General features: G+C 67.4%; 46 protein-coding genes, 1 tRNA gene and 1 pseudogene. 18 read left to right on the top strand and 30 right to left on the bottom strand.

All coding sequences use genetic code 11. The features are described 5' to 3' along the window. Window positions 1–32 precede the first annotated feature (32 nt). The 6 genes from PY257_RS02050 to PY257_RS02025 all read right to left on the bottom strand — a co-directional run bounded on the left by PY257_RS02050 (window position 33) and on the right by PY257_RS02025 (window position 6,755). Entirely contained in the window at window positions 33–743 is a 711-nt protein-coding gene (locus PY257_RS02050; RefSeq protein ID WP_275738262.1) for an ABC transporter ATP-binding protein, read from the bottom strand. A gap of 1 nt (window position 744) precedes the next feature. Continuing rightward, window positions 745–1,515, bottom strand: a complete 771-nt coding sequence (locus PY257_RS02045) for an ABC transporter ATP-binding protein (protein WP_275738260.1) — start codon at window positions 1,513–1,515, stop codon at window positions 745–747. A gap of 365 nt (window positions 1,516–1,880) precedes the next feature. Then, window positions 1,881–3,434: a DHA2 family efflux MFS transporter permease subunit gene (locus PY257_RS02040; protein WP_275738258.1), complete on the bottom strand. Its 1,554-nt coding sequence runs from the start codon at window positions 3,432–3,434 to the stop codon at window positions 1,881–1,883. Window positions 3,435–3,450: 16 nt separating this feature from the next. Continuing rightward, on the bottom strand, window positions 3,451–4,725 hold the full coding sequence (locus PY257_RS02035; protein WP_275738256.1) for an HlyD/EmrA/EmrK family protein: 1,275 nt from the start codon (window positions 4,723–4,725) through the stop codon (window positions 3,451–3,453). Window positions 4,726–4,776: 51 nt separating this feature from the next. Continuing rightward, window positions 4,777–6,228 (bottom strand): efflux transporter outer membrane subunit, encoded by a 1,452-nt coding sequence (locus PY257_RS02030; protein WP_275738253.1) that lies wholly within the window; start codon window positions 6,226–6,228, stop codon window positions 4,777–4,779. Continuing rightward, a complete protein-coding gene (locus PY257_RS02025) occupies window positions 6,225–6,755 on the bottom strand; it encodes a MarR family winged helix-turn-helix transcriptional regulator (RefSeq protein ID WP_275738251.1) in 531 nt (176 codons plus the stop codon). Before PY257_RS02025 ends, PY257_RS02030 begins: the two co-directional genes overlap by 4 nt. Window positions 6,756–6,835: 80 nt before the next feature. On the opposite strand from PY257_RS02025, the gene PY257_RS02020 reads away from it, so the two are divergent. After that, window positions 6,836–8,653, top strand: a complete 1,818-nt coding sequence (locus tag PY257_RS02020) for an ABC transporter transmembrane domain-containing protein (protein ID WP_275738249.1) — start codon at window positions 6,836–6,838, stop codon at window positions 8,651–8,653. 37 nt (window positions 8,654–8,690) lie between these two features. Here PY257_RS02020 and PY257_RS02015 read toward each other — a convergent pair whose 3' ends face one another. From PY257_RS02015 to PY257_RS01900, 24 genes are all read right to left on the bottom strand, one after another. Further along, window positions 8,691–9,140: a DUF1178 family protein gene (locus PY257_RS02015; RefSeq protein ID WP_275738247.1), complete on the bottom strand. Its 450-nt coding sequence runs from the start codon at window positions 9,138–9,140 to the stop codon at window positions 8,691–8,693. After that, window positions 9,137–9,739 carry an NUDIX domain-containing protein gene (locus PY257_RS02010; RefSeq protein WP_275738245.1) on the bottom strand — a complete coding sequence of 201 codons (603 nt, stop codon included), beginning with the start codon at window positions 9,737–9,739 and terminating at the stop codon, window positions 9,137–9,139. Before PY257_RS02010 ends, PY257_RS02015 begins: the two co-directional genes overlap by 4 nt. A 119-nt stretch (window positions 9,740–9,858) precedes the next feature. Next, window positions 9,859–10,170 carry a DUF2818 family protein gene (locus tag PY257_RS02005; RefSeq protein ID WP_275738243.1) on the bottom strand — a complete coding sequence of 104 codons (312 nt, stop codon included), beginning with the start codon at window positions 10,168–10,170 and terminating at the stop codon, window positions 9,859–9,861. 20 nt (window positions 10,171–10,190) lie between these two features. Continuing rightward, a complete protein-coding gene (nuoN, locus tag PY257_RS02000) occupies window positions 10,191–11,684 on the bottom strand; it encodes an NADH-quinone oxidoreductase subunit NuoN (protein WP_275738241.1) in 1,494 nt (497 codons plus the stop codon). 15 nt (window positions 11,685–11,699) lie between these two features. Beyond that, entirely contained in the window at window positions 11,700–13,175 is a 1,476-nt protein-coding gene (locus PY257_RS01995; protein ID WP_275738239.1) for an NADH-quinone oxidoreductase subunit M, read from the bottom strand. Window positions 13,176–13,188: 13 nt separating this feature from the next. Then, window positions 13,189–15,201, bottom strand: a complete 2,013-nt coding sequence (nuoL, locus tag PY257_RS01990) for an NADH-quinone oxidoreductase subunit L (protein WP_275738237.1) — start codon at window positions 15,199–15,201, stop codon at window positions 13,189–13,191. Window positions 15,202–15,215: 14 nt separating this feature from the next. After that, window positions 15,216–15,524 carry an NADH-quinone oxidoreductase subunit NuoK gene (gene nuoK / locus PY257_RS01985; protein WP_275738235.1) on the bottom strand — a complete coding sequence of 103 codons (309 nt, stop codon included), beginning with the start codon at window positions 15,522–15,524 and terminating at the stop codon, window positions 15,216–15,218. Continuing rightward, complete coding sequence (locus tag PY257_RS01980; RefSeq protein WP_275738233.1) at window positions 15,521–16,177, bottom strand: NADH-quinone oxidoreductase subunit J; 657 nt, start codon at window positions 16,175–16,177, stop codon at window positions 15,521–15,523. Before PY257_RS01980 ends, nuoK begins: the two co-directional genes overlap by 4 nt. 24 nt (window positions 16,178–16,201) lie before the next feature. Further along, window positions 16,202–16,714 (bottom strand): NADH-quinone oxidoreductase subunit NuoI, encoded by a 513-nt coding sequence (gene nuoI, locus PY257_RS01975; RefSeq protein WP_275738231.1) that lies wholly within the window; start codon window positions 16,712–16,714, stop codon window positions 16,202–16,204. A 15-nt stretch (window positions 16,715–16,729) separates the two neighbouring features. Next, window positions 16,730–17,806, bottom strand: a complete 1,077-nt coding sequence (gene nuoH, locus PY257_RS01970) for an NADH-quinone oxidoreductase subunit NuoH (RefSeq protein ID WP_275738229.1) — start codon at window positions 17,804–17,806, stop codon at window positions 16,730–16,732. After that, on the bottom strand, window positions 17,803–19,938 hold the full coding sequence (gene nuoG / locus PY257_RS01965) for an NADH-quinone oxidoreductase subunit NuoG (RefSeq protein WP_275738228.1): 2,136 nt from the start codon (window positions 19,936–19,938) through the stop codon (window positions 17,803–17,805). Before nuoG ends, nuoH begins: the two co-directional genes overlap by 4 nt. A 15-nt stretch (window positions 19,939–19,953) precedes the next feature. After that, window positions 19,954–21,306 (bottom strand): NADH-quinone oxidoreductase subunit NuoF, encoded by a 1,353-nt coding sequence (gene nuoF / locus PY257_RS01960; RefSeq protein ID WP_275738226.1) that lies wholly within the window; start codon window positions 21,304–21,306, stop codon window positions 19,954–19,956. Further along, window positions 21,303–21,827: an NADH-quinone oxidoreductase subunit NuoE gene (gene nuoE, locus PY257_RS01955; protein ID WP_419095642.1), complete on the bottom strand. Its 525-nt coding sequence runs from the start codon at window positions 21,825–21,827 to the stop codon at window positions 21,303–21,305. Before nuoE ends, nuoF begins: the two co-directional genes overlap by 4 nt. After that, window positions 21,824–23,077: an NADH-quinone oxidoreductase subunit D gene (locus tag PY257_RS01950; RefSeq protein ID WP_275738223.1), complete on the bottom strand. Its 1,254-nt coding sequence runs from the start codon at window positions 23,075–23,077 to the stop codon at window positions 21,824–21,826. Before PY257_RS01950 ends, nuoE begins: the two co-directional genes overlap by 4 nt. Continuing rightward, window positions 23,077–23,688 carry an NADH-quinone oxidoreductase subunit C gene (locus PY257_RS01945; protein ID WP_275738221.1) on the bottom strand — a complete coding sequence of 204 codons (612 nt, stop codon included), beginning with the start codon at window positions 23,686–23,688 and terminating at the stop codon, window positions 23,077–23,079. Before PY257_RS01945 ends, PY257_RS01950 begins: the two co-directional genes overlap by 1 nt. Before the next feature lie 21 nt (window positions 23,689–23,709). Beyond that, window positions 23,710–24,192, bottom strand: coding sequence for a NuoB/complex I 20 kDa subunit family protein (locus PY257_RS01940; protein ID WP_275738219.1), 483 nt, complete (start codon window positions 24,190–24,192; stop codon window positions 23,710–23,712). A gap of 31 nt (window positions 24,193–24,223) precedes the next feature. Beyond that, the gene (locus PY257_RS01935) at window positions 24,224–24,583 is read right to left on the bottom strand and encodes an NADH-quinone oxidoreductase subunit A (protein WP_275738218.1); all 360 of its coding nucleotides are present in this window, start codon (window positions 24,581–24,583) and stop codon (window positions 24,224–24,226) included. Between the two features lie 63 nt (window positions 24,584–24,646). Beyond that, window positions 24,647–24,731 (bottom strand) — tRNA-Leu (locus tag PY257_RS01930). A 119-nt stretch (window positions 24,732–24,850) separates the two neighbouring features. Continuing rightward, window positions 24,851–25,264: a preprotein translocase subunit SecG gene (gene secG, locus PY257_RS01925; protein ID WP_275738216.1), complete on the bottom strand. Its 414-nt coding sequence runs from the start codon at window positions 25,262–25,264 to the stop codon at window positions 24,851–24,853. A gap of 35 nt (window positions 25,265–25,299) precedes the next feature. Further along, on the bottom strand, window positions 25,300–26,055 hold the full coding sequence (gene tpiA / locus PY257_RS01920; RefSeq protein WP_275738214.1) for a triose-phosphate isomerase: 756 nt from the start codon (window positions 26,053–26,055) through the stop codon (window positions 25,300–25,302). After that, complete coding sequence (locus PY257_RS01915) at window positions 26,049–27,035, bottom strand: NAD(P)H-quinone oxidoreductase (RefSeq protein ID WP_275738212.1); 987 nt, start codon at window positions 27,033–27,035, stop codon at window positions 26,049–26,051. Before PY257_RS01915 ends, tpiA begins: the two co-directional genes overlap by 7 nt. Window positions 27,036–27,125: 90 nt before the next feature. Next, window positions 27,126–29,282: a polyribonucleotide nucleotidyltransferase gene (gene pnp / locus PY257_RS01910; protein ID WP_275738210.1), complete on the bottom strand. Its 2,157-nt coding sequence runs from the start codon at window positions 29,280–29,282 to the stop codon at window positions 27,126–27,128. Window positions 29,283–29,495: 213 nt separating this feature from the next. After that, the gene (gene rpsO, locus PY257_RS01905; RefSeq protein WP_275738208.1) at window positions 29,496–29,762 is read right to left on the bottom strand and encodes a 30S ribosomal protein S15; all 267 of its coding nucleotides are present in this window, start codon (window positions 29,760–29,762) and stop codon (window positions 29,496–29,498) included. A 134-nt stretch (window positions 29,763–29,896) separates the two neighbouring features. After that, window positions 29,897–31,066, bottom strand: a complete 1,170-nt coding sequence (locus PY257_RS01900) for a pyridoxal phosphate-dependent aminotransferase (protein WP_275738205.1) — start codon at window positions 31,064–31,066, stop codon at window positions 29,897–29,899. Window positions 31,067–31,196: 130 nt separating this feature from the next. Between PY257_RS01900 and PY257_RS01895 the strand changes: the two genes are divergently transcribed. From PY257_RS01895 to PY257_RS01815, 17 genes and pseudogenes are all read left to right on the top strand, one after another. Next, window positions 31,197–31,463: a hypothetical protein gene (locus tag PY257_RS01895; RefSeq protein ID WP_275738203.1), complete on the top strand. Its 267-nt coding sequence runs from the start codon at window positions 31,197–31,199 to the stop codon at window positions 31,461–31,463. Between the two features lie 15 nt (window positions 31,464–31,478). Next, window positions 31,479–32,309 carry an urease accessory protein UreD gene (locus PY257_RS01890; RefSeq protein WP_275738201.1) on the top strand — a complete coding sequence of 277 codons (831 nt, stop codon included), beginning with the start codon at window positions 31,479–31,481 and terminating at the stop codon, window positions 32,307–32,309. Window positions 32,310–32,392: 83 nt separating this feature from the next. Further along, window positions 32,393–32,695, top strand: a complete 303-nt coding sequence (locus PY257_RS01885) for an urease subunit gamma (RefSeq protein WP_275738199.1) — start codon at window positions 32,393–32,395, stop codon at window positions 32,693–32,695. A gap of 64 nt (window positions 32,696–32,759) precedes the next feature. Continuing rightward, window positions 32,760–33,365 (top strand): HupE/UreJ family protein, encoded by a 606-nt coding sequence (locus PY257_RS01880; protein WP_275738197.1) that lies wholly within the window; start codon window positions 32,760–32,762, stop codon window positions 33,363–33,365. Window positions 33,366–33,381: 16 nt separating this feature from the next. Then, window positions 33,382–33,687 carry an urease subunit beta gene (locus tag PY257_RS01875; RefSeq protein WP_275738195.1) on the top strand — a complete coding sequence of 102 codons (306 nt, stop codon included), beginning with the start codon at window positions 33,382–33,384 and terminating at the stop codon, window positions 33,685–33,687. A gap of 91 nt (window positions 33,688–33,778) precedes the next feature. Next, the gene (ureC, locus tag PY257_RS01870; RefSeq protein ID WP_275738193.1) at window positions 33,779–35,497 is read left to right on the top strand and encodes an urease subunit alpha; all 1,719 of its coding nucleotides are present in this window, start codon (window positions 33,779–33,781) and stop codon (window positions 35,495–35,497) included. Between the two features lie 2 nt (window positions 35,498–35,499). Beyond that, entirely contained in the window at window positions 35,500–36,078 is a 579-nt protein-coding gene (gene ureE, locus PY257_RS01865) for an urease accessory protein UreE (protein ID WP_275738191.1), read from the top strand. Further along, window positions 36,023–36,775, top strand: a complete 753-nt coding sequence (locus PY257_RS01860; RefSeq protein ID WP_275738189.1) for an urease accessory protein UreF — start codon at window positions 36,023–36,025, stop codon at window positions 36,773–36,775. The genes ureE and PY257_RS01860 overlap by 56 nt, the downstream gene beginning before the upstream one ends. Before the next feature lie 12 nt (window positions 36,776–36,787). Continuing rightward, entirely contained in the window at window positions 36,788–37,438 is a 651-nt protein-coding gene (ureG, locus tag PY257_RS01855; protein WP_275738187.1) for an urease accessory protein UreG, read from the top strand. A gap of 261 nt (window positions 37,439–37,699) precedes the next feature. Further along, window positions 37,700–38,821, top strand: coding sequence for a bifunctional 3,4-dihydroxy-2-butanone-4-phosphate synthase/GTP cyclohydrolase II (gene ribBA, locus PY257_RS01850; protein WP_275738185.1), 1,122 nt, complete (start codon window positions 37,700–37,702; stop codon window positions 38,819–38,821). Between the two features lie 3 nt (window positions 38,822–38,824). Further along, entirely contained in the window at window positions 38,825–39,289 is a 465-nt protein-coding gene (ribH, locus tag PY257_RS01845; RefSeq protein WP_275738182.1) for a 6,7-dimethyl-8-ribityllumazine synthase, read from the top strand. A 41-nt stretch (window positions 39,290–39,330) separates the two neighbouring features. Next, a pseudogene (gene nusB, locus PY257_RS01840) lies at window positions 39,331–39,816 on the top strand (transcription antitermination factor NusB); the annotation flags it as partial. Beyond that, window positions 39,813–40,997 (top strand): pyridoxal phosphate-dependent aminotransferase, encoded by a 1,185-nt coding sequence (locus PY257_RS01835; RefSeq protein ID WP_275738178.1) that lies wholly within the window; start codon window positions 39,813–39,815, stop codon window positions 40,995–40,997. The pseudogene nusB and the gene PY257_RS01835, both read left to right, overlap by 4 nt. A 15-nt stretch (window positions 40,998–41,012) precedes the next feature. Further along, on the top strand, window positions 41,013–41,438 hold the full coding sequence (locus PY257_RS01830) for a YbgC/FadM family acyl-CoA thioesterase (protein WP_275738176.1): 426 nt from the start codon (window positions 41,013–41,015) through the stop codon (window positions 41,436–41,438). After that, window positions 41,435–42,118, top strand: coding sequence for a protein TolQ (gene tolQ, locus PY257_RS01825; RefSeq protein WP_275738174.1), 684 nt, complete (start codon window positions 41,435–41,437; stop codon window positions 42,116–42,118). The genes PY257_RS01830 and tolQ overlap by 4 nt, the downstream gene beginning before the upstream one ends. Before the next feature lie 160 nt (window positions 42,119–42,278). Further along, window positions 42,279–42,707, top strand: a complete 429-nt coding sequence (locus tag PY257_RS01820; RefSeq protein WP_275738172.1) for an ExbD/TolR family protein — start codon at window positions 42,279–42,281, stop codon at window positions 42,705–42,707. 31 nt (window positions 42,708–42,738) lie between these two features. Beyond that, window positions 42,739–43,680, top strand: a complete 942-nt coding sequence (locus PY257_RS01815) for a TonB family protein (RefSeq protein WP_275738170.1) — start codon at window positions 42,739–42,741, stop codon at window positions 43,678–43,680. The last annotated feature ends 64 nt before the right edge of the window (window positions 43,681–43,744 follow it).

The following is a 43,744-nucleotide window of genomic DNA, read 5'->3' as shown; positions in this document are numbered from 1 at the left end:
GGGTGGGGGAAAGAAAAGCTGTCTGCCCAGGCTTACACGCCCAGTAGCTGGTTCAGGACGGGCATCTTGGATTCGAGCTGCGAGGCGTCGAAGCGTTCGACGATCTGGCCGTGCTCCATGACGTAGAAGCGGTCGGCCAGGGGCGCGGCGAAGCGGAAGTTCTGCTCCACCATCACCACGGTGTAGCCCTTCTCGCGCAGCATGACGATCATGCGCGCCAGCGCCTGCACGATGACGGGGGCCAGCCCTTCGGATATTTCGTCGAGCAACAAGAGCTTGGCGCCGGTGCGCAGGATGCGCGCCACCGCCAGCATCTGCTGCTCGCCGCCCGACAGGCGCGTGCCCTGGCTGTGGCGGCGCTCGGCCAGGTTGGGGAACATGGCGTAGATCTCGTCCACCGACATGCCCGACCCCATGCCCTTGAGGCGCGGGGGCAGCAGCAGGTTCTCCTCGCACGACAGGCTGGAGAAGATGCCGCGCTCCTCCGGGCAGTAGCCCACGCCCAGGTGCGCGATGCGGTAGGTGGGCAGGTGGATGGTCTCCACCCCGTTCACCTTGACCGAGCCGCGCCGCGCACCGGTCAGGCCCATGATGGCGCGCATGGTGGTGGTGCGGCCCGCGCCGTTGCGGCCCAGCAGCGTGACCACCTCGCCGGGGTGGACCACCATGTCCACGCCGTGCAGCACGTGCGATTCGCCGTACCAGGCCTGCAGGCCCTTGAGTTCGAGTGCGGGGACAGCCATGTCAATGCGCCCCTTGCAACTGGCCGTCGGTGGTGCCCATGTAGGCCTCCATCACCTGCGGGTTGCGCGACACCTCGGCATACGGCCCCTCGGCCAGGATGGCGCCGCGCTGCAGCACGGTGATGCGGTCGGCGATGGTGGAGATCACGCTCATGTTGTGCTCCACCATCAGGATGGTGCGGCCTGCCGACACCTTCTTGATGAGCTGGGTGACGCGGTCCACGTCCTCGTGGCCCATGCCCTGCGTGGGCTCGTCGAGCAGCATCAGTTCGGGCTCCATGGCCAGCGTGGTGGCAATCTCCAGCGCGCGCTTGCGGCCATAGGGCAGGTTGACCGTCAACTCGTCGGCCAGGTCATGCAGGCCCACCTCGGCCAGCAGTTCGCGGGCGCGTGCGTTGAGCTGGTCCAGCACGCGTTCGCTGCGCCAGAACTGGAACGTGATGCCCAGCCCGCGCTGCAGGCCCACGCGCACGTTCTCCAGCAGCGTGAGGTGCGGGAAAACCGCGGAGATCTGGAACGAGCGGATCACGCCGCGTCGCGCGATCTGCGCCGGCCGTTCGCGCGTGATGTCGATGCCGTTGAACCGGATGGTGCCCGAAGTGGGTTCCAGGAATTTGGTGAGCAGGTTGAAGCACGTGGTCTTGCCCGCGCCGTTCGGCCCGATGAGCGCATGGATGGAGCCGCGGCGCACCCGCAAGTCCACGTTGCTGACGGCGGTGAAGCCCTTGAATTCCTTGGTCAGCCGTTGCGTTTCGAGAATGACGTCTTCCACTTTGTCTCCGGGCCGCGTGCGGCCGCATGCAGCGGGCACACGAGCCCGCCCACCCCTGATCTTGCTGCATTGCATCCTAACGGCGCGCATGCGCCGCCCGCACCGGGAGAAACGCTTAGAGTCAGATACGCGTCAGATACGCACAGGCGTACAGGGGTCAGCCATGGGCGGCATGGCCGTAGGTCATGGCCTACGCCGTGCGGCGCGTGCTTCCTATACCCGCGCCCGGGCGCTCCGCCTACGATGCATCCATCGCACGGATCGAGCCCCGCAAAGGCGCCGGTTCAAGCGGCCATTCCCCCAGTTGGGGCGGTGTACGGTTCAGCGCCGACACCGCCCCTATTTTTGCGCCAATCGTCAATGCATCAATGCGCGCCCGCGGCAGCCTCGCTGCCGCCCGCCCGGCCGCGCAGCGGGTGCGACAGCCACACCAGCGGGATCAGCAGCACGAAGATCGCCGCCGACGCGAAGAACACGTCGTTGGCGGCCAGCATGAACGCCTGCTGGTCCACGAGCCGGTTCACCTGCGCCAGCGCCTGCTCGGCGCTCAAGCCGCCGGCCTGCAAGCCGGCCAGCGCGCTGCCGGCGCTGGCACTGCCCTGGCTCACCGCTTCCGCCAGTTGCGCATGGTGCATGGCGGCGCGGTTTTCCCACACCGTGGTGGCGATGGAGGTGCCCACGGCGCCTGCGGTGATGCGGGTGAAGTTGGACAGCCCCGATGCCGAGGGAATGCGGTCGGGCGGCAGGCCCGAGAGTGTGATCGTCACCAGCGGGATGAAGAAGAACGCCATGGCCACGCCCTGGATCACCGTGGGGATGAGGATGGCGGTCAGATCGGCCTGCGTGTTGAAGTGCGAGCGCATCCACAGCACCAGCGCGAAAACGATGAACGCGAAGCTGGCGAAGCGGCGCGGATCGACCTTGCCGATGTTCTTGCCCACCACGGGCGAGAGCACCAGCGCCAGCAGCCCGACCGGCGCCGTGACCATGCCGGCCCAGGTGGCCGTGTAGCCCATGTACTGCTGCAGCCACAGCGGCAGCAGCACCACGTTGCCAAAAAACAGGCCGTAGCCCACCGAAGTGGCGAGCGTGCCGGTCCAGAAGTTGCGCCGCGCGAACAGCGACAAGTCCACGACCGGGTGCTTGTCGGTCAGCTCCCAGGCCAGGAAAAACAGCAGGCCCACCACCGCCACCACCGCAAGCGTGACGACCATGGTCGAATGGAACCAGTCGTTCTCCTTGCCCAGGTCGAGCATGAGCTGCATGGACCCGACCCACACCACGAGCAGCGCCAGACCCATGGTGTCGATGGGCAGCTTGCGCACCGTGCTTTCGCGGTGGCGGTAGATGCTCCAGGCGCCAAACGCGGCGATCATTCCCACGGGGATGTTGATGTAGAAGATCCACGGCCAGGTCATGTTGTCGGTGATCCAGCCGCCCAGCAGCGGCCCCATGACCGGCGCGACCAGCGTGGTCATGGCCCACATGGCCATGGCCAGGCCCGCCAACGCGCGTGGGTAGCTCGCCAGCAGCAGCGACTGCGACAGCGGGATCATCGGTCCGGCCACGAAGCCCTGCAGCGCGCGCAGGCCGATCAGCATGGCCATGCTGGGCGCCAGCCCGCACAGCCACGAGGCCAGCACGAACAGCAGCACGCTGCCGACGAACAGCCGTACCTGGCCGAAGCGCTGCGACAGCCAGCCCGTGAGCGGCACGGCGATGGCGTTGGCCACGGCGAAGCTGGTGATGACCCAGGTGCCCTGGTTGGGGCTCACGCCCAGGTCGCCCGCGATGGCAGGCAGCGACACATTGGCGATGGAGGTGTCGAGCACGTTCATGAACGTGGCCGCGGAAAGGGCGACGGTGCCCCATGCGCGGGCAGCTCCCTGCAGCGGCGCGTGCTGTATCGATTCGGCCATGGCGTACCCGGTCGGCTCAGTGGGCCGCTACCTTGGCGGCACGGCCCAGGTTGGCGGCGATCACGCGCTGCACCTCGGCGTCCGCCCCTTCGTCGAGCATGGCGTAGACCTCGGTCTGCGCCACCACGCTGTCGCGCGGCATGTCGGCGAGCGTCTTCCCGCCCTTCTGCGCCACGTCCACCTCCACATCCATCGACAGGCCCACGCGCAGCGGGTTCTCGGCCAGTTGGCCGGGCTCCAGCACGATGCGCACCGGCACGCGCTGCACCACCTTGATCCAATTGCCGGTGGCATTCTGCGCCGGCAGCAGCGCGAACGCCGCGCCCGTGCCGGCGCCCAGGCCAGCGACCTTGCCGGTGTATTCGACCTTCTTGCCATACACGTCGGCGGTCAGCTTGGCGGGCTGGCCGATGCGGATGTTGCGTAGCTGGACCTCCTTGAAGTTGGCATCGACCCACACCTGGTTGAGCGGCACGATGGACATCAGCGGCGTGCCCGCCGCCACGCGCTGACCGAGCTGCGCGGTGCGGCGCGCGACGTAGCCATCCACCGGCGCGGGCATGGACGCGCGGCGGCTGGCCAGGTAGGCCTCGCGCATCTTCGCCGCGGCGGCGAGCACGCTGGGGTGTTGCTCCACGCTGGTGCCGTCGGTCATGCTCTGGTTGCTGACGAGCTGCTCGCGCGCCGCGGCCACCGCCGCCTGGGCCGAATTCGCCCCGGCCTTGGCGGCGGTCAGCGCGCTCTGCGCATTGGCGAGCGTGGTGCGGGCGTGGTTCAGCTCTTCGCCCGAGACGGCGCCGTTGCCCGACAGCGCCTCGCGGCGGTTCAGGTCGTCTGCGGCACGGGCCACTTCGGACTCGGCGCGCACGATGTCGCTCTGCGCCTTGTGGGCATCGGCTTCGCGCAGCGCCACCTGCGCGGCCAGCGCGCCGTTGTTGGCGTACAGGATGCGCACCTGGCGCACGGCCTGCGCCAGCGCGGCCTCGGCCTGGTCGAGCGCCATCTTGGCATCGGCGGGGTCGAGCTTGACCAGCGGCTGGCCGGCCTTCACGAAGTCGGTGTCGTCGGCGTAGATGGCCATGATGGTGCCGCCGATCTGGGGCGTGATCTGGATCACGTTGCCCTGCACGTAGGCGTTGTCGGTGCCCTCGTAATGGCTGGCCACCAGCCATTCGTAGGCGCCCCAGCCCAGGCCGGCGATCACCACCGCGCCGGTCAGGTAGGTGAGGGCCTTCTTGCGCGCGGGGTTGCCGGAGGACGGGATGGGGGTGGCATTGGCTGCGTCGTTCATGGTGTTGTCGGGATGTTTGGATGGAACAAGGTTTGCCGTGTGCCGCGCGTATCAGGGGTGCTGCTGCGCCACCACGTCGCCGGGCGCAGGCGCATAGCCGCCGCCCAGCGCGCGGGCCAATGCGGCTTGCGCATCGAGCGCGCGCGCGGCCAGGTCCACGGCCTGGCGGCGCTGCGCCAGCACGCTCGACTCGGCGTTGAGCACCTGCAGGTAGTTGCCCAGGCCGGCCTGGTAGCGCTCCAGCGCGATGGCGTAGGCGTCTTCGGCGGCCTGCTGGGCGGCACGCTGCTGGGTCTGCTGGCGCGCGATGGATTGCGTCGAGGCGATCTGGTCGGCGGCCTCGTGCACCGCGTCGAGCACGGCGGCGTTGTAGCTGGCCACCGCCGCGTCCAGGTCCGCTGACATGCCGCGCAGGTTGGCGCGCAGGCGCCCGCCCTCGAAGATCGGCAGGTGGATGGCCGGGCCCACGCCCCATTGCCGGCTGTCGGACTGGAGCAGTTGGCCCATGCCGAGGCTGGAGAGTCCGATGAAGGCGCCCAGGCTGATGTTGGGGTAGAACTGGGCACGCGCCACGTCCACGTCGCGCGTGGCGGCCTGCACACGCCAGCGCGCGGCGGCGATGTCGGCCCGGCGGCCCAGCAGGTCCACCGGGATGGCTGCCTGTGATGCTATGTTTTTCATAGCTGCCAGCGCAGGAACTTCAAGCGTCTGAGTCACTTTTGGCTCTGCAACCAGGGCGGCGATGGCGTTGCGCGCCAGGGTGTCCTGCTCTTGCAGCGCCTCGATCTGCTGGCGCGCCTCGGGCAGGCTGCCCTGGCTCTGGCGCAGCTCCATGCGCGTATCCAGGCCGGCGTTCACGCGGTCGCGCACCAGCCGCAGGGTTTCCTCGCGCTGGGCCAGGGTACGGCGCGCCACGGCCAGTTGCCCATTGATGCGCGCCCACTGCACGTAGCCACGCACCACGCTGCTGGCCAGCAGCACGCGGGCGGCCTGCGCGTCGGCCTGGGCGGCCTGGGCCGCGCCCAGGGCGGCGTCGAGCGCGGCGCGGTTCTTGCCGAAGAAGTCCAGTTCCCAGCCCGCGCTGAGCTGCAGCGAGCCCACGTCCTCGATGCTGCCACCCAGCGGCGGCGGGTACATGCTGGTGGCGCTGAAGCGCTGGTGCGTCACGTCGAACGAGCCATCGACCTGCGGGCGCAGCGCGGCGCCCGCCGCTTCGCCCATGGCCCGGGCGCGCTCCAGCCGCGCCTGGGCCAACTGCAGGCTGGGGCTGCCGGCCAGCGCCTGCTCCACCAGCCGGTCGAGCTGCGCATCGCCGAAGCCGCTCCACCATTGCGCCTGCACGTCGCCGGGAGGGCCATCTAGGCCCAGGGTGGCGCTCTCGCGCAGTTGCGCCTGCGGCGCGATGCCGCTCATGTCCGCGCAGCCCGTGGAAAGAATGGCGGCGCAGGCAGCCGCGGCCAGCGCGGTCGCGGCGCAGCGCAGCCGGCAGGTGGTTGGTTTCATGGCTGATCGTTCCCTTGTGCCCCGGCCTGGGCATGGGCCCGGCCGTTGGCGATTGCACGTTTTAGAAAGCTCTTGAACAGGGCCCACTCCCCGGGCGTGAAGTCCCGCAGGTGGATGTCCTGCACCTGGCGCAGCACGGGCAGGATGCGCCGGGCGGCGGCGATGCCCTCGGGCGTGAGTTCGAGATTGACCACGCGGCGGTCCACGCTGGAGCGCACACGCCGCAGCAGCCCCTTGGCTTCGAGCCGGTCGAGCATGCGCGTGGTGGCGCCGCCATCGAGGTGGCAGATGCGGGAAAGCTCGACCACCGACGATGCCTCCCCCGAGAGCAGCTTGATGAGCGGAATCCATTGCGCGCTGGTGAGGCCGCCGCTGGCTTCGAACTCGTTGTCGGCCTGCTGGCGCAGGCTGGCGAGCAGCACGCGCAGTTGGTAGCCCAAGCTCTCCTCGACCACTTGGCGCACGCCGCTATCCGGTCCGGCCCCGGGGCCGGGCGCGGATGAGGGGGGATGGCTTGGGGTATTCATGGTTTTCGACTTTACTGCCTAGGCAATCATTGTCAAGTCTGTAATTGCACCTGCATTTTTATCCCGCTACACTGCGCGCCATGCCACCCTCTTCTGCCTCGCGGCCCGCGGCTGCACGCGCGCATGCGCTGTCGGGCCTGCTGCCCTTTCTGCGTCCCTACCGCATCCAGATTCTTCTGGCCCTGGCGTTCCTGGTGCTGGCGGCGGTGGCTACGCTGGTGTTTCCGCTGGCGCTGCGGCAACTGATCGACGGCGGGCTGGTCGCGCCGTCCAACGACGCGGCGGGCGAACGCCTGCTGGCGCTGCGCGAGCATTTCCTGCTGCTGTTCGGCGTGGCCGCGGCGCTGGGCCTGTTCTCGGCGGCGCGCTTTTATACCGTGAGCTGGCTGGGCGAGCGCATCACGGCGGACCTGCGCACTGCCGTCTACACGCGCATGCTGCGCCAGAGCCCGGAATTCTTCGAGACCACGCAGACCGGCGAGGTGCTGTCACGCCTGACCACCGACACCACGCTGGTGCAGACCGTGGTGGGCTCGTCGCTCAGCATGGGGCTGCGCAACGCCGTGATGGGCATGGGCGCCGTCGGCATGCTGGTGTGGAGCAACCCGTTCCTGATGGCGCAGGTGCTGCTGGCGGTGGCGCTGGTGGTGCTGCCCGCCATGGTCTTCGGGCGCCGAGTGCGTCGGCTCTCGCGCGCCAGCCAGGACCGGGTGGCCGATTCCAGCGCCATCGCCGCCGAGGTGCTGGGCGCGATCCCCGTGGTGCAGAGCTATACCGCCGAGGTGCGCGAAGCCGCCCGCTTCGGCCAGGCCACGGACGCGGCGTTCGCCACCGCGGTGCGGCGCACCCGGGCGCGCTCGGTGCTGGTGGCGTTCGTCATCATCGCCACCTCGGCGCTGCTGCTGTGGGCGCTGTACCGCGGCACGCAGGCGGTGCTGGCGGGGCAGATATCCGCCGGCCACCTAGGGCAGACCGTGGTCTACGTGATCATCCTCGCCAGCGCCGTGGCGGTGCTGGGCGAGGTGTATGGCGACCTGCTGCGCGCCGCCGGCGCCACCGAACGGCTGATGGAGCTCCTGACCAGCCAGTCGGCGGTGGAATCAGCACAAAATCCGGTGCTGGCGCCCGTATCACCTGCGGGGAGCGCTATCGATTTCGAAGCAATCACCTTCCACTATCCTTCGCGCCCGCTGCAGGCGTCGCTGCAGGACTTCACGCTGCACGTGGCCCCCGGCGAAACGGTGGCGCTGGTGGGGCCCAGCGGCGCGGGCAAGAGCACGGTGCTGCAATTGCTGCTGCGCTTCTACGACCCTCAGGCCGGCAGCATCGCGGTGGATGGCGTGCCAGTAAGCGACATGGCGCTGCAGGATCTGCGCGGGCGCATCGGCCTGGTGCCGCAGGACGCCGTGGTGTTTTCCACCAGTGCGCGCGAGAACATCCGCTATGGCCGCCCCGAAGCCAGCGACGCCGAGGTGGAGGCCGCCGCGCGCGCCGCGTTCGCGCACGAGTTCATCGCCGCCCTGCCCCAGGGCTACGACACCTTCCTGGGCGAGCGCGGCGTGCGCCTGTCGGGTGGGCAGCGCCAGCGCATCGCCATCGCGCGGGCCATCCTGAAGAACCCGCCGCTGCTGCTGCTCGACGAGGCGACCAGCGCGCTTGACGCCGAGAGCGAGCGCGTGGTGCAGGCTGCGCTGGGCCATGCCATGCAGGGCCGCACGACGCTGGTCATCGCGCACCGACTGGCCACGGTGCAGCAGGCCGACCGCATCGTGGTGCTGGAGCACGGGCGCATCGTCGAGCAGGGCACGCACGAGACGCTGGTGCGCGCGGGGGGGCTGTATGCGCAGTTGGCGGCGCTGCAGTTCACGAGCGGCACGCACGCCACGGACACGCGCTGAAGCGTCCGCGCCGCCGGCGGCGCGGCGGCCTCTGCCGCTACTGCAAAGGCCCCTTGGCCGCCGCGGGCCACGGCAGCGGCATGACGTCGATGCCTTCTTCCACGAGTTCCACCGCCTGCGCGGCAGTCGCCCGCCCGCGGATGCCGCGCTCCGGCACCTCGCCGTAGTGGATGCGGCGGGCTTCCTCGGCAAAACGCTCGCCCACATCCTCGGCCTGCGCTGCGGCACGGCGCGCCGCCGCCAGCCATGCGGCCTGCAGCGCCGCGCGCATGTCGGCGGATGGCTGTGGCACATCGGAGGCGGTCGCAGCAGGCTCGGCGCCGCGCAGGTTCAGGCGCGGGGCCGATGGCAGCTTGGCAATGGCCGTGTCGCCGCACAACGGACATTCGACCAGGCCACGCGCGCACTGGGACTGGAAGTCTTCCTCGGACGCGAACCAGCCCTCGAAAGTATGCTGGTGCGCGCAGCGCAGGTTCAGCACCTTCACGGCGGCGCCTCCCGCCAGTCCAGCGCCCACTGCCCGGCCTGCACGTTCTGCAGCCAGAGCAGGCAGGCCAGGGTCTTCGAGTCGGTCACGCGGCCATCGCGCGCCCAGGCCAGCAACTCGGCAGTAGTGGTGGCGCAGATTGCGAGGAACTCACCAGAATCGAGATGTCGCTCGCCCGCGTGCAGGCCGCGCGCGAAATAGAGGTGGATGACCTCGGTGGAGTACGCGATCATCGGGTGCATGGCGCCTGCGCAGGCCCATTCGCGGGCGGTGTAGCCGGTTTCCTCGCGCAGCTCGCGCTGGCCGCAGGCCAGCGGGTCTTCGCCCGCATCGAGCTTGCCGGCGGGAAACTCCACCATCACCTGCCCGATGGGATGCCGGTACTGGCGCTCCAGCAGCACGCGCCCATCGTCCAAGAGCGGCACGACGACGACCGCGCCAGGATGCTCGATGAACTCGCGCGTGGCCGTGCCGCCGTCGGGCAGGCGCACCGTGTCGCGCAGGACGTGCAGGAAGCTGCCGGAGAAGACGCGCTCGCGCCGCAGCCGGCGCTCGATCAGCGCATCGTCGTCGCAGGGCAGGCCGTCGTCGCCGACCATGTCAATTCTCCATGGCGCAGTGCGCACCTTCGAGGGGCATCGCGGAACTGGCTCTGCCAGGCCGCTGATGCCGCCCCCTTGAGGGAGAGGCGCCGCAGGCGAGTCGGGGATGGCCCATCCTAAGCGCGGTGCTTGAGCAGGTAGCGGTACACGAAGCCCGGGAACGCCAGCGTGGCGAAGAGTGCTGCCGTGATGGCGTAGAACTCCCAGCCCTGTGGCGCGATGCGCCCCGCGCGCCCTTCCAGCAGCAGGCCCGCCGCGCCGACCAGGGCATAGAGCAGCACGAGTTCCGCCAGTCGCACCGCAATGCTCTTGCGCCCGCCGCGGGGCCAGGGCAGGACCGCCAGCAGGCGCTGGTTCACGAACGGCAGGTTGGCCGCGACGAGCGCAGCCACGATGACGAACCAGGCGGAGACGGTGGTGGTAGACACTGCCGCGCGCGGGCCGCCGCTCAGGTGCCCAGCGTATTGACAATGGCCTCGGCGCACAGGCCCATGAGGCCGCCCGGCAGCAGGCCCAGCAGCAGCACCAGCGCGCCGTTGAGCGACAGCACCACGCGCACCTCGGTCGAGGCCGACACGGTGGTGGCCGTGAGCGGCGCGTCGAAGTACATGACCTTGACCACGCGCAGATAGTAGAAGGCGCCGATCAGCGACATGATGACCGCGAACACCGCCAGCGCGATGTAGGAGCCCTGCCCCGACGAGATGAGCGCCTGCAGTACCGAAAGCTTGGCGTAGAAGCCCACCATCGGCGGGATGCCTGCCATGGAGAACAGGCACACGGCCATGACCGCGGCATACAGCGGGCTGCGCTGGTTGAGCCCGGCCAGGTCGGCGATCTCCTCGCTCTCGAAGCCCTCGCGCGCCAGCAGCAGGATGACGCCGAAGGCCGCCAGCGTGGTGAGCACGTAGGTGATGATGTAGAACATCGCCGAGCTGTAGGCGTTCTCGAGCGAGGATGCATCCACGTTGCCATGGACCACGCCCGACAGCAACCCCAGCAGCACGAAGCCCATCTGCGAGATCGTCGAGTAGGCCAGCATACGCTTGAGGTTGGTCTGCGCAATGCCCGCCAGATTGCCTATCAGCAGCGAAAGGATGGCCAGCACGGCCAGCATCTGCTGCCAGTCGATCGCCAGCGGCAGCAGACCGTCGACCAGCAGGCGCATGGCGATGGCGAAGGCTGCGAGCTTGGGCGCGCCGCCGACCAGCAGGGTGACGGAGGTCGGCGCGCCCTGGTAGACGTCGGGGACCCACATGTGGAACGGTGCCACGCCGAGCTTGAACGCCACGCCCGCGACGATGAAGACGAGGCCGAAGGTCAGCACCTGGTGGCGGATCTGGCCCGAGTTGATGGCCTGGAACACCTGGCCCAGATCCAGCGTGCCCGTGGCGCCGTAGAGCATGGACATGCCGTAGAGCAGAAAGCCGCTGGCCATGGCGCCGAGCACGAAGTACTTCATGGCCGCCTCGGTGGCCGTGGCGTTGTCGCGGCGCAGCGCCACCAGCGCATAACTGGAGAGCGTGAGCAGTTCGAGCCCCAGGTAGATCACGAGGAAGTTGTTGCCCGAGATCATCACGAAGATGCCCAGCAGCGCGAACATGGAAAGCGAGAACATCTCGCCGCCGCGCAGCATGCCGCGATCGGCGGCATAGGGGCGGCCATATACCAGCGTGGCCATCATTGCCAGCGTGGCGAAGCATTTGAGCCAGTTGCCCATGGGGTCGCTCACCAGCATGTTGCCGAAGCCGTAGAAGGTGTTGCCGCTGGCGGCATAGACCCCTTCCAGGACAGCCACGACCGCCAGCGTGAGCAGCGTGAGCACGTAAGTGGCGGTGCGCTGCACGCTGTGCACGCCCAGATCCACCAGCGTGATCACGCACGCCATGACGAGCAGCACGATCTCGGGGTACGCCACCAGCCAACTGATTTTGTCAATCATCTCGGTTCTCTCGATTCAGTTCAGCTTGGATGTGGCCACGTGCCGCAGCAGGTCCGCGACGGACGCGCCCATCACATCGGTGAACGGCTTGGGGTACAGGCCCATGAACAGCACGGCGACGGCCAGCAGCGTCATGATCAGGAACTCGCGCGCATTGATGTCCAGCAGTTCCTTCACATGGTCGTTGGCGACCGGGCCAAGGTACACGCGCTTGTACATCCACAGCGTATAGGCCGCGCCGAGGATCAGCGCCGTGGCCGAAGCCAGCCCGATCCAGAAATTGAAGCTGACCGCGCCCAGGATGACCATCCATTCGCCGACGAAGCCCGCCGTGCCCGGCAGGCCGCAGTTGGCCATGGCGAAGAACAGCGCGAAGGCCGCGAACTTGGGCATGGTGTTGACCACGCCGCCATAGTCGGCGATCTGGCGCGAGTGCATGCGGTCGTACAGCACCCCGATGGCCAGGAACATCGCGCCCGAGACGAAGCCGTGCGAAACCATCTGCACCAGCCCGCCGGCAACCCCCAGGTCGCTGAAAATGAAGAAGCCCAGCGTGACGAAAGCCATGTGCGCCACGGACGAGTAGGCGACGAGTTTCTTCATGTCCTTCTGCACCATGGCCACCAGGCCGACATAGATCACCGCAACCAGCGACAGCGCGATCATGAGCCAGGCCCAGTGGTGCGAGGCATCGGGCACGATGGGCAGCGAGAAGCGCAGGAAGCCGTAGGCGCCCAGCTTGAGCATGATGGCCGCCAGCACGGCGGAGCCGCCGGTGGGCGCCTCGACGTGCACGTCGGGCAGCCAGGTATGGACCGGCCACATCGGCACCTTGACCGCGAACGCCGCGAAGAAGGCGAAGAACAGCAGCGTCTGCGCCGTGCTGCCGATGGGAAGCTTCTGCCACGCGAGGATGTCGAAGCTGCCGTCAGACTGGACGTAGAGGTAGATCAGCGCCACCAGCATCAGCAGCGAGCCGAGCAGCGTGTAGAGAAAGAACTTGAACGCCGCATAGATCTTGTTCGGGCCGCCCCAGATGCCGATGATGAGATACATTGGGATCAGCGTGGCCTCGAAGAACACGTAGAACAGGAGGCCGTCGAGCGCGCAGAACACGCCGATCATGAGGCCCGAGAGGATCAGAAACGCACCCATGTACTGGTTGACGCGCTCGGTGATGACCTCCCATCCCGCGATCACGACGATGACGGTGATGAACGCGGTCAACGGCACGAACCAGAACGAGATGCCGTCGAGCCCCAGGTGGTAGCGGATGTTGAAGCGCTCGATCCAGGCGAAGTTCTCGACGAACTGCATCGCCGACGAACCGAGCTCGAACCCTTGGTACAGCGGAAGCGTGACCAGCAGCCCGGCCAGCGCGCCCACCAGGGCCAGCCAGCGCACGACACCCGCGTGTTCGTCGCGGCCCAGCGCCAGCAGCACGACGCCAAAGAAGATCGGCGTCCATATCGCAAGACTCAACAAACCCATTTTTTGTTTTTCCTCACTTGTTGAGCAGGATGAAGTACGTCATGAACGCGAAAACGCCGAGAATCATCACCAGCGCGTAGTGGTAGATGTAGCCCGACTGGAGCCAGCGCACCACGCCGGCGACCCAGCCCACGAGTCTCCACGAGCCGTTGACGACCGCACCATCGATGATGGCCTGGTCGCCGCCCTTCCAGAAGCCGTTGCCCAGCGCGCACGCGCCGCGGGCGATGACGTTCTCGTTGAACCAGTCGAGGTAGTACTTGTTCTCGAGCAGCGTGTACAGAGGCTGGAACATGCGCTTGATCGCCGCGGGCAGCGCGGGGTTGACCATGTACATGTAGTAGGCCAGCGCCACACCCGCGAGAGCGAGCCAGAACGGCGCTGTGGAGAAGGCGTGCAGCGCCATGGCCATGGGTCCATGGAAAGCCAAGGCAAGCTCCTCCATCGCTGCGTGCTTCTCCAGGTTGGTGAAGATCACGCCCCTGAAGAAGTCGCCGAACAGCAAGGGGCCGATCGCCATGAAGCCGATCACCACGGAAGGAATGGCCAGCAGCACCAGCGGCAGCGTCACCACCCAGGACGATTCGTGCGGCTTGGCGTCGTGGCCATGGTGGTGGTCGCCATGGTGCGCATCGGGGTTCTGGTCGTAGCGCTCCTTGCCGTGGAAGACCAGGAAGTACATGCGGAATGAATAGAACGCGGTGACGAATACGCCGGCCAGCACCGCGAACGATGCGAAGCCCGCTGCCGGCAGATGGCTTTCGTGCACGGCCTCGATGATGCTGTCCTTCGAGTAGAAGCCTGAAAAGAACGGCGTGCCGATCAGTGCCAGCGATCCCAGCAGCGAGGTGATCCAGGTAATGGGCATGTACTTGCGCACGCCGCCCATCCAGCGCATGTCCTGGTTGTGGTGCATGCCGATGATGACCGAACCCGCGCCGAGGAACAGCAGGGCCTTGAAGAAGGCATGCGTCATGAGGTGGAACACCGCCACCGGATAGGCCGAGGCGCCGAGCGCCACCGTCATGTAGCCGAGCTGCGACAGTGTGGAATAGGCGACCACGCGCTTGATGTCGTTCTGGATGATGCCGAGGAAGCCCATGAACAGCGCCGTGATGGAGCCGATCACGAGGATGAAGTTGAGCGCGGTGTCCGACAGTTCGAACAGCGGCGACATGCGCGCCACCATGAAGATGCCCGCCGTCACCATGGTGGCGGCGTGGATCAGCGCGGAGATCGGCGTCGGGCCTTCCATCGAATCGGGCAGCCAGACGTGCAGCGGGAACTGCGCGCTCTTGCCCATGGCGCCGACGAACAGGCAGATGCAGATCACGGTGACGAGCATCCAGTCGGTGCCCGGAAACGCCATGCCGCCCAGTTCGCCGGCCTTGGCGAAAGTCTCGGCATAGTTCAGCGTGCCCGCGTAGGCCGCGATCAGGCCAATGCCCAGAATGAAGCCGAAGTCGCCCACGCGGTTGACCAGGAACGCCTTCATGTTGGCAAAGATGGCTGTAGGCTTGTTGAACCAGAAGCCGATCAGCAGGTATGACACCAGGCCCACCGCCTCCCATCCAAAGAACAGTTGCAGCAGGTTGTTGCTCATGACGAGCATGAGCATGGAGAACGTGAACAGAGAGATGTAGGAGAAGAAGCGGTCGTAGCCCGGGTCCTCTTCCATGTAGCCAATGGTGTAGATGTGCACCATGAGCGATACGAAGGTCACCACGCACATCATCGTCGCCGTGAGACTGTCGATGAGGAAGCCGACTTCCATCTTCAGGCCGCCGACCACCATCCAGGTGTAGAGCGTCTCGTCGAAGCGCGCGCCGTCGAACACCACGCTCTTGAACGCGTGCGCCGAGATGAGGAAAGCGATCAGTACGCCCAGGATCGTCAGGGTATGGCTGGCCCGGCGCCCGATGCGGTTGCCGCCGAACGACGTGCCCAGGATGCCGACGATCAGGGACCCCGCGAGAGGAGCCAGGGGCACCGCGAGCAGTGCTGGAGCAGAAAGCGTTGCGCTCATTCTTGGTTCTCTTCTTAGCCTTTGAGCGTGTTGAGCTCGTCCACGTTGATGCTGGACTTGTTGCGGAACAGCAGCACCAGAATCGCCAGGCCGATGGCGGACTCGGCGGCCGCCACCGTCAGGATGAAGAACACGAACACCTGCCCGTGCATGTCGCCCAGATAGTGGGAGAAGGCCACGAAATTCATGTTGACCGCCAGCAGCATGAGTTCGATGGCCATGAGCAGGACGATGAGGTTCTTGCGGTTCAGGAAGATGCCAATGACCGACAGCGTGAACAGGATGGCGCCGAGCGTGAGGAAATGGCCGAGCGTGAGGGTCATGCCTTCTTCTCCTGTGCGGCAGCGGTAGCCGGAGCCTCGGGCGCCAGCGGTGCGGGGGTTGCGGCGAGTTTGACGACTTCGAGCCGGTCGCGCGCCTGCACCAGCACCTGCACCGAAGGATCGACGAACTTGGTGTCCTTGCGTCGGCGCAGCGTCAGCGCAATGGCAGCGATGATGGCCACGAGCAGCAGCACGGCAGCGATCTCCAGCGGGAACAGGTACTGCGTATAGAGCAGTTTGCCGAGTTCCTGGGTGTTCGACACGTTGGCAGCAGCCTGGCCCGCCGCAGCCGGAATGCGCGAAGGGTCGCGAAAGCCGCTCATGAGCACGTACGACATTTCCAGCACGATGACCACGCCCACGCAGGCGGCGAGCGGGAAGTGGGTCCAGAATCCGCGGCGCAGGCTGCTCATGTCGAGGTTCAGCATCATCACCACGAACAGGAACAGCACCATCACTGCGCCCAGGTACACCAGCACCAGCGTGATGGCGAGGAATTCGGCCTGCAGGATGAGCCAGATGGCGGCGGCTTGGGTAAAAGCCAGCATGAGGTACAGCACCGCATGCACGGGGTTGCGCGCCGTGATCACCCGGAATGCCGAGAACAGCAGCGCGAGCGAAAACAGGTAGAAAAAGCCGGTCTTGACGTCCATGGATGTTTTTCTGTTGGGGCCCGTCTAGCGGTACTTGGCGTCGGCAGCCTTGCTCGCGGCGATTTCTTTTTCGTAGCGGTCGCCGACAGCCAGCAGCATGTCCTTGGTGAAGTACAGGTCGCCGCGCTTTTCGCCGTGGTATTCGAGGATGTGGGTCTCGACGATGGAGTCGACCGGGCAGCTTTCTTCGCAGAAGCCGCAGAAGATGCACTTGGTCAGGTCGATGTCGTAGCGCGTGGTCCGGCGGCTGCCATCGGCGCGCACCTCGGATTCGATCGTGATGGCCACCGCGGGGCATACGGCCTCGCAGAGCTTGCAGGCGATGCAGCGCTCCTCGCCATTGTCATAGCGGCGCAGCGCGTGCAAGCCGCGGAAGCGCGGCGACAGCGGCGTCTTCTCCTCGGGGAACTGCACGGTCACCTTGCGGCGGAACGCATAGCGGCCGGTGAGCGCCATGCCCTTGAAGAGCTCCACCAGCATAAAGCTCTTGAGAAAGTCTTTGAGCGAGAAAGCAGGTGCTGCGGTAGCGGTTGTCATAGGGTCACCCGCCTTTTACTTCCAAATGTTCCAGGGAGTCTGCATCCACAGACCCACGACGAGCAGCCACACCAGGGTGACCGGTATGAAGATCTTCCACCCCAGGCGCATGATCTGGTCGTAGCGGAAGCGCGGAAACGTGCCGCGGATCCAGATGAACAGGGACACCACGAAGAACGTCTTGATGCCCAGCCAGATCCAGCCTGGGATGAAATCGAGCGCTCCGATGGGCGATAGCCAGCCGCCGAGGAACATCAGCGCCGCCAGGATGGACACCAGCCACATGCTGGCGTATTCGGCCAGGAAGAAGATGGCGAAGCCCATGCCCGAATACTCAACCATGTGGCCGGCCACGATCTCGGCCTCGCCCTCCACCACGTCGAACGGATGGCGGTTGGTTTCGGCCACGCCGGAGATCACGTAGACGACGAAGATCGGCAGCAGCGGCAGCCAGTTCCAGGACAGCAGGCCCAGGCCCTTGCCGGCAAAGAAGCCCTGGCCTTGCGCCGCCACCACGTCGCCCAGATTCAGGCTGCCGGTCACCATGATCACCACCACCAGGCAGAAGCCCATGGCGATTTCGTAGCTCACCATCTGCGCGGACGCGCGCAGCGCGCCGAGGAACGCGTATTTCGAGTTGGAAGCCCAGCCCGCGATGATGACGCCGTACACCTCGACCGAGGTGATGGCCATGATCAGCAGCAGGCCGGCGTTGATGTTGGCCAGCACCGCTTCGGGCCCGAACGGGATCGCCACCCATGCGGCCAGCGCTGGCATGATGGCCATGATGGGCCCCAGGCGGAACAGGCCCTTGCTGGCGGGCTCGGGGCTGATGATTTCCTTGGTCAACAGTTTCACCGCATCAGCGATGGGCTGCAGCAGGCCGAATGGACCCACGCGGTTGGGGCCATGCCGCACCTGGATCCAGCCGAGGAGCTTGCGCTCCCACAGCGTGAGGTAGGCCACGGCGATCATCAGGGGCAGCAGGACGCAGACGATCTTGATGAGGCTCCAGACCACGGGCCACACGATGGCAGACCACCAGTGGGCAGCAACCAGCCCAAGACCGCCGTTGTAAATCGCGTCGATCATGATGCGTGCACCTCGCTGAGCGTACCGGCGGCCAGGCGTGCGTCCGCCGTCAACTGCAGGGATGCCGCACGGCGCACGATGCCGTCGAGCTGGTAGATGGCTGCCGACACGGGCGCGGGAACCGGCTCGCCTCCCAGCGATGGCTCGGCGAACGTACCGTTGTTGAGTTGGCCATCCGCCACGAAGGCCTGGCCCACATCCGCGCCGCGCGCATGCTCCAGCACGGCCTGGGACGACTCGAAATCGAATCCCGGAAGCCCCAGCATGTTGGCCAGGACGCGCAGCACCTTCCATGCGGGCCGCGTCTCGCCCAGCGGTTTGACTACGGCGTGGAAGCTCTGCACCCGACCTTCGGCATTCACAAATGTGCCCGAGGTCTCGGTGAACGGCGCGATGGGCAGCAGCACATCGCTGATGTCGAGGTTGGCCTTGAACGGGCTCAGCGTAATGACCATTTCCGCATCCGCCAGCCTGTGGGTGCCTGCCGCGGCCGAATCGAACGCCGGTTCGGTGTTGAGCAGGATGGCCGCCTTCAACCCACCCGCGAGCATCTGCGCGGCGTTCAGCCCGCCCTGCACAGGCACGGCGCCCACGAGTTGGGCTCCCACGGTATTCGCGGCTTCTGTCAGGTAGCCGACGGTCGCGCCTGTCTGGCCGCCGATCCAGTGCGCCAGCGCCAGGATCCGCGATGCCTGTGCATGGTGCGCAGCGGCGTTGCCCAGCAGGATGGCCTTGCGTTCGCCCGCCAGCAGCGCGCGCGCCACGGCCAAGCTTTCCGCGTCGGCCTGCGCCTGCACGGGGGCCACGATGCTCTTTTCCTGCGCGACCGCTGCGGCAATGGCAGCCAGTACCTGCAGCCACTCGCCGGGCGCCGCAACGATGCGGTGGGCAACGGGCAATGCCCAGTCGTCGGCCACATGGTGGATGGTGCTGACCACACAACCTTTACGCGCCGCCTGGCGGATGCGCTGCGCGAACAGTGGATGGTCCTTGCGGAGGTTGGAGCCGACGACCAGCACGCTTTGCAGTTGTGAGAGCGACGCGATGGACGTGCCCAGCCAGCGCACGCCCTCGCGCGCCGGGAATTCTGCGTGGCGCAGGCGGTAGTCGATGTTGTCGCTGCCCAGGCCGCGCAGCAGGGTACCCGCCAGGTGCAGTTCCTCGACCGTGCTGTGGGGACTGACCAGCGCACCGATGGATGAGGCGCCATGGTGGCCAGCAATCTGCTTCAGGCCGTTGGCGACGTATTCGAGCGCCGTCTGCCAGTCCACCGACTTCCACTCGCCCCCCTGCTTGAGCATGGGCTGCGTCAAACGCTCGTCGCTGTTGAGCGCCTCATACGAGAAGCGGTCGCGGTCTGCGATCCAGCATTCGTTGACGGCCTCGTTCTCGAACGGAACGACGCGCATCACGCGGTTGTTCTTGACCTGCACGATGAGGTTGGCACCCGTGGAGTCGTGCGGGCTGACCGACTTGCGGCGCGACAGTTCCCAGGTACGGGCACTGTAGCGGAACGGCTTGCTGGTCAGCGCACCCACAGGGCAGATGTCGATCATGTTGCCTGACAACTCGGAATCGACCGTCTCTCCAGCGACCGTAGTGATCTCGGAGTGCTCGCCACGGTTGACCATGCCGAGTTCCATGATGCCGGCAACTTCCTGGCCGAACCGCACGCAGCGCGTGCAGTGGATGCAGCGGCTCATTTCTTCCATTGAAATCAGCGGCCCCACATCCTTGTGGAACACCACGCGCTTTTCTTCCGCGAAGCGCGAGGCTGAACCGCCGTAGCCCACGGCCAGGTCCTGCAACTGGCATTCGCCACCCTGGTCGCAGATGGGACAGTCCAGCGGGTGGTTGATCAGGAGGAACTCCATGACCGACTTCTGCGCCTTGATCGCCTTGTCGCTGCGGGTGCGCACGATCATGCCGTTGGTCACGGGTGTTGCGCAGGCCGGGACAGGCTTGGGCGCCTTCTCGACGTCAACCAGGCACATGCGGCAGTTGGCGGCAATGGAGAGCTTCTTGTGGTAGCAGAAATGCGGGATGTAGGTGCCGGCCTTGTCGGCCGCATGCATCACCATGCAGCCTTCGGCGACTTCCACTTTCTGGCCGTCAAGTTCAATTTCAACCATATGTTTTTCTCGCGGTCAGGGGTGGGAAGCCGCGTGGGAACTGCTGCGCTGGATCAGCGCTTCGAACTCGGGACGGAAGTGCTTGAGCATGGCACGCACCGGCATGGCCGCCGCATCGCCGAGCGCGCAGATCGTGCGGCCCTGGATGTTGTCCGCCACCGAATTGAGCAAGTCCAGATCCTCCGGGCGCCCTTCTCCGTGCCAGATGCGGTCGATCACGCGCCACATCCAACCCGTGCCTTCGCGGCAGGGCGTGCACTGGCCGCAGGATTCGTGCGAGTAGAAGTACGATAGGCGCAGCAGGCTCTCGACCATGTTGCGCGAATCGTCCATGACGATGACCGCGCCCGAGCCGAGCATGGAACCCGCCTTGGCGATGGAGTCGTAGTCCATCGTGCATTCCATGATGACCGATGCCGGCAGCACGGGCGCGGAAGAGCCGCCCGGGATCACGGCCTTGAGCTGGCATCCCTTGCGCACGCCGCCGGCCAGTTCCAGCAGTTTGGCGAACGGCGTGCCCAGCGGCACTTCGTAGTTGCCGGGCAGTTCCACGTCGCCGGACACGGAAAAGATCTTCGTGCCGCCGTTGTTGGGCTTGCCGATCTCCAGGTACGCCGAGCCGCCGTTGCGGATGATCCAGGGTACCGCCGCGAAGGTCTCGGTGTTGTTGATCGTGGTGGGCTTGCCGTACAGGCCGAAGCTCGCGGGGAACGGCGGCTTGAAGCGTGGCTGGCCCTTCTTGCCTTCAAGGGATTCGAGCAGCGCCGTTTCCTCGCCGCAGATGTAGGCGCCAAAGCCGTGGTGGGCATGCAACTGGAAGCTGAAGCCGCTGCCGAGGATGCGGTCGCCCAGGTAGCCTGCGGCACGCGCCTCGTCGAGCGCCTCCTCGAAGCGTTCGTAGGCCTGGAAGATCTCGCCGTGGATGTAGTTGTAGCCCACCGAAATGCCCATGGCGTACGCCGCGATGATCATCCCCTCGATGACGATGTGCGGGTTGTACATGAGGATGTCGCGGTCCTTGCAGGTACCGGGCTCGCCCTCGTCAGAGTTGCATACCAGGTGCTTCTGGCCGGGGAACTGGCGCGGCATGAAGCTCCACTTGAGCCCCGTGGGGAAGCCCGCGCCGCCGCGCCCGCGCAGGCCGGACTCCTTGACCGTGGCGATCACCTGGTCCTGCGTGAGCGGCTCTCCGCCGTCCGCGCCCAGGATCTTGCGCAGCGCCTGATAGCCGCCGCGCGCCTCGTAGTCCTTCAGGCGCCAGTTGGTGCCATCGAGTCCCGCATAGATCTGCGGGCCGAGGTGGCGGTCATGGAAGCAGGTCTGGACACCCGTGGCCTGGAACTGCGAAAGAACCTGCTGCGCGTTCATGCCTTGCCCTCCGCCGCCCTGAGCTCTTCGATCAACTGGTCGAGCTTCTCGTTGCTCATGAAACTGCACATGGTGCGGTCGTTGACGAGCATGACCGGCGAATCCGCGCACGCGCCCAGGCATTCGCTCTGCTGCAGCGTGAACAGGCCGTCCGCCGTCGTCTCGCCCATGGCCACGCCGAGCTTGTGCTCCAGATGCTCGAGCGCGCGGCGCCCGTCGCGCAACTGGCATGGCAGGTTGGTGCAGACGTTGAGCTTGTACTTGCCCACCGGCTGCTGGTTGTACATGTTGTAGAAGGTCGTGACCTCGCGCACGGCGATCTGCGGCATGCCGAGGTAGTCGGCAACGGCGCGCTCGCTGGCGTCGCTCACATGGCCCTGTTCCTGCTGGACGATGGACAGGCAGGCCATGACTGCCGACTGCTTCTGGTCCGCCGGGTACTTGGCCACCTCGCGCGCAAAACGTTCGAGGGTCGCGGGCGACAGCACCGCCGCCTGCATGCTGGATTCGCTAGAGATCATCGGTCAATCTCTCCAAACACAATGTCCATCGTGCCGATCACGGCCACGGCGTCGGCAATCATGTGGCCGCGCGCCATCTCGTCGAGCGCCGCGAGGTGCGCGAAGCCCGGCGCCCGGATCTTCAGCCGGTAGGGCTTGTTCGCGCCGTCGCTCACCAGGTAGATGCCGAATTCGCCCTTGGGATGCTCCACTGCCGCGTAGGCTTCGCCCTCGGGAACGTGGAAGCCCTCGGTGAAGAGCTTGAAGTGGTGGATCAGCTCTTCCATGTTCGCCTTCATCGACTCGCGCGAGGGCGGCGCCACCTTGTGGTTGTCGGTGATGACCGGCCCCGGGTTCGCGCGCAGCCAGTCCACGCACTGCTTGATGATGCGGTTGGACTGCACGAGTTCTTCCATGCGCACCAGATAGCGGTCGTAGCAGTCGCCCGTCTTGCCCACGGGAATGTCGAAGTCGAGACGGTCGTACACGTCGTAGGGCTGCTTCTTGCGCAGGTCCCAGGCGATGCCGGAGCCGCGCAGCATGGGGCCCGTGAACCCCAGGTTGAGCGCGCGCTCGGGCGGCACGATGCCGATGTTGACCGTGCGCTGCTTCCAGATGCGGTTGTCGGTCAGCAGCGTGTGGTACTCATGCACGTAGGTGTCGAAGCGGCGCGTGAAATCCCCGATGAAGTCGAGCAGGGAGCCTTGCCGGTTCTCGTTCATGCGCGCCATCGCGCGGGCGTTCCTGATCTTGCTGACCGTGTACTGCGGCATGGTGTCGGGCAGATCGCGGTACACACCACCCGGGCGGAAATAGGCCGCGTGCATGCGCGCACCGGACACCGCCTCGTACATGTCGAACAGGTCTTCGCGCTCGCGGAACGCATAGATCAGAATGGTGGAGCTGCCGCAGTCGTTGCCGTGCGATCCCAGCCACATCAGGTGGTTGAGCAGACGCGTGATCTCCGCGAACATGACGCGGATGTACTGTGCGCGGATGGGCACCTCGATGCCCAGCAGCTTCTCGATGGCCAGGCAGTAGGCATGCTCGTTGCACATCATCGACACGTAGTCGAGGCGGTCCATATAGGGCAGCGACTGGATGAACGTCTTGCTCTCTGCCAGCTTCTCGGTTGCGCGGTGCAACAGGCCGATGTGCGGGTCGGCGCGCTGCACAACCTCGCCGTCGAGCTCCAGCACCAGCCGCAGAACGCCGTGGGCTGCCGGGTGCTGCGGCCCGAAGTTCAGGGTGTAGTTCTTGATTTCAGCCATCAGTGCAAACCGCCATAGTTGTCTTCGCGGATGATGCGCGGCGTGACATCGCGCGGCTCGATCGACACGGGCTGGTACACGACGCGGCGCAGTTCCTCGTCGTAGCGCATCTCGACATGGCCTGACAGCGGGAAGTCCTTGCGGAAAGGATGGCCGATAAAGCCGTAGTCGGTCAGGATGCGGCGCAGGTCGGCATGGCCGTCGAACACGATGCCATAGAGATCGAATGCCTCGCGCTCGTACCAGCCGGCCGAATTCCACAGATCCGACACCGAGGCGACCACCGGGAAATCGTCGTCGTCGCAGAAAACCTTGACACGCAGGCGCTGGTTCAGCGACACCGACAGCAACTGCGACACCACGCAATAGCGCGAGCCCACCCACACCGTATCGCGGTAGGCGGAATAGTCCATGCCGCACAGGTCGATCAACTGCTCGAAGCGGCAGGCGGGCGCGTCGCGCAGCGTCCGCATGGCATCCACGTAGTTGGCAGACGAAACCGTCAGCGTCACTTCGCCGAGCACTACGCCGATGGAGGCGACCTTGTCGCCCAGGGCTGCGGCGACGGCGTCGCGCAGGGCTTCTGGATGGATGGCGGCAGCAACAGTCATGGAATCCTTGAGCCTCTCGCCTCAGACACGCGCAATGGTGTTGGTGCGACGCACCTTCTGCTGCAACTGGATGATGCCGTAGATCAGCGCCTCCGCCGTCGGCGGGCAGCCGGGCACGTACACGTCTACGGGCACGATGCGGTCGCAGCCACGTACCACGGAATAGCTGTAGTGGTAGTAGCCGCCACCGTTCGCGCAGGAACCCATCGACAGCACCCAGCGCGGCTCGGCCATCTGGTCGTACACCTTGCGCAGCGCGGGCGCCATCTTGTTGCACAGCGTGCCGGCCACGATCATCAGGTCGGACTGGCGCGGACTGGCGCGAAACACCTCGGCGCCGAAGCGGCCGATGTCGTAGCGGGCGGCAGCGGCGTGCATCATCTCCACCGCGCAGCAGGCCAACCCGAACGTCATGGGCCACAACGACCCCGTCTTGGCCCAGTTCACCACCGCGTCATACGACGTGGTGACGAAGCCTTCCTTGAGAACGCCTTCGATAGCCATGGCTCAAATCCTTTTCACCGGACGCGGGGAATCACTCCCAATCCAGCGCACCCTTCTTCCATTCGTAGGCGAATCCCACGACCAGAATTCCGAGAAAGACGACAACCGCCCAGAAAGCCGCGGCCCCCACTTCCTTCAGGGCCACGGCCCAGGGAAACAGGAAGGCGATTTCCAGGTCGAACAAGATGAAGAGGATGGCGACGAGGTAGTAGCGCACGTCGAACTGCATGCGCGCATCCTCGAACGCCTCGAAACCGCATTCGTAAGGGGAATTCTTGGCCGCGTCGGGCCGGTTGGGACCGAGGAGATAGCCCAGCGCCTGCGGCAGCACTCCGACCGCCAACCCCACCAAAATGAACAGGAGAACGGGGAGGTACTGATCGAGGTTCATCGTGCGTTCTACTCACCGGATAGCCCCGCTCCACCTTCACCAAGGTCGGAATGGACTCGTATTTGGTGCCGTCGGCGAGACTCGAACTCGCACAGCTTTCGCCACTACCCCCTCAAGATAGCGTGTCTACCAATTTCACCACGACGGCGGCGTGTAACTTTGCCCGGATGGCATGAGGAACCCAGAGGGCTTTGGCTTTCCAGACAAAAGGGAATTCTACCTTCGATTGCATCCCTCTCCATAAATCAAGAGGGGTTTTCGAGCGGTTTATTTGGTCGGAATTTGTGCCGCACCCGGAGCTGGCGCAGATGGTGTAGGCGCGGCATCGTTGGCAGGCGCGGCTGCGCCTCCAGGGATCTGCGCGGTGCCGCTCGCACCGGCAGGAATGGGGGTCGGCACCGGCACGCTCGTGCGCTCCAGCACGCTGCCCGTGCTCGACGGGCGCACGTTGCCGAAGTACGCCAGCGCCAGCGTGCAGGCGAAGAACACCGCGGCCAGCACGGCCGTGGACCGCGACAGGAAGTTGGCGCTACCGCTGGCGCCGAACAGGCTGCCCGAGCTGCCGCTGCCGAAGGCCGCACCCATGTCGGCGCCCTTGCCATGCTGAATCAGCACGAGGCCGATCATGGCCAGCGCGGAAAGTATCTGCACGGCCAGCAGGATATTCACGATCACATTCATTGCTTCAACTCCTCAAACACGAACACTGCGGCGCCTCAGGCGGCGGCAGCGATGATCCGCAAAAAATCGGGCGCCTTCAGCGATGCGCCACCGATCAGACCCCCGTCGATGTCGGGCTGCGCCAGCAGTTCAGCCGCGTTGGCGGCGTTCATGCTGCCGCCGTACACGATGCGCACGCCCGCCGGCTGCGCGCTGGCGGCCTGCAGTTGCGCCCGCAGCACGGCATGCACCTCCTGTGCCTGCGCGGGCGTGGCGGTCTGGCCGGTGCCGATGGCCCAGACGGGCTCGTAGGCCACCACGATCTCGCTCACGCAGTGCCCCACGACATGGACCACCGCCGCAAGCTGGCGCCGCACGACTGCGGCGGTCTGGCCCGCATCACGCTCGGCCAGCGTTTCGCCCACGCACACCACGGGCGTGATGCCCGCGGCCAGCGCGCGCTGCGCCTTGGCCGCCACGGCAGCATCGGTTTCGCCGTGGTACTGGCGCCGCTCGGAATGCCCCACGAGGCAGTAGCGCACGCCGAAGTCCTGCAGCATTGCCGCGCCGACCTCGCCGGTGAATGCGCCCGCCGCATGCTGCGACACGTCCTGCGCCGCCAGCGCGACAGGCGAGCCCGCCAGCAGCGCCTGCGCCTGCGCCAGATACGGCGCGGGCACCGCCACGGCAACGTCACAGCCAGGCAGGCCCGCGCCGGCCAGCACGGCGCGCAGCAGCGCGTCGTTGGCCGCCAGGCTGCCGTTCATCTTCCAGTTGCCGGCGATGAGTTTCTTCTTGCGCATGCTCACCATGTCAGAACGATCTTGCCCACGTGCGCCCCCGATTCCATCAGCGCATGCGCCGCCGCAGCCTGCGCCGCCGGGAAGGTGCTGTGGATGATCGGGCGAACCGTGCGCCGCGCCAGCAGCGGCCACACCTGCTCACGCAGGCCGCGCGCGATCGCGCTCTTGAACGCCACCGGACGCGGGCGCAGGGTCGAGCCCGTGATCGTCAGGCGCCGGCGCAGCACCAGCCCCGCATGGAACTGGCTGCGCGTGCCGCCCTGCACCGCGATGATGACGATGCGGCCATCCTCGGCCAGGCATTCGACCTCGCGCGCCACATAGTCGCCCGCCACCATGTCGAGCACCACGTCCACGCCCCGGCCATCGGTGATGCGCTTGGCCTCGACGGCAAAGTCGTGGGTCTTGTAGTTGATGGCATGGTCCGCCCCCAGGGACAGACAGGCGGCGCATTTGTCGTCGCTGCCCGCGGTGGCGATGACCGTCGCGCCCAGGGCCTTGGCGAGCTGGATGGCCGTCACGCCGATGCCGCTGGTGCCGCCCTGCACGAGCAGCGTTTCGCCGGCCTGCAGCGCGCCGCGCTCGAACACGTTGCTCCAGACGGTGAAGAAGGTCTCGGGCAGCGATGCGGCCTCGACGTCGGACCAGCCCGCAGGCACGGGCAGGCACTGGCCGACGGGCGCCACGCAGTGGTCCGCATAGCCACCGCCCGCCAACAGCGCGCACACATGGTCGCCCGTCTTCAGGCCCGCTGCCGCCATGGCCACAGCGTCGCCCGCGACGATCTCGCCGGCCACCTCCAGCCCCGGAATGTCCGAGGCGCCGGGCGGCACGGGGTAGTTGCCCGTGCGCTGCAACACGTCGGGCCGGTTCACGCCACTGGCCGCGACGCGGATCAGCACCTCGCCCGCACCGGGCACGGGCGCGGGCCGCTCGACCAGGCGCAGCACCTCGGGCCCGCCATAGACTGCGATCTCAACAGCTTTCATAGTGTTTCAGGGCTCCAGCGCTTGATCTGCCTGCGCTGCATGCTTTCATTTTCATAGCAGCCGCCGGGCGCGAAGCCCGGCAGCGCGCCCTTATTGCAGCTCGGCCGCCACGTCTTGGCCACCGGCGGCGCGCGGAGCGCGCTCGGGCTGCGCCGGGCGGTCCAGCAGCGCCTTCATCGACAGCTTCACGCGGCCCTTCTCGTCGGTTTCCAGCACCTTGACGCGCACCACCTGGCCTTCGGTCAGGTAGTCGGACACCTTCTCCACGCGCTCGTGCGCGATCTGGCTGATGTGCAGCAGGCCGTCCTTGCCGGGCAGCAGGTTGATCAGCGCGCCGAAGTCCAGGATCTTGGTCACAGGGCCTTCGTAGATCTTGCCGATTTCGACTTCGGCGGTGATCTGCTCGATGCGGCGCCTGGCTTCATCGGCGCGGGCAGCGTCGGTGGCGGCAATGGTGATGGTGCCGTCTTCCTCGATGTTGATCTGGCAGCCGGTTTCTTCGGTCAGCGCACGGATCACGGCGCCGCCCTTGCCGATCACGTCACGGATCTTCTCGGGGTTGATCTTCATGGTGTAGAGCTTGGGCGCGAAGTTGCTCACTTCGGTCTTGGCTTCGCCCATGGCTTCCTGCATCTTGCCCAGGATATGGATGCGCGCTTCCTTGGCCTGGGCCAATGCCACCTGCATGATTTCCTTGGTGATGCCCTGGATCTTGATGTCCATCTGCAGCGCCGTGATGCCGGCGGTGGTGCCCGCCACCTTGAAGTCCATGTCGCCCAGGTGATCTTCATCGCCCAGGATGTCGGTCAACACGGCAAAACGGTTGTCTTCCTTGATCAGGCCCATGGCAATGCCGGCCACATGCGCCTTCATGGGCACGCCGGCGTCCATCAGCGACAGGCAGCCGCCGCACACCGATGCCATCGACGAAGAGCCATTGGATTCGGTGATTTCCGACACCACGCGCATGGTGTAGGGGAATTCTTCCTTGCTTGGCAACACAGCCACCAGCGCGCGCTTGGCCAGGCGGCCGTGGCCGATCTCGCGGCGCTTGGTGCTGCCCATGCGGCCCACTTCGCCGGTGGCGAAGGGAGGCATGTTGTAGTGCATCATGAAGCGGTCTTCATATTCGCCAGCCAGCGCGTCGATGCGCTGTGCGTCGCGCTCGGTGCCCAGCGTGGTGACCACCAGCGCCTGGGTTTCGCCGCGCGTGAACAGCGCCGAGCCGTGGGTGCGCGGCAGCACGGAGCTGCGGATCTCGATCGGGCGCACGGTGCGCGTGTCGCGGCCGTCGATGCGCGGCTCACCGGCCAGGATCTGGCTGCGCACGATGCGCGCCTCGATGTCGAACAGCATGCCTTCGACCTTGACGCTGTCGAACACGACACCGTCTTCCTTCAGGTCGGCCATGACCACGGCATAGGCCTCGCGGCAGGCGTGCGTGCGGGCCTGCTTGTTGCGGATCTGGTAGGCCGCGCGCAGCTTGGCCTCGGCCAGAGCGGTCACCTTGGCGATGAGCGGCTCATCCTTGGCGGGCGCCTTCCAGTCCCACACCGGCTTGCCGGCCTCGCGCACCAGCTCGTGAATGGCGTTGATGGCCACATTGCCCTGCTGGTGGCCAAACACCACGGCACCCAGCATGATTTCTTCGGACAGTTGCTGCGCTTCGGATTCGACCATCAGCACAGCGGCCTCGGTGCCCGCGACGACCAGGTCGAGCTGCGAGTCCTTGCGCGCGGTCTGGCCCGGGTTCAGCACGTATTCACCGTTGATGTAGCCCACGCGCGCGGCGCCGATCGGGCCGGCGAACGGGATGCCCGAGATGGCCAGCGCGGCGCTGGAGGCAATCAGGGCGGCGATGTCGGCATCGACCTCGGGGTTGATCGACACGGTGTGGATGACCACGTGCACTTCGTTGAAGAAGCCCTCGGGGAACAGCGGGCGGATCGGGCGGTCGATCAGGCGGCTGGTCAGGGTCTCGAACTCGCTGGGCTTGGCTTCGCGCTTGAAGAAGCTGCCGGGGATCTTGCCGGCGGCGTAGGTCTTCTCGATGTAGTCCACCGTCAGCGGGAAAAAGTCTTGCCCCGCCTTGGCCACCTTGGATGCCACCACGGTGGCCAGCACCACGGTGTCGTCGATGTTGACCAAAACGGCGCCGGAAGCCTGGCGGGCGATTTCGCCGGTTTCCATGACGACGGTCTTGTCGCCCCATTGGAAGGACTTGGTGACTTTGTTGAAAATGCTCATTATTGCTCCTGGATTAATAGCTGCATGCGCAATATCTGCGCGGCTTGGAGCGCAATTCAGAACACGATGCCATTCCAGCGGACCTCTGGGCGGGGGAGATCCCCTGGAATGACACAGCTTCGCTCTTCACTGCTGCTCCACGGTAGGTCGCGAAGTAAAAAACGCCTGAGCTAGCGGACCAACCCAGGCGTTCTCAGGCTCGCGGCCGCTGGTTTACTTGCGCAGGCCCAGCTTGGCGATCAGCGCGGTGTAGCGCTCCGCGTCCTTGGACTTGAGGTAGTCCAGCAGCTTGCGGCGACGGCTCACCATGCGCAGCAAGCCGCGGCGGCCATGGTGGTCCTTGGCGTGCGTCTTGAAGTGGGGGGTGAGCTCGTTGATGCGGGCCGTCAGCAGGGCGACCTGCACTTCGGGGCTGCCGGTGTCGCTGGCGCTGCGCGCGTTGGCCTTGACGACTTCGGCCTTGATGGAAGAGGCGATCATTGGGGGTTCCTGAGGTTGCCGGCCTGCCCTGGCCGCCTCCGCAACGAGAGGGGCCGGCGGGGCCGTGTTTCACACTTGCGCCAGTGGCTGGAATCGCGGCTGGCGTGCGCTCTGCGGAATGCAGAACCGCCGAATTATACCCCGAGCCAGCCGCGCAGCCGGGCCACGCCCTCGCCCAGGCGGCTGGTGTCGCGCGACGCGAAGCACCAGCGCAGCCACCCCCCGGCCTCTGGCGCAAAGGCGCTGCCGGGAGCCAGCCCCAGGCCGGCCTCCACCACCAGGCGCTTGGCCGTCGCCAGGCAGTCCGCATGGCCTTCGAGCTGGAAGAACGCGTACATGCCGCCGTGCGCCGCCGACACCCGCACGCCCGGCACCGCCTGCAGCAGCGGCACCAGCGTGTCGCGGCAGGTCTTCAGGTGCGCCACCAGGCGCGGCGTGATCTCGTCCGCGTGCTCCAGCGCCGCCAGGCCCGCGCGCTGGGTGAAGACGCTGGTGCACGAGGTGTTGAACTCGATGAGCTTGCCCATGTCGTGCGTGATGCTTGCGGGCATCACCATCCAGCCCAGGCGCCAGCCGGTCATGAGGAAGCTCTTGGAGAAGCTGTGCGCCACGACGAGCCGGTCCTCGGGCTCGGCCACGTCGAGGAAGCTGGGGGCACAGCCCCGGGCCGTGGGCAGGTAGTACAAGCGCTCATACACCTCGTCGGCCAGAATCCAGGTGCCGGTGCGGCGGCAGTGCGCGAGGATGGTGCGCTGCTCGTCGGCGGTGAGCGTCCAGCCCGTGGGGTTGTTGGGCGCGTTCACGACCAGAAGCCGGGTGGCCGGCGTCACCGCGTCGAGCAGGCGCTGCATGTCCAGCGCCCAGGCGCCGCGCTCGGGCCCGCTGGCCACGGGCTGCAGCGGCACCTCGCGCACGCGCCCGCCCATGATGCGCGGCTGCGCCACCAGATTGGGCCACACGGGCGTGACGACCACCACCTCGTCGGCGGGCTCGACCAATGCCTCCACCGCCAGCATCAGCGCGCTCACGCCACCCGAAGTGATGGCGATGCGGTCCGCCGCCACCGGGCCATGCAGTGCGCTCGCGTATTCGGCCACCGCCTGGCGCAGCTCCGGCAGGCCGAGGTTGTGGGTGTAGAAGGTCTCGCCGCGCTGCAGCGACGCGATGGCCGCCTCGCGCACCACGTCGGGCGTGCCCTCGTCGCTTTCGCCGAACCAGAACGGCAGCACGTCGCTGCGGCCGATGCCGGCGTTGGCGACTTCACGGATACGGGATTCTTCGAGGTTATGGACGGCACTACGCATGGCGATACACGGCAAGGAAGGTGGAAAAAGCCCTGGATGGTACGCCGACGGGGCGCGCCCGCCGGGGCCGCTACAGTGCGGACAGGGTCGCCCGTGCGCGCCCGCCCCGCTCAATCCGCAGGAAAACCGCATGAAACCTCTTTTCGCGCCCGCCCTGCGCGGCTGCATCGCCGCAGCGTGCATGGCCGCCTGGCTCGCCGCCCCCGCGCCGGCGCAGGCCGCCGGCAAGACCGGCAAGACCGCCGCACCCTCCTCCGCCCAGCACAAGAGCGGCAAGAAGAAAAAGGACGGCCCGCGCAGCCATGCCGACGAAACCCGCGAACAGCGCGAGCGCCGCCTGCAGCGCGAATGCCAGGGCCGGCCCAATGCCGGCGCCTGCATGGGCTACGCATCCTGAAACAGCGCCGCACCCATGCCCTGGCACGCCCGACTCGCGCTCGACTACCGCCACGACGCCCCGCGCACCACCGCCCGCTTCCGCCACGAAGGGCCGCTGCGCATCCTGCAAAGCCTGTACCCCGAAGGCGACGGCATCTGCCACAACGTGCTGGTGCACCCGCCCGGCGGACTGGTGGGCGGCGACCGGCTCGACATCCGCATCGGCGCCGCCCCCGGCGCGCACGGCCTGGTCACCACGCCCGGCGCCACGCGCTTCTACCGCACGCAGGGAGAGCACGCCGTGCAGGACACGCGCATCGACCTGCAGGCCGGCGCGCGCCTGGAATGGCTGCCGCTGGAGGCGCTGTGCTTCGACGGCTGCGAGGCCGAGAACCACCTTCGCTTCACCCTGGCGCCCGGCGCCGAGCTGATCGGCTGGGACGTGGCCGCGCTGGGCCTGCCGCACGCGGGCAAGCCGTTTCTGCGCGGCAGCCTGCGCCAGCATCTGGAGATGCCCGGCGTGTGGCTGGAGCGCGGCCGCATCGCCGCCTGCGACCGCCTGCTGCTCGACAGCCCGCTGGGCCTGGCCGGGCGGCGCTGCACGGCCACGCTGTTCCTGGCCGCGGGCACGCCGCTGCCGCGCGTGGCGCGCGAACGGGCGCTGGAGGCCGCGCGCGCCGTGATCGACGCCCACGCGCTGCGCGAGACCGCCGGCGCCACCAGCCCCGACGCGCGCATCGTGGTCGTGCGCGCGCTCGGCGCCGTGGTCGAGCCCGCGATGCAGTTGCTCAAGGAAGTGCGCGCGGCCTGGCGCGCGGCCCACTGGGGCCTGCCAGCCACCGCGCCGCGCATCTGGGCCATGTGAGGGCCATACGTCGAATGGCCCATCGCCACTGGCGCGCTTCCTGCTTTACCATGTCCCGAGATACGAACCGCCGAGGCCCTTGCATGGAACTCACGCCACGCGAAAAAGACAAGCTCCTGATCTTCACCGCCGCGCTGCTGGCCGAACGCCGCAAGGCGCGCGGCCTCAAACTCAACTACCCCGAATCCATCGCCCTCATCAGCGCCGCGGTGATGGAAGGCGCGCGCGATGGCAAGACCGTGGCCCAGCTCATGAGCGAGGGCCGCGACATCCTCACCCGCGCCGACGTGATGGAGGGCGTGCCCGAGATGATTCCCGACATCCAGGTCGAAGCCACCTTCCCCGACGGCACCAAACTCGTCACCGTGCACCAACCCATCGCCTGAGCACCGCCTCTCCGGCTTCAGGCATTTTTGGCCCCTACCGCTTATTTCACCTGCGCATACAGCTATGAAAAAAGAAGCAAACCTCTGCACCGCGGTCGCCCTGCTGCTGGCCGCCCTGCCACTGGCCGCGAGCGCCCACACCGGGGCGAACGCCGGCGCGCACCACGGCTTCCTGGCCGGCTTCCTGCATCCGCTGACGGGCATGGACCACATGGCCGCGATGGTCGCCGCGGGCCTGTGGAGCGCGCTGTCCGCGCGCCGCGCCTGGCCCGACCTGCTGGCCGCGCCGCTGGGCTTTGCGGCCATGCTGCTGGCGGGCGCGCTGCTGGGCCTGGGCGGCATGCAACTGCCGGGGGTGGAGCCGATGATCGCCGCCTCGCTGCTGGTGCTGGGCCTGCTGGTGACCGCGCGCTGGCACCTGCCGGCGCCGGCTGCGGCGGCGCTGGTGGGCGCCTTCGCGATGTTCCACGGCATGGCGCATGGCCATGAACTGGCGGGCGAAGCCGACCCGGGCCTGACGCTGGCGGGCATGCTCACGGCCACCGTGCTGCTGCACGGGGCCGGCATCGCCGCCGGCTGGGCGCTGCGCCATGCCAACGCGTGGCTGCCGCGCATCGCGGGTGGCGCGGTCGCCATGCTGGGCGCGGCCCTGCTGGCCGGCGCGGTCTGAAAAAGGGACGACGGCCATGATCCCTGGCGAACTCTTCATCGACGAGGGTGAGCACGCCCTCAATCCCGGCCGCCGCACCATTACGCTGGTGGTGCGCAACGAGAGCGAGCGGCCCATCCAGGTCGGCTCGCACTTCCACTTCGCCGAAACCAACGCCGCGCTGGGCTTCGACCGCGAAGCCGCGCGCGGCATGCGGCTGAACATCGCCTCCGGCGCGGCGGTGCGCTTCGAGCCGGGCCAGGAGCGCACGGTGGAGCTGGTCGACTACGCGGGCGACCGCATCGTGTACGGCTTTCGCGGCCTGACCATGGGCAGGCTCTGAAACTTCAAGCCAAATCGGCCCTCAGCGCCCGTCCCGAAAGCGATAGCAGCTATTGAAACAGTAGCAAACAACAGACTGGAGAACCCCTTCCATGGCTACCATTTCCCGCCGCGCCTATGCCGAGATCTTCGGCCCCACCGTGGGCGACCGCGTGCGGCTGGCCGACACCGACCTGGTGATCGAGGTGGAGAAGGACTACACGCTGGCCGCCGGCGGCCATGGCGAAGAGGTGAAGTTCGGCGGCGGCAAGACCATCCGCGACGGCATGGCGCAGAGCCAGCGCACCAATGCGCAGGGCGCGATGGACCTGGTCATCACCAACGCGCTGATCCTCGACCACTGGGGCATCGTGAAGGCCGACATCGGCATCCGGGGCGGGCGCATCGCCAGGATCGGCAAGGCCGGCAACCCCGACACGCAGCCGGGCGTGGACATCGTGATCGGCCCCGGCACCGAGATACTGAGCGCCGAGGGCAGCATCGTCACCGCCGGCGCCATCGACAGCCACATCCACTTCATCTGCCCGCAGCAGATCGAGGAAGCCCTCTCCAGCGGGGTGACCACCATGATCGGCGGCGGCACCGGCCCGGCCACCGGCACCTTCGCCACCACCTGCACGCCCGGCCCCGCGAACATCGAGCGCATGCTGCAGGCGGCGGACGCCTTTCCGATGAACCTGGGCTTCCTCGGCAAGGGCAACGCCAGCCAGCCCGACGCTTTACGCGAGCAGGTGGATGCCGGGGTGATCGGCCTCAAGCTGCACGAGGACTGGGGCACCACGCCCGCGGCCATCGACAACTGCCTCTGCGTCGCCGACGAAGCCGACGTGCAGGTCGCCATCCACAGCGACACGCTCAACGAGGCCGGCTTCGTGGAGAACACCATCGCCGCAACCAAGGGCCGCGGCCTGTGCGCCTTCCACACCGAAGGCGCGGGCGGCGGCCACGCGCCCGACATCCTGCGCGTGGTGGGCGAGGCCAACTTCCTGCCCTCCTCCACCAACCCCACCATGCCCTACACGGTGAATACGCTCGACGAGCACGTGGACATGCTCATGGTGTGCCACCACCTCGACCCGGCCATCGCCGAGGACCTGGCCTTCGCCGAGAGCCGCATCCGCAAGGAAACCATCGCGGCCGAAGACATCCTGCACGACCTGGGCGCCATCAGCATGTTCAGCAGCGACAGCCAGGCCATGGGCCGCGTGGGCGAGATCACCCTGCGCTGCTGGCAGACGGCGCACAAGATGAAGGTGCAGCGCGGCGCCCTGGCCGAGGACAGCGCGCGCAACGACAACTTCCGCGCCAGGCGCTACATCGCCAAGCTCACCATCAACCCCGCCATCGCCCACGGCATCAGCCACGAGGTGGGCAGCATCGAGCCCGGCAAGTGGGCCGACCTGGTGCTGTGGAAGCCCGCGTTCTTCGGCGTCAAGCCCTCGGCCATCCTCAAGGGCGGCTTCATCGCCATGGCGGCAATGGGCGACCCCAACGCCTCCATCCCCACGCCCCAGCCGGTGCACTACCGGCCCATGTTCGGCGCCTACGGCGGCGCGCTGGCGCGCACCTCGCTCACCTTCGTTTCGCAGGCCGGGCTGGGGCTGGGCATCAAGGAAAAATACGGCCTGGACAAAACGCTCTCGGCGGTGAAGAACATCCGTGGCGTGCGCAAGCAGCACATGGTCCACAACGGCGCCACGCCCACGATGGAAATCGACGCCCAGACCTATGCGGTACGCGCCGACGGCCACCTGCTGACCTGCGAACCCGCGTCGGTGCTGCCGATGGCGCAGCGCTACTTCCTGTTTTGACCATGCTGCAAGCCTCCAAACTCATGCCCCAGGGCCAGGGCCTTGCACCCGTGCTGCTCAGGCGCGCCGCCACGGTCGAGCTGGACTGGGACCTGCGCCAGAAAAGCCGCTTCGACGCCACCGACAGCCAGGGCCGCCAGCTCGGCGTGTTCCTGCCGCGCGGCACGGCGGTGCGCGGCGGCGACGTGCTGGTGGCCGAGGACGGCTCGCTGGTGCGCGTGGTCGCCGCGCCCCAGCCCGTGCTGCGCATCACCCATTGCAGCCAGCACGGCACGCCGTTCGACCTGATGCGCGCCGCCTACCACCTGGGCAACCGCCACGTGCCCATCGAGCTGCGGCCCGACTACCTGCAAATCGAACCCGACCACGTGCTGGCAGACATGCTGCGCGCGATGCATTTGATCGTGCACGAAACCACCGCGCCATTCGAGCCCGAAGGCGGCGCCTACGCCGCGCACGGCGCCAGCCATGGACACGACGGCGGCGGACATTCGCATGAACATGGGCACTCACACGGCCATGCACATGACGCCCCTCCGCACGAAGGCCACCCCCACGGCCATGACCATCCCCACGCCTGAAGCGCCCTGCGCCACACCGGACGCACCGGTCTTCACGCCTGGCCTGCTGCAACTCATCTGGCTGGCCTCCCCGGCGTTGCCAGTGGGCGGATTTTCATACTCAGAAGTGCTTGAAGCGGCCGTGGAATGGGCGGGAGTAGCTACAGAAACAGTAGCATCCGACTGGATTGCCGACCAATTGCAGCTCACCCAGGCACGCGGCGACCTGGCCGTGCTGGCCCAGGCCATCGCCGCCGCCCGCGCAGGCGATGGCGCACGCCTGCAGGCGCTGGACGCCTGGGTGCGGCAAACGCGCGAAAGCGCCGAACTGCGCTTGCAGACCGAGCAGATGGGCCGCTCGCTGGCCGATTGGCTGCGCGGCCTGCACCCGGACCGCGCCGCATTGCTGGCAGGCTGGCAACCCAGCTACCCCGTGGCCTTCGCCGTGTCCACCGCGCACACCCATGCCAGCGTGGCCGACATCTGTGCCGCTTTCGCGTTCGGCTGGGCCGAGAACATGGTGGCCTCCGCCATCAAGTCCGTGCCGCTGGGCCAGAGCGCGGGCCAGCGCATCCTCGCGCGGCTGGCCGCGGCCATTCCCGCCGCCGTGGCCCAGGCGATGGCCCTGGGCGACGAGGACCGCCAGGCTCTGAGCCCGATGCTGGCGATTCTTTCCGCGCGGCACGAAACCCAATACTCCCGCCTCTTCCGAAGCTGAAAGCCGCCCTCCATGACCTCCGCCCTCCACCACATCCCGACCCGCACCAAGAAGCTGCCGCCGCTGCGCGTGGGCATCGGCGGCCCCGTGGGCTCGGGCAAGACCACGCTGCTGGAAATGCTCTGCAAGGCCATGCGCGCGCAGTACGACCTCGTCGCCATCACCAACGACATCTACACCAAGGAGGACCAGCGCCTGCTCACCGTGAGCGGCGCGCTGCCGCCCGAGCGCATCATGGGCGTGGAGACGGGCGGCTGCCCGCACACCGCGATCCGCGAGGACTGCTCGATCAACCTCGAAGCCATCGACCGCATGCTCGCCGAGTTCCCCGACGCCGACGTGGTGTTCGTCGAGAGCGGCGGCGACAACCTGGCCGCCACCTTCAGCCCCGAACTGAGCGACCTGACGATCTACGTGATCGACGTGGCCGCGGGCGAGAAGATTCCGCGCAAGGGTGGCCCCGGCATCACCAAGAGCGACCTGTTCGTCATCAACAAGACCGACCTCGCGCCGCACGTGGGGGCGAACCTGGCCGTGATGGAGTCAGACACGCAGAGGATGCGTGGAAGCAAGCCCTTCGTGATGACCAACCTCAAAACCCAGGCGGGACTGGCCGAGGTGGTGGCCTTCATCGAGCGGCGCGGCATGCTGCGCGCTGGCTGAGGCGGGCTTGCCAGCGAGCCCCGGCCAGGCAAAATACGGGCACCCATATTTCATCCCACGGGCGCGCAAAAATCGCGCGCCATAGGCTCATGCCCCTGAAATTCCGATAGGCCGCGGGGATCGCACGCGCACAGCGGCCCAGCCGGCATCTACACCCAACTGAGGGCATGGGCGCAGGCGCGGCGGTAAAATCTTGGGTTCGGGCAAGCCCGCCCGGCATCGTCCGAGCCGGCCCCTGCCCCATCCCGGACCCCTTCCCTCATGACAAGCCCCCTTGCCCCCGCGCCGATTTCGCCGGTGGAAGAGATCGTGGCCGAGCTGCGTGCCGGCCATATGGTCATCCTCGTGGACGAGGAAGACCGCGAGAACGAAGGCGACATCGTGCTCGCCGCCGACCACGTGACACCCGAGGCCATCAACTTCATGGCCCGCCACGCCCGCGGCCTGATCTGCCTGACCCTCTCGCGCGAAATGTGCGAGCGCCTGCACCTGCCTCCCATGGTGGCGCGCAACGGCGCCAAGCACGCCACCGCGTTCACCGTGTCGATCGAGGCCGCCGAGGGCGTGACCACCGGCATCTCCGCCGCCGACCGCGCCCGCACGGTGCAGGCCGCGGTGGCGCCGGGCGCCAAGCCCAGCGACCTGGTGCAGCCCGGCCACATCTTCCCGCTGCAGGCGGTGGACGGCGGCGTGCTGATGCGCGCCGGCCACACCGAAGCCGGCTGCGACCTGGCCGCCCTGGCCGGCTGCACGCCCGCCGCCGTGATCTGCGAGGTGATGAACGAAGACGGCACCATGGCCCGCCTGCCCGACTTGCAGGTGTTCGCCGCGCAGCACGGCATCAAGGTCGGCACCATCGCCGACCTGATCGGCTACCGCAGCCGCCATGAATCGCTGGTGGACAAGGTGGGCACGCGCTGCCTGCAGACCGCCTTCGGCAGCTTCACCGCGCACGCCTTCCGCGACCGGCCCAGCCACGCGGTGCACCTGGCCCTGGTGCGCGGCGAATGGGCGCCGGGCGATGCGATACCCGTGCGCGTGCACGAGCCGCTGTCGGTGCTCGACCTTCTCGAAATCGACAGCGCCATGCACTCCTGGAGCCTGGACGCCAGCCTGCGCCACATCGCCGCCGAGAACCGCGGCGTGGCGGTGCTGCTCCACTGCGGCGAAAGCGCCGCCGAGTTGCTGGCGCAGTTCGATGGCACGGCGCGTGCCGCCCATGCGCCCGAGCGCGGGCACATGGACCTGCGCACCTACGGCGTGGGTGCGCAGATCCTGCGCGAATGCGGCGTGCGGCGCATGCAGCTCCTGGGCCTGCCGCGGCGCCTGCCCAGCATGGCCGGCTACGGGCTCGAAATCACCGGCTACATCACGAAAGACTGACCCATGTTTGGCGCAGACAAAGGCAAGGCCGACCGCATGGACGGCCACAAGCTCTCCATCGGCATCGTCCAGGCACGCTTCAACGAAGGCATCACCAACGCGCTGGCCCATGCCTGCCGCGCCGAGCTGCTGGACCTGGGCGTGCAGGAAAAAGACATCGATCTGGTGCGCGTACCCGGCGCGCTGGAGATTCCCGTGGCCCTGCAGGCCCTGGCCGAGCGCAACCGCTACGACGCGCTGATCGCGCTGGGCTGCATCATCCGCGGCGAGACCTACCACTTCGAGCTGGTGGCCAACGAATCGGGCGCGGGCGTCTCGCGCGTGGCGCTGGACTACCAGATCCCCATCGCCAACGCCATCCTGACGACGCAAGACGAGGCCCAGGCGCTCGCGCGCCAGGACGACAAGGGCCGCGACGCCGCCCGCGTGGCGGTGGAGATGGCCAACCTGCTGGACGAGCTGTCATGACCCAGGCCGCGCAGAAGACCGATGCCGCCCCGCGCACGCCACGCAAGAGCGCACGCTCGGGCCGCAGCCGGGCGCGCGAGTTCGCGCTGCAGGCGCTCTACCAGCACATCGTGGGCCGCAACGAGCCCGCGGCCATCGACAGCTTCACGCGCGACCTTTCGGGCTTCCACAAGTGCGACGCGGCGCACTACGACGCGCTGCTGCACGGCTGCATCGCCGAGGCCGGCGAGCTCGACGCGCTGATCGTGCCGCTGCTCGACCGCAAGCTCGCCGAGATCTCGCCCATTGAGCGCGGGGTGATGTGGATCGGCGCCTACGAGTTCTGGCACTGCTCCGACGTGCCATGGCGCGTGGTGCTCAACGAGTGCATCGAACTGGCCAAGGAATTCGGCGGCACCGACGGCCACAAGTACGTCAACGCCGTGCTCAACGGCCTGGCGCCGCAGTTGCGCCCCGCCGAAGTGGCGGCGGACAAGACGCGCGGCAAGGCCGCGCCGGCACCCGCACCGTCGGCGCCCAGCGCATGAAGATATCCGCCCGCGCAGAGCGCATAGAACCCTTCTACGTGATGGAAGTCGCCAAGGCCGCGCAGGCCCTGGCGCGCGAGGTGGCGCACGGTAGCCGCCCCATGATTTTCCTCAACATCGGCGAGCCCGACTTCACCGCCCCGCCGCTGGTGCTGGAAGCTGCCACGCGCGCCATGCGCGACGGCGCCACGCAGTACACGCAGGCCATGGGCCTGGACGCCCTGCGCGAACGCATCAGCGGCTGGTATGCCGACCGTTTCGGCGTGCGGGTGCCGGCACGCCGCATCGTGGTGACCGCGGGCGCCTCCGCCGCGCTGCAGCTCGCCTGCCTGGCGCTGCTCGACGTCGGCGACGAGGTGCTGATGCCCGACCCGAGCTACCCCTGCAACCGCCATTTCGTGAGCGCCGCCGATGGCCGCGCGGTGCTCATCCCCACGACGGCGGCAGAGCGCTACCAGTTGAGTGCCGCCAAGGTGGAGGCCGCCTGGGGCCCGCGCACGCGCGGCGTGCTGCTGGCCTCGCCCTCCAACCCCACGGGCACTTCCATCGACCCGCAGGAGATGCGCCGCATCCACGCCGCCGTGCAGGCGCGCGGCGGCGTCGCCATCGTCGACGAGATCTACCTCGGCCTGTCCTATGACGACGCCTATGGGCAAACCGCGCTGGCCATCGACGACAGCGTCATCAGCATCAACAGCTTCAGCAAGTACTTCAACATGACCGGCTGGCGGCTGGGCTGGATGGTGGTACCCGACGCACTCGTGCCCGTGGTGGAGCGGCTGGCGCAGAACCTCTTCATCTGCGCCAGCACGGTGTCGCAGCACGCCGCGCTGGCCTGCTTCGAGGCCGAAAGCATCGCCGAGTACGAGCGCCGCCGCGCCGCGTTCAAGGCCCGGCGCGACTACTTCATCCCGCAACTCGACGCGCTGGGCCTGGCCGTGCCGGTGCGCCCCGACGGCGCGTTCTACGCCTGGGCCGACTGCGCGCGGGCCAGCGAAAAGCTCGGCGTGCAGGACAGTTGGGACTTCGCCTACGCGCTGATGCGCGAAGCGCACCTGGCCATCACGCCGGGGCGCGACTTCGGCACGGCGGAGACGACGCGCTTCGTGCGCTTCTCCACCGCCAGCTCCATGGAGCACCTGCAGGAAGCCGTGGCGCGGTTGCGGCAACTGCTGGGCTGAGGGGGCGCACAGGCCATGGCCTTCACGTTCCCCGTGCGCGTGTACTGGGAAGACACCGATGCCGGCGGCATCGTCTTCTACGCCAACTACCTCAAGTTCTTCGAGCGCGCCCGCACCGAATGGCTGCGCCATCTGGGCATCGGCCAGCAGGCGCTGCGCGCGGCCACGGGCGGCATGTTCATCGTCAGCGAAACCCATATGCGCCACCTGCGCCCGGCGCGGCTCGACGACGAGCTCCTGGTTACAGCCTCCTTGCATGAAACAGGCCGCGCATCGCTCACAATCGCCCAGCAGGCGCTATTGAAACAAGAGCAGCCCGTGCAGGCGGAACCTGTGCTGCTGGCCGAAGGCAGCATCCGCATCGGCTGGGTCGACGCCGCCACGCTGCGGCCCGGGCGCATTCCATCCACCGTCATCGACGTACTCCGGCAACAACCATGAATTCCCAAGACCTGTCTATCGTGCAGTTGGTGCTCAACGCTAGCTGGGTGGTGCAGTCCGTGATGCTGCTGCTCATGGCCATCTCCGTCGCAAGCTGGTCCACCATCTTCCGCAAGCTCTTCGCGCTGCGGCGCATGAAGATCCAGAACGAGGAGTTCGAGCACGAGTTCTGGTCCGGCACCAGCCTGAACGACCTCTACGCCAGCGCCATGCAGAACGCCCAGCGCGTCGGCCCCATGGAGCGCATCTTCGCCAGCGGCATGCGCGAGTACCAGAAGCTGCGCGAGCGCCGCATCACCGACCCCGCCACGCTGCTCGACGGCGCGCGCCGCGCCATGCGCGCGAGCTACCAGCGCGAGATGGACGCGACCGAATCGGGCCTGTCCTTCATCGCCACGGTAGGCTCGGTGTCGCCCTATGTGGGGTTGTTCGGCACCGTGTGGGGCGTGATGCACGCGTTCACGGGCCTGTCGGCGCTGCAGCAGGTCACGCTGGCCACGGTGGCGCCGGGCATCGCCGAGGCGCTGGTGGCCACGGCCATCGGCCTGTTCGCCGCCATCCCCGCCGTGGTGGCCTACAACCGCTTCGCCCGCGACATCGACCGGCTGGCCACGCACGAGGAGACGTTCATGGAAGAGTTCACCAACATCCTGCAGCGCAACCTCGGCGCGCAAAAATGATCCACTTCCGTTGCTTGCTCACTTCGTGTAGCCGCCTCCCCCATCAAGGGGGCGCACCCATTGGCCCGGCAAAGCCGGTTCCACGGGTACCCTGGCCCGGGTCGCGCAGCACCAGCGCCGCGCCCCATGCCTTGGGACAACGCCTTCGCCGGAGAAACTGATGCCAGCCGTCTCATCCCGCGGCAGGGGCCGCCGCTCCATGAACGAAATCAACATGGTGCCCTTCATCGACGTGATGCTGGTGCTGCTCATCATCTTCATGGTGACGGCGCCGATGATCACGCCCAGCGTGGTCAACGTGCCCAGCACGGGCAAGGCCAACAAGCGGCCCGACCAGGTGATCGAGATCATCGTGGACAAGGACGAGAGCCTGCGCATCAAGACCGACGGCAGTACCGCCAGCACCTCGCTGCGCGAAGTGGCGAACGCGGTGCGCCGCGCCCTGGCCAGCGGCCCCATGGGGGCGGACAGCGCCGTGGTCATCACCGCCGACCGCGGCGTCCGGTACGAGTCGGTGGTCAAGGTCATGGACCGGCTGCAGCACGCGGGCGTGCAGCGCGTGGGCCTGTCGGTGCAACTCGCGAACTAACCGGCGCCTTCGGCAGTCACACCTTTCCGAGATGCAAGCCCCCGCCCTCCCCGAACGCACCGATCTGTCGCCGCCCAGGCCGCCCGCGCGCCTGCGCTCGGTCACGCTGGCGGTGCTGGCCCACGTGGCGCTGCTGGCGGCGCTGACCTGGGGCGTGCACTGGAAACGCTCGTCCGACGCGCCCGCCGTGGAGGCCGAGCTGTGGGCCGCCACGCCCCAGGAGGCCGCGCCGGCGGCCACCAGCCCCACGCCCGCGCCGCCCCCCCCCCCTGTGCCGGTACCGCCCCCTCCCCCACCGCCTGCGCCCGCGCCGGCCCCCCCGCCGCCGCCCGTGGCACAAGCCCCCGCGGCGCAGGACGCGGACATCGCCATCGAGCGCGAGAAGCAGCGGCTCGAAAAGGAAAGGCAGCGCCTCCAGAAGCAGCTCGAACAGGAGAAGCGCGAACGCCTGCAGGCCGAAAAGGACAAGCAGGAGCGGCTGGAAAAGCAGCGCGAGAAGGAGCAGGCACAGGCAGCCGAGAAGGCGCGCCAGCAGAAGCTGGCCGAGGACAAGCGCAAGCAGCAGGAAGCCAACACGCGCAAGGCGCAGGACGACGCGCGCCGCGTCGAAGCCCTGCGGCAGGACAACCTGCGCCGCATGCAGGCGCTGGCGGGTGCCACGGGCGGCCCCGCCGCCACGGGTACGGCGCAGCAGTCGTCGGGCCCGTCGGGCAGCTACGGCGGCAAGGTAGTGGCGAAGGTGAAGCCCAACATCACCTTCACCGACGACGTGGCGGGCAACCCGACCACCGAGGTCACGGTGCGCGCCGCGCCCGACGGCACCATCACCGGCACCAGCGTAACCAAGTCCAGCGGCGTGAAAGCCTGGGACGAAGCCGTGGTGCGTGCGCTGCAGAAGACCGAGACCCTGCCGCGCGACGTCGATGGCCGCGTGCCATCGTCGCTGGTCATCACGTTCCGGCCCAAGGACTAGTAGTCAGTCATGTTGAAACGCGAGGATAAATGCGAGTGAGCTTACGCCTGGCATCCTGGGTAGA

This window comes from Curvibacter soli, from assembly GCF_029211125.1.
Lineage (GTDB): Bacteria > Pseudomonadota > Gammaproteobacteria > Burkholderiales > Burkholderiaceae_C > Curvibacter_A > Curvibacter_A soli.
The sequence above is the reverse complement of the archived record's forward strand: the minus strand, read 5'-3'. Positions and strand labels throughout refer to the sequence as shown.

Bases quoted from the DNA above. Each gene is read 5' to 3' on its own strand.
- PY257_RS01980 (WP_275738233.1), bottom strand. From the start codon at position 16,177: ATGGACGTCAAGACCGGCTTTTTCTACCTGTTTTCGCTCGCGCTGCTG.
- tolQ (WP_275738174.1), top strand. From the start codon at position 41,435: ATGAATTCCCAAGACCTGTCTATCGTGCAGTTGGTGCTCAACGCTAGC.
- PY257_RS01830 (WP_275738176.1), top strand. From the start codon at position 41,013: ATGGCCTTCACGTTCCCCGTGCGCGTGTACTGGGAAGACACCGATGCC.
- PY257_RS02035 (WP_275738256.1), bottom strand. From the start codon at position 4,725: ATGAACGACGCAGCCAATGCCACCCCCATCCCGTCCTCCGGCAACCCC.
- PY257_RS01875 (WP_275738195.1), top strand. From the start codon at position 33,382: ATGATCCCTGGCGAACTCTTCATCGACGAGGGTGAGCACGCCCTCAAT.
- ribBA (WP_275738185.1), top strand. From the start codon at position 37,700: ATGACAAGCCCCCTTGCCCCCGCGCCGATTTCGCCGGTGGAAGAGATC.
- PY257_RS02020 (WP_275738249.1), top strand. From the start codon at position 6,836: ATGCCACCCTCTTCTGCCTCGCGGCCCGCGGCTGCACGCGCGCATGCG.
- ureG (WP_275738187.1), top strand. From the start codon at position 36,788: ATGACCTCCGCCCTCCACCACATCCCGACCCGCACCAAGAAGCTGCCG.
- nuoI (WP_275738231.1), bottom strand. From the start codon at position 16,714: ATGACAACCGCTACCGCAGCACCTGCTTTCTCGCTCAAAGACTTTCTC.
- nuoK (WP_275738235.1), bottom strand. From the start codon at position 15,524: ATGACCCTCACGCTCGGCCATTTCCTCACGCTCGGCGCCATCCTGTTC.
- nuoF (WP_275738226.1), bottom strand. From the start codon at position 21,306: ATGAACGCGCAGCAGGTTCTTTCGCAGTTCCAGGCCACGGGTGTCCAG.
- PY257_RS01950 (WP_275738223.1), bottom strand. From the start codon at position 23,077: ATGGCTGAAATCAAGAACTACACCCTGAACTTCGGGCCGCAGCACCCG.
- PY257_RS01935 (WP_275738218.1), bottom strand. From the start codon at position 24,583: ATGAACCTCGATCAGTACCTCCCCGTTCTCCTGTTCATTTTGGTGGGG.
- tpiA (WP_275738214.1), bottom strand. From the start codon at position 26,055: ATGGTGAGCATGCGCAAGAAGAAACTCATCGCCGGCAACTGGAAGATG.
- PY257_RS01820 (WP_275738172.1), top strand. From the start codon at position 42,279: ATGCCAGCCGTCTCATCCCGCGGCAGGGGCCGCCGCTCCATGAACGAA.
- ureE (WP_275738191.1), top strand. From the start codon at position 35,500: ATGCTGCAAGCCTCCAAACTCATGCCCCAGGGCCAGGGCCTTGCACCC.
- PY257_RS02050 (WP_275738262.1), bottom strand. From the start codon at position 743: ATGGCTGTCCCCGCACTCGAACTCAAGGGCCTGCAGGCCTGGTACGGC.
- PY257_RS02030 (WP_275738253.1), bottom strand. From the start codon at position 6,228: ATGAAACCAACCACCTGCCGGCTGCGCTGCGCCGCGACCGCGCTGGCC.
- pnp (WP_275738210.1), bottom strand. From the start codon at position 29,282: ATGAGCATTTTCAACAAAGTCACCAAGTCCTTCCAATGGGGCGACAAG.
- secG (WP_275738216.1), bottom strand. From the start codon at position 25,264: ATGAATGTGATCGTGAATATCCTGCTGGCCGTGCAGATACTTTCCGCG.
- nuoH (WP_275738229.1), bottom strand. From the start codon at position 17,806: ATGATCGACGCGATTTACAACGGCGGTCTTGGGCTGGTTGCTGCCCAC.
- PY257_RS02025 (WP_275738251.1), bottom strand. From the start codon at position 6,755: ATGAATACCCCAAGCCATCCCCCCTCATCCGCGCCCGGCCCCGGGGCC.
- nuoL (WP_275738237.1), bottom strand. From the start codon at position 15,201: ATGAGCGCAACGCTTTCTGCTCCAGCACTGCTCGCGGTGCCCCTGGCT.
- nuoE (WP_419095642.1), bottom strand. From the start codon at position 21,827: ATGATCTCTAGCGAATCCAGCATGCAGGCGGCGGTGCTGTCGCCCGCG.
- ribH (WP_275738182.1), top strand. From the start codon at position 38,825: ATGTTTGGCGCAGACAAAGGCAAGGCCGACCGCATGGACGGCCACAAG.
- PY257_RS01815 (WP_275738170.1), top strand. From the start codon at position 42,739: ATGCAAGCCCCCGCCCTCCCCGAACGCACCGATCTGTCGCCGCCCAGG.
- PY257_RS01940 (WP_275738219.1), bottom strand. From the start codon at position 24,192: ATGGCTATCGAAGGCGTTCTCAAGGAAGGCTTCGTCACCACGTCGTAT.
- PY257_RS02010 (WP_275738245.1), bottom strand. From the start codon at position 9,739: ATGGTCGGCGACGACGGCCTGCCCTGCGACGACGATGCGCTGATCGAG.
- PY257_RS01860 (WP_275738189.1), top strand. From the start codon at position 36,023: ATGACGCCCCTCCGCACGAAGGCCACCCCCACGGCCATGACCATCCCC.
- PY257_RS01945 (WP_275738221.1), bottom strand. From the start codon at position 23,688: ATGACTGTTGCTGCCGCCATCCATCCAGAAGCCCTGCGCGACGCCGTC.
- PY257_RS01835 (WP_275738178.1), top strand. From the start codon at position 39,813: ATGAAGATATCCGCCCGCGCAGAGCGCATAGAACCCTTCTACGTGATG.
- rpsO (WP_275738208.1), bottom strand. From the start codon at position 29,762: ATGATCGCCTCTTCCATCAAGGCCGAAGTCGTCAAGGCCAACGCGCGC.
- PY257_RS01885 (WP_275738199.1), top strand. From the start codon at position 32,393: ATGGAACTCACGCCACGCGAAAAAGACAAGCTCCTGATCTTCACCGCC.
- PY257_RS02040 (WP_275738258.1), bottom strand. From the start codon at position 3,434: ATGGCCGAATCGATACAGCACGCGCCGCTGCAGGGAGCTGCCCGCGCA.
- PY257_RS01880 (WP_275738197.1), top strand. From the start codon at position 32,760: ATGAAAAAAGAAGCAAACCTCTGCACCGCGGTCGCCCTGCTGCTGGCC.
- ureC (WP_275738193.1), top strand. From the start codon at position 33,779: ATGGCTACCATTTCCCGCCGCGCCTATGCCGAGATCTTCGGCCCCACC.
- PY257_RS01890 (WP_275738201.1), top strand. From the start codon at position 31,479: ATGCCCTGGCACGCCCGACTCGCGCTCGACTACCGCCACGACGCCCCG.
- PY257_RS01895 (WP_275738203.1), top strand. From the start codon at position 31,197: ATGAAACCTCTTTTCGCGCCCGCCCTGCGCGGCTGCATCGCCGCAGCG.
- PY257_RS01915 (WP_275738212.1), bottom strand. From the start codon at position 27,035: ATGAAAGCTGTTGAGATCGCAGTCTATGGCGGGCCCGAGGTGCTGCGC.
- nuoG (WP_275738228.1), bottom strand. From the start codon at position 19,938: ATGGTTGAAATTGAACTTGACGGCCAGAAAGTGGAAGTCGCCGAAGGC.
- nuoN (WP_275738241.1), bottom strand. From the start codon at position 11,684: ATGATTGACAAAATCAGTTGGCTGGTGGCGTACCCCGAGATCGTGCTG.
- PY257_RS01900 (WP_275738205.1), bottom strand. From the start codon at position 31,066: ATGCGTAGTGCCGTCCATAACCTCGAAGAATCCCGTATCCGTGAAGTC.
- PY257_RS01995 (WP_275738239.1), bottom strand. From the start codon at position 13,175: ATGGGTTTGTTGAGTCTTGCGATATGGACGCCGATCTTCTTTGGCGTC.